53 protein-coding genes and 1 pseudogene are annotated in these 57,671 nt (G+C 47.1%); 16 read left to right on the plus strand and 38 right to left on the minus strand.

Annotation, left to right across the window (positions count from 1 at the left end; translation table 11 throughout):
- Positions 1–121 precede the first annotated feature (121 nt).
- Entirely contained in the window at positions 122–502 is a 381-nt protein-coding gene (locus CWB98_RS21830) for a hypothetical protein (RefSeq protein ID WP_138546733.1), read from the minus strand.
- Positions 503–617: 115 nt separating this feature from the next.
- Complete coding sequence (locus CWB98_RS21835; RefSeq protein ID WP_138546734.1) at positions 618–1,175, minus strand: type II secretion system protein GspG; 558 nt, start codon at positions 1,173–1,175, stop codon at positions 618–620.
- A gap of 141 nt (positions 1,176–1,316) precedes the next feature.
- Here CWB98_RS21835 and CWB98_RS21840 point away from each other — a divergent pair.
- Positions 1,317–2,518, plus strand: a pseudogene (locus tag CWB98_RS21840) (IS4 family transposase).
- A gap of 133 nt (positions 2,519–2,651) precedes the next feature.
- Here the strand turns inward: CWB98_RS21840 and CWB98_RS21850 are convergent.
- The 10 genes from CWB98_RS21850 to CWB98_RS21895 all read right to left on the minus strand — a co-directional run bounded on the left by CWB98_RS21850 (position 2,652) and on the right by CWB98_RS21895 (position 11,087).
- Positions 2,652–3,698 (minus strand): HNH endonuclease, encoded by a 1,047-nt coding sequence (locus CWB98_RS21850; RefSeq protein WP_212751158.1) that lies wholly within the window; start codon positions 3,696–3,698, stop codon positions 2,652–2,654.
- Positions 3,699–3,823: 125 nt separating this feature from the next.
- A complete protein-coding gene (locus CWB98_RS21855) occupies positions 3,824–4,222 on the minus strand; it encodes a hypothetical protein (RefSeq protein WP_138546735.1) in 399 nt (132 codons plus the stop codon).
- 108 nt (positions 4,223–4,330) lie between these two features.
- Entirely contained in the window at positions 4,331–5,341 is a 1,011-nt protein-coding gene (locus tag CWB98_RS21860; RefSeq protein ID WP_138546736.1) for a DUF4365 domain-containing protein, read from the minus strand.
- A 33-nt stretch (positions 5,342–5,374) separates the two neighbouring features.
- A complete protein-coding gene (locus CWB98_RS21865; protein ID WP_138546737.1) occupies positions 5,375–7,099 on the minus strand; it encodes an ATP-dependent nuclease in 1,725 nt (574 codons plus the stop codon).
- Positions 7,100–7,229: 130 nt separating this feature from the next.
- Positions 7,230–7,574: a hypothetical protein gene (locus CWB98_RS21870; RefSeq protein WP_138546738.1), complete on the minus strand. Its 345-nt coding sequence runs from the start codon at positions 7,572–7,574 to the stop codon at positions 7,230–7,232.
- Positions 7,575–7,702: 128 nt separating this feature from the next.
- Positions 7,703–8,107: a hypothetical protein gene (locus tag CWB98_RS21875; RefSeq protein WP_138546739.1), complete on the minus strand. Its 405-nt coding sequence runs from the start codon at positions 8,105–8,107 to the stop codon at positions 7,703–7,705.
- Between the two features lie 129 nt (positions 8,108–8,236).
- Positions 8,237–9,145, minus strand: a complete 909-nt coding sequence (locus CWB98_RS21880) for a hypothetical protein (protein ID WP_138546740.1) — start codon at positions 9,143–9,145, stop codon at positions 8,237–8,239.
- Between the two features lie 100 nt (positions 9,146–9,245).
- The gene (locus tag CWB98_RS21885; RefSeq protein ID WP_138546741.1) at positions 9,246–10,124 is read right to left on the minus strand and encodes a hypothetical protein; all 879 of its coding nucleotides are present in this window, start codon (positions 10,122–10,124) and stop codon (positions 9,246–9,248) included.
- 116 nt (positions 10,125–10,240) lie between these two features.
- Positions 10,241–10,558: a hypothetical protein gene (locus tag CWB98_RS21890; protein WP_138546742.1), complete on the minus strand. Its 318-nt coding sequence runs from the start codon at positions 10,556–10,558 to the stop codon at positions 10,241–10,243.
- A gap of 124 nt (positions 10,559–10,682) precedes the next feature.
- Positions 10,683–11,087 (minus strand): hypothetical protein, encoded by a 405-nt coding sequence (locus CWB98_RS21895; protein ID WP_138546743.1) that lies wholly within the window; start codon positions 11,085–11,087, stop codon positions 10,683–10,685.
- 345 nt (positions 11,088–11,432) lie between these two features.
- Here CWB98_RS21895 and CWB98_RS21900 point away from each other — a divergent pair, with 345 nt between their 5' ends.
- Positions 11,433–12,392, plus strand: coding sequence for an integron integrase (locus CWB98_RS21900; RefSeq protein ID WP_138546744.1), 960 nt, complete (start codon positions 11,433–11,435; stop codon positions 12,390–12,392).
- Between the two features lie 312 nt (positions 12,393–12,704).
- On the opposite strand, the gene CWB98_RS21905 is transcribed toward CWB98_RS21900, so the two are convergent.
- From CWB98_RS21905 to glnS, 3 genes are all read right to left on the minus strand, one after another.
- A complete protein-coding gene (locus CWB98_RS21905; RefSeq protein WP_138546745.1) occupies positions 12,705–13,001 on the minus strand; it encodes a hypothetical protein in 297 nt (98 codons plus the stop codon).
- 65 nt (positions 13,002–13,066) lie between these two features.
- Positions 13,067–14,914, minus strand: a complete 1,848-nt coding sequence (locus tag CWB98_RS21910) for a protein kinase domain-containing protein (RefSeq protein ID WP_138546746.1) — start codon at positions 14,912–14,914, stop codon at positions 13,067–13,069.
- Between the two features lie 120 nt (positions 14,915–15,034).
- Entirely contained in the window at positions 15,035–16,696 is a 1,662-nt protein-coding gene (glnS, locus tag CWB98_RS21915) for a glutamine--tRNA ligase (RefSeq protein ID WP_138546747.1), read from the minus strand.
- A gap of 253 nt (positions 16,697–16,949) precedes the next feature.
- Between glnS and CWB98_RS21920 the strand changes: the two genes are divergently transcribed.
- Both CWB98_RS21920 and CWB98_RS21925 read left to right on the plus strand, forming a co-directional pair.
- Positions 16,950–18,020 (plus strand): DUF3083 family protein, encoded by a 1,071-nt coding sequence (locus tag CWB98_RS21920; protein WP_138546748.1) that lies wholly within the window; start codon positions 16,950–16,952, stop codon positions 18,018–18,020.
- A gap of 177 nt (positions 18,021–18,197) precedes the next feature.
- Positions 18,198–18,662 (plus strand): hypothetical protein, encoded by a 465-nt coding sequence (locus tag CWB98_RS21925; protein WP_138546749.1) that lies wholly within the window; start codon positions 18,198–18,200, stop codon positions 18,660–18,662.
- A gap of 120 nt (positions 18,663–18,782) precedes the next feature.
- Here CWB98_RS21925 and sucD read toward each other — a convergent pair whose 3' ends face one another.
- The 8 genes from sucD to sdhC all read right to left on the minus strand — a co-directional run bounded on the left by sucD (position 18,783) and on the right by sdhC (position 28,618).
- Entirely contained in the window at positions 18,783–19,655 is an 873-nt protein-coding gene (gene sucD / locus CWB98_RS21930; protein WP_010381473.1) for a succinate--CoA ligase subunit alpha, read from the minus strand.
- Positions 19,655–20,821 carry an ADP-forming succinate--CoA ligase subunit beta gene (gene sucC, locus CWB98_RS21935; RefSeq protein WP_125782083.1) on the minus strand — a complete coding sequence of 389 codons (1,167 nt, stop codon included), beginning with the start codon at positions 20,819–20,821 and terminating at the stop codon, positions 19,655–19,657. The genes sucD and sucC overlap by 1 nt, the downstream gene beginning before the upstream one ends.
- Positions 20,822–21,007: 186 nt before the next feature.
- A complete protein-coding gene (gene odhB, locus CWB98_RS21940) occupies positions 21,008–22,492 on the minus strand; it encodes a 2-oxoglutarate dehydrogenase complex dihydrolipoyllysine-residue succinyltransferase (RefSeq protein ID WP_138546750.1) in 1,485 nt (494 codons plus the stop codon).
- A 10-nt stretch (positions 22,493–22,502) separates the two neighbouring features.
- Positions 22,503–25,316 (minus strand): 2-oxoglutarate dehydrogenase E1 component, encoded by a 2,814-nt coding sequence (gene sucA, locus CWB98_RS21945; protein WP_138546751.1) that lies wholly within the window; start codon positions 25,314–25,316, stop codon positions 22,503–22,505.
- Between the two features lie 83 nt (positions 25,317–25,399).
- Entirely contained in the window at positions 25,400–26,119 is a 720-nt protein-coding gene (locus tag CWB98_RS21950) for a succinate dehydrogenase iron-sulfur subunit (protein WP_046003813.1), read from the minus strand.
- Between the two features lie 10 nt (positions 26,120–26,129).
- Positions 26,130–27,902 carry a succinate dehydrogenase flavoprotein subunit gene (sdhA, locus tag CWB98_RS21955; protein WP_010381483.1) on the minus strand — a complete coding sequence of 591 codons (1,773 nt, stop codon included), beginning with the start codon at positions 27,900–27,902 and terminating at the stop codon, positions 26,130–26,132.
- A complete protein-coding gene (gene sdhD / locus CWB98_RS21960; RefSeq protein WP_046003812.1) occupies positions 27,903–28,250 on the minus strand; it encodes a succinate dehydrogenase, hydrophobic membrane anchor protein in 348 nt (115 codons plus the stop codon).
- Positions 28,241–28,618: a succinate dehydrogenase, cytochrome b556 subunit gene (gene sdhC / locus CWB98_RS21965; protein WP_081694265.1), complete on the minus strand. Its 378-nt coding sequence runs from the start codon at positions 28,616–28,618 to the stop codon at positions 28,241–28,243. Before sdhC ends, sdhD begins: the two co-directional genes overlap by 10 nt.
- A 411-nt stretch (positions 28,619–29,029) precedes the next feature.
- Here sdhC and CWB98_RS21970 point away from each other — a divergent pair, with 411 nt between their 5' ends.
- The 3 genes from CWB98_RS21970 to CWB98_RS21980 all read left to right on the plus strand — a co-directional run bounded on the left by CWB98_RS21970 (position 29,030) and on the right by CWB98_RS21980 (position 32,080).
- Positions 29,030–30,316, plus strand: a complete 1,287-nt coding sequence (locus CWB98_RS21970) for a citrate synthase (protein WP_046003811.1) — start codon at positions 29,030–29,032, stop codon at positions 30,314–30,316.
- A 130-nt stretch (positions 30,317–30,446) separates the two neighbouring features.
- Positions 30,447–31,670 (plus strand): aminotransferase class V-fold PLP-dependent enzyme, encoded by a 1,224-nt coding sequence (locus CWB98_RS21975; RefSeq protein WP_138546752.1) that lies wholly within the window; start codon positions 30,447–30,449, stop codon positions 31,668–31,670.
- A 2-nt stretch (positions 31,671–31,672) separates the two neighbouring features.
- Positions 31,673–32,080, plus strand: a complete 408-nt coding sequence (locus CWB98_RS21980) for a SufE family protein (RefSeq protein ID WP_138546753.1) — start codon at positions 31,673–31,675, stop codon at positions 32,078–32,080.
- A 22-nt stretch (positions 32,081–32,102) separates the two neighbouring features.
- Here CWB98_RS21980 and tcdA read toward each other — a convergent pair whose 3' ends face one another.
- From tcdA to CWB98_RS22015, 7 genes are all read right to left on the minus strand, one after another.
- Positions 32,103–32,897 carry a tRNA cyclic N6-threonylcarbamoyladenosine(37) synthase TcdA gene (gene tcdA / locus CWB98_RS21985; RefSeq protein ID WP_138546754.1) on the minus strand — a complete coding sequence of 265 codons (795 nt, stop codon included), beginning with the start codon at positions 32,895–32,897 and terminating at the stop codon, positions 32,103–32,105.
- Between the two features lies 1 nt (position 32,898).
- Entirely contained in the window at positions 32,899–33,564 is a 666-nt protein-coding gene (locus tag CWB98_RS21990) for a TIGR01621 family pseudouridine synthase (protein WP_138546755.1), read from the minus strand.
- Positions 33,551–34,315 (minus strand): 3-deoxy-manno-octulosonate cytidylyltransferase, encoded by a 765-nt coding sequence (gene kdsB / locus CWB98_RS21995; RefSeq protein WP_138546756.1) that lies wholly within the window; start codon positions 34,313–34,315, stop codon positions 33,551–33,553. The genes CWB98_RS21990 and kdsB overlap by 14 nt, the downstream gene beginning before the upstream one ends.
- Positions 34,303–34,500 (minus strand): Trm112 family protein, encoded by a 198-nt coding sequence (locus CWB98_RS22000; protein WP_010381495.1) that lies wholly within the window; start codon positions 34,498–34,500, stop codon positions 34,303–34,305. Before CWB98_RS22000 ends, kdsB begins: the two co-directional genes overlap by 13 nt.
- Positions 34,490–35,473, minus strand: a complete 984-nt coding sequence (gene lpxK, locus CWB98_RS22005; RefSeq protein ID WP_138546757.1) for a tetraacyldisaccharide 4'-kinase — start codon at positions 35,471–35,473, stop codon at positions 34,490–34,492. The genes CWB98_RS22000 and lpxK overlap by 11 nt, the downstream gene beginning before the upstream one ends.
- A complete protein-coding gene (gene msbA, locus CWB98_RS22010; protein ID WP_138546758.1) occupies positions 35,470–37,212 on the minus strand; it encodes a lipid A export permease/ATP-binding protein MsbA in 1,743 nt (580 codons plus the stop codon). The genes lpxK and msbA overlap by 4 nt, the downstream gene beginning before the upstream one ends.
- 63 nt (positions 37,213–37,275) lie before the next feature.
- Positions 37,276–39,537, minus strand: coding sequence for a DNA internalization-related competence protein ComEC/Rec2 (locus tag CWB98_RS22015; RefSeq protein ID WP_138546759.1), 2,262 nt, complete (start codon positions 39,535–39,537; stop codon positions 37,276–37,278).
- On the opposite strand from CWB98_RS22015, the gene CWB98_RS22020 reads away from it, so the two are divergent.
- Entirely contained in the window at positions 39,517–40,032 is a 516-nt protein-coding gene (locus tag CWB98_RS22020; protein WP_054016879.1) for a DUF2062 domain-containing protein, read from the plus strand. The two genes, CWB98_RS22015 and CWB98_RS22020, sit on opposite strands and share 21 nt — an antisense overlap.
- 53 nt (positions 40,033–40,085) lie before the next feature.
- Here the strand turns inward: CWB98_RS22020 and CWB98_RS22025 are convergent, their stop codons facing one another.
- The 8 genes from CWB98_RS22025 to CWB98_RS22060 form a co-directional block, all read right to left on the minus strand.
- Complete coding sequence (locus tag CWB98_RS22025) at positions 40,086–40,694, minus strand: MarC family protein (protein ID WP_138546760.1); 609 nt, start codon at positions 40,692–40,694, stop codon at positions 40,086–40,088.
- A gap of 305 nt (positions 40,695–40,999) precedes the next feature.
- Positions 41,000–41,761: an SDR family oxidoreductase gene (locus CWB98_RS22030; protein ID WP_046003801.1), complete on the minus strand. Its 762-nt coding sequence runs from the start codon at positions 41,759–41,761 to the stop codon at positions 41,000–41,002.
- A gap of 21 nt (positions 41,762–41,782) precedes the next feature.
- Positions 41,783–42,673: a 3-hydroxyisobutyrate dehydrogenase gene (mmsB, locus tag CWB98_RS22035; protein ID WP_138546761.1), complete on the minus strand. Its 891-nt coding sequence runs from the start codon at positions 42,671–42,673 to the stop codon at positions 41,783–41,785.
- A gap of 11 nt (positions 42,674–42,684) precedes the next feature.
- Entirely contained in the window at positions 42,685–43,824 is a 1,140-nt protein-coding gene (locus CWB98_RS22040; RefSeq protein ID WP_138546762.1) for an enoyl-CoA hydratase/isomerase family protein, read from the minus strand.
- Positions 43,824–44,600, minus strand: a complete 777-nt coding sequence (locus tag CWB98_RS22045) for an enoyl-CoA hydratase (protein ID WP_138546763.1) — start codon at positions 44,598–44,600, stop codon at positions 43,824–43,826. The genes CWB98_RS22040 and CWB98_RS22045 overlap by 1 nt, the downstream gene beginning before the upstream one ends.
- Positions 44,601–44,612: 12 nt before the next feature.
- On the minus strand, positions 44,613–45,770 hold the full coding sequence (locus tag CWB98_RS22050) for an acyl-CoA dehydrogenase family protein (protein ID WP_138546764.1): 1,158 nt from the start codon (positions 45,768–45,770) through the stop codon (positions 44,613–44,615).
- Positions 45,771–45,902: 132 nt separating this feature from the next.
- Entirely contained in the window at positions 45,903–47,393 is a 1,491-nt protein-coding gene (locus tag CWB98_RS22055) for a CoA-acylating methylmalonate-semialdehyde dehydrogenase (RefSeq protein ID WP_138546765.1), read from the minus strand.
- 69 nt (positions 47,394–47,462) lie between these two features.
- Positions 47,463–48,641: an acetyl-CoA C-acyltransferase gene (locus tag CWB98_RS22060; RefSeq protein ID WP_054016871.1), complete on the minus strand. Its 1,179-nt coding sequence runs from the start codon at positions 48,639–48,641 to the stop codon at positions 47,463–47,465.
- Between the two features lie 396 nt (positions 48,642–49,037).
- Here CWB98_RS22060 and CWB98_RS22065 point away from each other — a divergent pair, with 396 nt between their 5' ends.
- The 8 genes from CWB98_RS22065 to CWB98_RS22100 all read left to right on the plus strand — a co-directional run bounded on the left by CWB98_RS22065 (position 49,038) and on the right by CWB98_RS22100 (position 57,364).
- A complete protein-coding gene (locus tag CWB98_RS22065) occupies positions 49,038–49,430 on the plus strand; it encodes a MerR family transcriptional regulator (protein WP_054016870.1) in 393 nt (130 codons plus the stop codon).
- A gap of 78 nt (positions 49,431–49,508) precedes the next feature.
- A complete protein-coding gene (locus tag CWB98_RS22070) occupies positions 49,509–50,684 on the plus strand; it encodes an isovaleryl-CoA dehydrogenase (protein ID WP_046003793.1) in 1,176 nt (391 codons plus the stop codon).
- A gap of 9 nt (positions 50,685–50,693) precedes the next feature.
- A complete protein-coding gene (locus CWB98_RS22075) occupies positions 50,694–52,301 on the plus strand; it encodes a carboxyl transferase domain-containing protein (protein WP_046003792.1) in 1,608 nt (535 codons plus the stop codon).
- Positions 52,302–52,310: 9 nt separating this feature from the next.
- Positions 52,311–53,093 carry an enoyl-CoA hydratase/isomerase family protein gene (locus CWB98_RS22080; RefSeq protein ID WP_138546766.1) on the plus strand — a complete coding sequence of 261 codons (783 nt, stop codon included), beginning with the start codon at positions 52,311–52,313 and terminating at the stop codon, positions 53,091–53,093.
- 10 nt (positions 53,094–53,103) lie between these two features.
- Positions 53,104–55,047, plus strand: a complete 1,944-nt coding sequence (locus CWB98_RS22085; RefSeq protein ID WP_138546767.1) for an acetyl/propionyl/methylcrotonyl-CoA carboxylase subunit alpha — start codon at positions 53,104–53,106, stop codon at positions 55,045–55,047.
- A 1-nt stretch (position 55,048) separates the two neighbouring features.
- The gene (locus CWB98_RS22090) at positions 55,049–55,957 is read left to right on the plus strand and encodes a hydroxymethylglutaryl-CoA lyase (protein ID WP_138546768.1); all 909 of its coding nucleotides are present in this window, start codon (positions 55,049–55,051) and stop codon (positions 55,955–55,957) included.
- Between the two features lie 35 nt (positions 55,958–55,992).
- Entirely contained in the window at positions 55,993–56,691 is a 699-nt protein-coding gene (locus CWB98_RS22095; protein ID WP_138546769.1) for a CoA transferase subunit A, read from the plus strand.
- Between the two features lie 10 nt (positions 56,692–56,701).
- Positions 56,702–57,364, plus strand: coding sequence for a CoA transferase subunit B (locus tag CWB98_RS22100; RefSeq protein ID WP_138546770.1), 663 nt, complete (start codon positions 56,702–56,704; stop codon positions 57,362–57,364).
- Positions 57,365–57,671: the final 307 nt, after the last annotated feature.

Consider the following 57,671-nt stretch of genomic DNA (forward strand, 5'->3'; position numbering starts at 1 on the left):
TTGACAGTGGGAGTCATACCAACGCCTCTCTTAACTGGCGCAAAATAGCAGGCTAAAATTAGCGACGAAGGAGCGCAAGCCTGCTGTTTTGCGTCCCTTGGTTAAAGCGTTTGTTAGGTGCTCACTCAATGTTGTATTGCTTACCAGCCGAAAAACCAGCAAAATTAATTTCAAGGTCCATGTCTGGAGCTGGGCAACCAAGTAACTTAACCTTTTTAAAGAGTGCCCAGCTATTAAGCCATTTAACATCGTTTGTCTTCGTGTTGACAATGAAATAACTATTATCTTCACGCCCAAAGACTGAGCCATACATAAAACCAAGATTGCAGCCTTGAACTCCAAGTATTTCATCCATGATCACAGGGGAAAACAAACCGTCAAAAATCCAGCCATGATGCCCGTAAAAACCTTGTAGCGTATAGCCATCCTGAAGATCATGTTTTTTCCATGAAAGTGACAACAATATAATCAACACAGTAACAATTATGACGGCTCTCTTCATTCAGCTACCTACGATCAGCACCTAACGCTCGCTTAACCGGCGCAAAATAGCAGGCTAAAATTAGCGAAAAAGAAGCGCAAGCCTGCTGTTTTGCGTCCTTTGGTTGAAGCGCTTGTTATAAACCACTTGTAACTTGATAGTCTGTAACTAAGCCTACATTTTTTATTGGCGAAGGCAAAATATCATCAGGGGTATTAAGTACACCATCACGACCATATGAGCGAATATGGTATGAGCTTTCATCAATAAGCTTGTAAAAGTAAAGCTTTCCTTCAGTATTTACTTGTGCTGCATCATGAAGGAAAACCATAGAGTTTTCTGGTAAAGATTTTTGCAACGCTTCTAATGACTCAGGGTATTGTCCATTTTGGACTTTATAAAACTCTATTGCTTGAACAGCGCTTGTTAATTGTGTTTTTGTAAGTTCACCACGCAAGTCATCGTAAACACCGCCTTCTTGTACAAAGCCAAGGTATCCCAGCGCACTATAAAGAATGACAGTGAATGCTATACCACATGCACCAACTATTTTTAGTTTTGTGTGTTTTATGGCAAAACCCCATACAATGGCGATTATTCCGAATAAAACACCAATTAATGGAATAAATGACATCCCACCAATAACATAGCCTAGGCAACCAGCTTCTTTCTTATTTTCTTGTTTATTTTCCATACTACATCGATACTTCTATTGGTTTATAACGCTTGCCGCTGAGGAATCCCCAGATAATTATATTTTAAATCAATATGATGGACACGCACGGCATTGTTTGAACTAATTTATTTCGCCAAAAACCAAATAGATAACAACACCATGCGTGACATCACTATCCTACACGATATGCTCAGAAAAAACTGCCCCAAATTCATGCTCGGCGCCTTGATCCGTTAATGCTGGCAACTGAGACTTTGCTCGATTGCAACCAACTATCTCTTACAGAGCTGGGTCGAAATATGAAGGGCCCTGTCGCTGCCAAGCACAACATTAAACGTATGGACCGACTGCTTGGCAACACCGCTATGCTTAACGACCGACTCGCTATTTACCGCTTCCATGCGCGCCTGATATGTGGCGCTAATCCCATGCCTATCTTGCTGGTCGACTGGGCCGATGTGCGAGAACAACTGCGGCTGATGACTTTGCGTGCTTCCGTCAGCATTCAAGGGCGCTCAATGATCGTGTATGAGCGCACCTTCACGTTTGCTCAATACAACTCACCTAAGTCCCATCAATTGTTCCTTGATGAACTTGCCTGCGTCCTGCCTGATAAATGTATTCCACTCATCGTGACCGATGCCGGCTATCGAAATACCTGGTTTCGACAGGTCGATAAAAAAGGTCGGTTCTGGCTGGGGCGGGTGCGTGGCAAAGTCACTTATCAGCATAAGAACAGCGAAAATTGGCATGTAAATCAGGCGCTTTATCCATCAGCCACTCCCCGTGGACGTTATATTGGAGAGGTAAAACTTGGCCGAAAAAGTCCTATCAACTGCCACCTGCATTTATATAAAGCCAAACAAAAAGGTCGTACTGACAGGCGCTCTTCAAAAGCTGGCAGGCATCATACCGCCCAAAAAAGTTATCGAACTGGCAGTAAGGAACCCTGGCTATTGGCCACTAACCTACCCGCTGACTTGTTCAAACCCAAACGTGTTGTCTCACTTTACGCCAAGCGCATGCAAATCGAAGAAAGCTTTCGAGACCTGAAAAGCCCCCAATACGGGATGGGTCTGAGACATAGTAAAAGTCGATGCCCCAACCGGCTCGATATACTGTTATTGCTCTCTTTACTGGCGACAATTATCCTCTGGTGGATCGGCCTGTATGCCCAACACTCAAATTGGCAACGAAAGTTCCAGGCAAATACAATCAGAGAGCGTGCTGTGCTGTCGACTGTTAGGCTTGGTAAAGAGGTTAGGCGGCGAAGCGATTATGTTATGACAGGAAAGCAACTGCGCTGGGCTATACGTGAATACGTGCGCTTGATACATCTGCTCGGAAGGCCTCAATTATGAGGGGATCCCCCAGCGCCCTGTTAAGGGGTGAGCAACGCAATACCGTTGCCGCCGCATACCACCTTAAACACTTAAACCAACGCATAGTGAAAATGCCACTCGTTGCGAATCCCTCTTAAACAGATTGTTAGAATTATTTTTCACATTTGCTTTGAAATAACGCATTATGATGTTCCATATAACTAGAAAACCTAGCGGCTTCGTCATGAGACATACAGTCAATGTTTACGGTAAAACCTGCTAAATCCTTATAATACTTTGGAAGCTTACGCAGAATTGAGTGGGAAAACCTGATTTCAAACTCATTTTTTTTCTTATAAAACAGAGACATTAAATGTGAGTCAAATAGCTTGTCTAACGTAGCTTCCAACAATATGCCATTAGCACCATCGAGTCTTTCGGTAGAATCAGAACAGTCTTTCCATGCCTTTATATGGGAAGCGATTAGGACCTCTCGAACAGAGTTAAGAGTTACAGCACAAGCTTCATTTCCCCAAACGCGAATTACATTTTTTCGATATTTCCCTTGTCCAACTCGAGCTTTCATCAGAGTTTCTCGTTCAGTTTCTGAAACGTCAGAATTCATAATTTCAGTAACATCATCTAGTAACTGATCTTCTGAATCAAAACCAACAAATAGCTGCTTTGAACTGTGCTTATTCTCGTAAAGATTATAGCGAGTTAGTTCGTGAAAAGAATGAAAGTCATCTATAGATATAAACTTAACGTCTTGCGGCTTAAAACGAATGTTAAAACAATTTATTGGTGGTAGCGTCGTCAACGGACTTGTATTGCCTCCGACAACCTCGACATCTTTAACCATCGACTCTATCACAGAGCTTTGATGAAGTTTATCGTAAGCCGCTTTAGCCTCTTTTTCAGTCAGGCACTCTACGCTAGCGATTTTTGCAATAGATATATTTTTTGCTTTGAACTTATCATAAACATATAGATGAATAGCGTATCTACACCCTGCATGCGCGTGATTCGTTGTATTTACCGGTTGAAGAAAAGCATACTTATAGCCATCCACTAAGGTTTCGAAGTCAAACAACCATTCTTCAAACCCAAATCCATTGTCAAACTCAAACAGCCCTTCAGTTTGACTTTTACCGCGTGTTCCAGATGGCTTTTTCCAATCATTATCATTCCAGCAAATCCTAGCTATCTTTTCTTCCACGAAATATCCTTTTAATTCTAACGCTTGCCTAACCGGCGCGAAATAGCAGGCTAAAATTAGCGACGAAGGAACGCAAGCCTGCTGTTTTGCGTCCTTTGGTTAAGGCACTTGTTATGTTTTATTTTTTAATTCTCATCAGTTGCATTTTCAAAGCTTTTTGCCTTTTCTAATATCAACGCAATCTCACTATTTTCCCACTCAGGTACAGGGTAAATCTCGTACATTTTGGACACCATTTTTAGATACTTCTTAGCAAGAATTATTTCATGCTCTGGAAACTTACACCTCGGCTCAGATATAAAAAGATCAATTACGTAAACATTGGCAGAGACCTGTTTTATCAATTCTCGTCTTGCACTCTCAATCTCTCCATTATTTAAATACACTAGTGGCTGAAATGTTTCGGCAAAGGATAAAATTACATCTTCCAAGAGTGAAGACGAGTCATTTCTTTTATGCGGACATGAATCATTTGCAAAAGAGTTCGAACAAAATAGTAATAAACTAAACACTAAATATTTCACCATCCTCTCCTTAAACATAACGCCCGGCTAATAAGTGAACCAAAGCAGGCGGGCGAATTGCTCTGCAATTGGCGTGACGGCTTTGGTGAATCTTAATTCAGCCGCTTGTTATGTCACTGGAATGCCACGACCTGCTTGTATCGATTTCCATCGAATATTTTTGAGAAGATCCTTATCACATTCCACTAGGAATTTTACAAAGTAAGGGTCTTTCTTAAACCAATAGTGAATGTAAGGAGCAATTCTTATTAAAAGACCTTTAATAATAAGTTGCATTTGTTTATCTAACTCGTCCATAAACATAGACAGATGAAATTCGCAGAGCTCATCTTTATAATTATTTGCAACCACAATTTCATCCAATGAAGTTACAGTCCACTTAATTGAAACCTCCTTGGACAAAACACTTAATCGATACGAAAGTAAATCTATTTGGTTTAACCTTTCGTCATCACTGTCGAGAATCATAAGTTCATCACGCTTATAATTTTCCATAAAGAAGCTATAAAAATCCTCATATAAATAATTTATATTAATAAGAGCCATCTCACTAACATCTGAGGCATATACAGACTCATACTTTTCTACAAAATCCTTAACACTAAAACGATTTTCAGGTGTAATTCCATAATAGAAATTTTCATTTTCCAAATATCGGTCATAGTTTCTTTTAACGTAATCATTAACGCTTAAAAAGAAAATATCTTCATCCTCGGACACAAAGAAAATAAAAGCAGGGATATTTGAATTCAACCAATAATCTGTTGTAGAAGGTTTAACTTTATAAAAACGCCATTCATTATCTTTATTAAAAGACAGCTCAGAAGTAGACTTCAGCTGAATTGCTGCCAACTTCCCCGTAACTTCATTGTCATCGGTGACATATTCAACTAGAACATCAATACCATAGTCTCGCTCACTGAGATCTCTTATTATCCAATGGTTGGGAATAGCGCGACTAAAAACCTTATAAGAAAACGATTCACTTGTATGATTTGTGCTTCTAGTTGGCAATCTATTTTTGAACAAGGCTAACCTCAAAGTTGAAAGACATAACGCCCGCATAAAAAAATGCGGATAATGCTTGGCTAAAATTAGCGAAGAATGAGCGCCAGCCAAGCATTTGACGTCATTTTTTATGCTATTGTTATGTCACGCTAATTCGCGTGTTATTTTAGTCATCATTTTTCTTATTCTTGAATATGAATACGGCCAACTTGATGTCTCTAAGCTTTCAAAAGCCGAGACAATCCTATCAATTCTTTTAATGCCCTTCCTCATACCTGTTAGCTCTTGGACATTTCTCTTATCTTGAGGAAGCCTCAATAAATCATAATATTTCTCTTGAGCTGTTCTAACTGCAACCAGATCTAAATCTAGGCTATAACGCATTGAAATTACGTTATGCTTTTCAAGTGTATTCAACACGGCAGTATGGTTGGTATTGATTTTACTTAATACATCATTTCGATCATTCTCATTAGGAATTAGTACTTTTATTAGCTCTTCGTCTTTATATTCAGTCTTATATTGAGGAAATCCTTGTGTGTTCAAGCTGCTAGCGTAATCATCATTCAAGTATGAAACAAAGAAATCTTTATCCAAAATGATTAAAAATGGTATCTCTAACTCATTTAGGAGGTGAATTGTATATTTCGCCTTATCCACACCCTCAAGATTTAAATAGGATAGGCCATTAGTTTCAAAATCAAACCCAGCCGCATCCCCAATTCTTTTTATGATCTCAACCTCATTTTTGCTCTCGGTAACAATGACATGACTAGAAAAGAAAAAGTCACTATTTCTATACCGATGAAATTGATAGTACTTAAAGTCATCTAAATCATATTTATCAAAAAAATCTTTAGGCAATTTATTGACTGTGGTAATAAAGCCTCTATTTTCACAAAGCTCCTTTTTAAAAGATATGATTTCCGTATGATCAACTTGATCAATCATTTGTGACGAATGTGTTGTAAAAAAAAGTTGTAGGATATTCTCTTTTTCAACTAACCCTTTAAAATATCGAATTAACTCTTTCTGAGCTTGCGGATGCAAGTTTGTCTCTGGCTCTTCTAAACCAATAATTATATTTTCATCCCTTGCCTTACCCAGTAAGTTATACAATGAGATAATCGTTAAACTTTGAATTCCAGAACCACACTCAACTAGAGGGTGACTCAACCCTGATTCTTCAATTGAAATAGATACATCTGATAAAAAATCCTTGTAACTTATAGTTTTTGAGTATTTTATTTTTATATCGAATGGTTTATTAACAGGGAACTCAGCCTTTGCATCTCTAGCAATCTTATCTAATGCATTAGTCTCAAGATGGTTTATTGCATGCCGAAATTTCACCGTATAATTATCACGGGCCGATGTTGCTTCCTTCATTTTTTCTTCAACAAGAAGCTGTAGCACACTGTGTTCCATTAACTCGAGTGCTTTCGCATCTCGATTTGGAGGAATAAGAATGAACTCAATTTGTTTTTTTATTTCTTCTATACATTCGCTATCCGTAACCCAGTTATTACCAGATTTATATTTGATCGTTCTTTTGCAACCTTTAGCATTCAGTTGAAAAGCAGCTTCAATCATTACTTTATTATTATTTATGTACTTGTCTGGTGTCCTATTTTCATCAAAGTTCTCGAAATGAATTTCAACTTTAGAGATAGCTCTAGGAGCAAAACTGTGCACACCATCAACGAATGCAGATTCTTCTTTCTCATAGTTAAAAAAAACATTCAGAGCTCGAAGTAAACAGGATTTCCCCGAATTATTTTGACCAACAATAGCGTTAATTGAATCGACCCAAATATCCGCCTTTTTTATTGAGCGGAACTTTTTAATGATAACTCTTGAAATTTCCATATACACCTAGAGGTTGAGAAAGTGACATAACGCCCGCATAAAATGCGGATAATGCTTGGCTAAAATTAGCGAAGAATGAGCGCCAGCCAAGCGTTTGACGTCATTTTTGATGCGTTTGTTATATGCACAATTACATATTAGGCTCGCAATATTTAAGCCTTGGTTTCGGATTAAAATAAACTAAGAAATTATTGTAATCATCGCCTAAATATACTCTTAATATCTGCTCTCTACCCCAAGCCTGAAAAGCAATGCTCGTAACTTGTTCTTTGTAAATGTGAAATACTAATTCCGCTCCCTGAAATAGCTTCACACTTACTGAGTTATTACCAAACGGTGAATGAGTAAATATTAATTTTTCGCCAGTGCCATAATCCATTAGGAATGAAAACTGCCCTTCATCATGGTCATATTCACTAGAATAATCAAAGCCTCTTTCAAAAAACTCTAGTTCTTCTGGAACTTCATAGGTCAACTTTAACTCCTGACTTCAAGTGCATATAACGCCGCAATATACGGCAAATTTTATTGGGTTGATTTTTGCCCGCGAAGCGGGATTGCAAAAAGCGACACAGTAAAATTTGTCCGCATATAATTGCCTTGTTAGGCATAGGCCGCCTCGTACTCTTTTTCAGATAGCTCAATGAGCTGCCAATTAAACCTTGTTGTAACCATTGTGAGTGACATACTGCCGTATAGATGCACCTTCCAAACAGGATCTTTATCGTTTAATCCATCCATTCTATGTTGAACAGCAGGCGTTACTTTACTTTTGATTGTTTCCTTAACGCTTGCTTCTAAAACCATAAACAGATCATTATTTGATGAGTCGTCATCGAACTCTGCATCCATGTACACCACTTGGCCACACTCAAATACTACTTTCCAGAATTTATCGTTTACTGTGCCTTGTACCAATATATCCAGAGTAACTTTCGGATAAGCACTTAAGTCAATACTCATATCAGCATTGTCTAAAAGAGATTCACAGACTTCTTGTAGTTCCATACTCTAGATGCCTAACGCCAGCATCATTGGCGTTTTTTGGAGTGGAGCGAATTGGCATATAATGAGCGAAGCGAATGCCAATTTGCGCAACGGAAAAAACGTCCAATGCATGCTCTTGTTAGGCATTAATTACGGATAATGCTTTGCTAGACTCAATATATCTTTAATTTTAACATGGACATATTTAAGAAATATATTGATCTCACTTAGCTCGAGATTTTTCTGGTTTGTTGTAATGCTTGATGGTGTCGCATGTAAAAGCTTACTTGTGTATGAATAGATATATTCATACTCGTCACCTAAGTCGACTTTTTTTGCCATATCACACCAGTTCCAACGCTTAGGGATAAGAAGTTTAATGTCTTCAGGTATTGAAGACAAAAAACTAGCCTTTTCATTTTCAAGCTCAGTAATGGAGCTTGTAATGACTGGTAACTGCTTATTCTCAACTAGATGAGCTTGAAAACTATACCCATTTGATTTTGCTTGCTCAGCGTAAATAGAGAAATGTCGAGCTGCGTTGTCATCAATCTTTTTCATTACGAATGAGCTTAATTTGAAAGCTTCTTTCTCTTTTATCTTAGAATCAGTAATTTCATTAAGCTTCTTGAGTTCTTCTTCCATTATTGATTTTTCTTCACTTTCAAACTTTTTTAAGAGTTGAACCTCTCGCTCAGTTTGAGCTTTGCAATCCTTCCAATACCTCAGCTGGGTGTCAATTAATCGGCTCGAGTAAACCAAGCCATATCGTGAATCCATCTTAAACAATAGCAACCAAACAGACATCTCAAAAATGTATCTCGTCACTGCTAATATGCTCATGGTCTCTATGTAGTTAAAATTCTGTTCTGTAAACAATCTTAACTTAACTAAGCTATCTCCCATTGCCGAACGACACCATGAGTCAGCGTCAAGCTTCATACTTTCAGTAACTTCGGCATTTTTCCGAATCCTTAAAGCCTCGTCATTAAGCAACGGTTGGAGTTCTGTTATAAGCGTTACTAAAGTCGAGGTTTGACCTTCTACATTTAAATTCATAATCAGTGCCTAACGCCGTTGTAACCGGCTAAAAATAGTTGGCTAAAATTTGTGAGGTACGAACAAAGCCAACTGTTTTTTGTCCGCGTTTACGACCTTGTTAGCCGCCATTTGGTGCGCCTATTTCAGGAAAATACAACTTTTGTTCATCACTCCCAAGAGGAAAATATTTAAATGTCTTCTCCTCATTTGCTATACCAACTTCCAAGCATGAAAAGTTTTGGAAGCCAGTTTTTTGGCAAAACACCATACCATGTAATCCTAGCCGTTCTTCTGCCTTATTGGATCTAAGGCACATATTCACTTTGGTTTTATCAAATGAAGACGGAAAGCACCACGCATCCTGAAGGTTTTCAGGAAGCTCGAAATGCTCATAAGCTATACATCTGGAAATTTTGTATAAATGTTCTGTTCCTACTCCTACGTCCCGAATGAACTCATGTGCAAAGAAGTCTGTTATCATCCTATGTTTAAGTTGTTGATCCGAGGATAGCGAAGGTATGTCGTTGTCAAAACCTATATGAGGTGCCCGAATACTCATTAATGCTTCGAATACCCCTAAACAGAAATATTCCCCTTCTCCAATTCTAGCTTCCTCCATCGCAATAAAAGGTTCAGTCGAACCGTAAAATACCGATTCTCCATCAATGTTTAGCCTTTGCGCTTTAGAGATTGATGGAGGTGGGTTCCATAGATGTGATTCAGCAGTAATTGTCTTGAAAGGCGTAATACAGTCTTCTTTTGGAAGTCCTCTAACACGAAATACTCTTGTCCCTTTCGGGTATTCGAGCACCCGTCTCTCTAGAGCTATAACTGAGACTGGACCTCCATTTGGCTTTAACACCTCAAAGATAGCTGTTCGCACTTCATCTGAGTTCATTGAGCGAAAATTCAAACGTCTAAATCCATCAATTTTCCGGTGCAGTTCGATTGAATCAATCTCATCCAGATATTTTTTATAAATTACGTTTTCATCCATCTTTAATGGTTTCCAATACGGCTAACGCTTGCCGTAAACGGCACAAAATAGCAGGCTAAAATTGGCGACGAAGGAGCACAAGCCTGCTGTTTTGTGTCCACGGTTTAACGGCCTTGTTAGCTGCCGTTTAACAGCTGAATTGCTAACTGTTTATTAAAAATATCTAACGTTGAAGCGGAACTCCACGGTTTTTCCATTACCCAATTTGGCAATTCAGTTTGAGATTTAACTGAGGCAAAAACTATATACAACAGAACCTGTGTATCATTAGGATCTATTTTGTTTAACTCTAGAGCATGTCTTAATGCTTTATTATAATCTTGCTGCTGAATAGCAATTAAATAATCACCCTGAAGTTTCGTCCAAGTTTTAGTTATATCATTAGCAAAACAAGAAGAACTAAAAAATAATGCCAGTATAAAAATTTTACGCATAATCCCTCACGGCTGCTAACGCCGCAAATAAACGGCAAAAATTAGTTGGCTATAATTTGTGAGGTACGAACAAAGCCAACTGGTTTTTGTCCGCCCTTTTTGATTTGCTTTGTTATACACCTAACTACCGCTTTTTTAAGTAACCACCAATGTACGAACTTTCATTGGGCCAAGAATATATGTGCATTTCTGTAAAATTGTTTTTAAACTTTACAAAAGCCAACGTTTTTTCACCCAAATGAGTATCGAAAGTACCATTGCAGCTTGGTTTATTGTTATATTCGATTACCGTGTATTCCCAAGCATAAAACTCAGTATCACCAAACCTTTTAAATGTATAAGTATCAGTGCTTATTTCAGGGTAGCTAATTACAGTTTGGGTACCATCAGCTCTTAACTCGTATGTCTCGTCACAATAATCAGCAACTAGATCCCACATACCAACATGGTAACCTTTTGCCTTTTCAGTTGTTGTAATTGTGCAACCTGAAATTATCAAAACTAAAAATGGAATGTGAAATTTCAACATTAAACCTCAATAGGTGCATAACAGCTTATTAGCGTGAATACCGGTTAGATACAGTTCCTGAAACCATACAGATCCACAGCTAAATTATTTTATTCATAATAAGAACAATAACCTACCACTATTGTACTCGCTACTCAAGCCAAAACGGCTTTGTTGAAACCGAGCCTTGTTCATAGCGAGACTTGGGGTCTCGTTATGTAAAACTACTAACCTTTTGAATCTGATTAACTTAAATCAAAGCTTCACTTAAACGAGACCTTCAAGCACGGAGAAAACGAGAAATTTGACTTGATAATTGGCCGCATTCACTTATACCTGTATAAATAAACAGCACTCGGAGTAAAGATGTCTTATTCACCTTTTTTGGAATCTGTACGCGTTGAGCTCAGGACCAAGCACTACAGTCTGAAAACAGAGAAAAGCTATCTGTACTGGATCAAAGGCTACATTTTATTCAATGACAAAAAGCATCCTGATGAGATGGGCAACAGGGAAATAGAACGTTTCCTCAACCACTTGGCCGTTAACCGGGCAGTGAGCGCTGCAACGCAAAATCAAGCGCTGTGCGCCATCATTTTTTTGTACCGTTTTGTTATAAAACGAGACATCAAAGGGTTAAACTATTCATTCAGTAAGCGAGATGTCACGTTACCCACCGTTTTGAGTGCAGATGAAGCGCAAAAGGTGATAGCTAACCCTCACGGCGTACACAAACTCATCGCGTCACTTTTGTACGGCAGTGGTTTACGTATCAATGAAGCTTTAAAACTTCGAGTTAAAGATCTCGATTTTGCCAATAAGTCTATTTTTGTTTTTCGGGGTAAAGGCCGTAAAGACAGATATACCTTGCTGCCTAAGTCATGCTTGCAGGCATTAGAAGAACAAATGACCATAGTCAAATCGCTTCACCAAAAAGACCTGAACGCAGGATTTGGACTGACTTCGCTGCCACCGGCTCTGATCCGTAAATACGGACATGCTGTGAAAGACTTCTCCTGGCAGTATCTGTTTCCCTCCTCTACGCGATGTATTCACCCGACAGACGGTTATGTCTGTCGTCACCATTTGCATGAAACAGCATTTCGCAAGCAACTCAGGGCTGCGGTGCTGGCTTCAGATATCACTAAGCGAGTTAAAGCGCATACTTTCAGGCACTCATTTGCCACTGAACTGCTGCGAAATGGCGCTGATATAAGGACAGTACAAGAGTTGTTAGGTCATACAGATATCAGAACAACCGAGATTTATACCCATGTTATGGGTGATAAGTTTGCCTATACAACAAGCCCGATTGATAAACTCTGATATTCGCGCGCATCACTTATTAGTCTAGGTATTTAAGAATTGAGTTGCGGTAGATCCCGGCTCGCACACGTCCGGGATGACGGAGCTGTTGTTAGGTTTATTTTCATTCAAAAACTGCTGCATGTTGCTCAAGTAGAGCCAGGCTCGCTCGCGTCCGGGATGACAAAGAGGTTTGTCGGGTTTGTCTTCATTGAGGAACCTCTGCGTAGTGTTCGGGTAGATCCCGGCTCGCACGCGTCCGGGATGACTGATAAGTGCAAGTGTATAAAACAAGATAAGAGACTAAATGCTGATTTAAAGACCAGCGTCCGTTCACTTATCCAACCCATAGAGGGCATCGGCCGTTTTGCGTAAGTCTACTTCGTCGATAAAGTCATCGCTTAGCGTGAGAATGGCGTTGAGGTTATTTTTGAGCTTTTCCTGGCTGAGGCCATTGGGTTTGAGCGCGGTTTGCAAAAGGTGCAGCGACATATCTGCCAGCAGCAGCTTTTGTTTTTCTGTCCAATTGTCGTCGCCCTGTTTGGCGCTGTCTTGTAAAATGGCCTGCTCTACTTCGTCGTGCATGCTCCAGCTGAGTTTGAGCAGCTCTCGGCGTGTTTCCTGATCCATGTTTCCCTCCGGTTGTAAGCTATTTATCTTGGCGGAGGATGGGCCGATGTGCAACGTGCGTTTTGTTATATCTTAGTCGTAGATGATTCACTTTGAGTTTCTGCAGCTTTCGGATCTTTAGGATAAAAATGGTCTGGCTGGCGGGCGCACAATGCAAATTCACGGGTATTTTTGTATGGCAGTTTCATAAAACCTGCGACACCGAAGTCCTGAATGCTCATGGCGTATTGCATAATGCGGGTCAGCAGAGTTTTAAACTCCCGCTCTTTACTGGCATCTAGCAGGCAATAGTAATGGTGGATTTTAAGGCGGTCGTTGAGCGATTCAAAGATGATACAACCGGTATGGTGGATCTGGTTAAGCTCAAACACGCACTGCACTATTTGTCGTGGTAATTGCAGTTGCTCGTCGGGGTCTTTGCCATCTTCAAAATAAGAGTGCGGCCGTGCGATCTCACTGGTGCCAATGTCCGATACGGTGTACTGCAGCTCAGGGACGTGGTCAAAAATAAACGCGCCGGTGCCGTCGCGCTGCAATTGAATGGTTTGTCTGGCATCAAACAGGCAGCATTTAAACAGACCCTTTTGCTCTATCCCCTGCGCCAGCATCACAGTGGCGTTCACGGCATCCGTAAAAGCACTTTGCAAAGATTCATCGTGCAGTACCAGGCTGGACTCCACAAACAAAGAAGCATCTTTCCAGTGAAAACTCAGGCCACCTACCACCGGATATTTTGCCAGTCGGCTGATGGATGCCAGAAACGCTTTCTCACTGTCACCGGTGTCGAACAGAAACTCTTTATAGTAGCGGTCCAGCTGAGCATCGTTCACGTCCAGCAGTTGCTGATTATGATCGGCGCGGCGTAAAAATTGTTTGCGCGAGCTGTAAACCACCGTATCTGGCTCTTCGTCGATCTCATTAAACCAAAAAGGGATGCTTGCTTTGCGAGGCGGTGTTTTTAGTTCGGGCAGATACATGCGCGCCATGGCCGGCATATTGCGCATAAAGTAGTCGCCAGCCTGATCCCGGATGGTTTTATCTTTGCTCAGCATTGCATCTATCATTCTGGCAAATGCTTGTGGCAAGCCTAAGCTGGTTGCGGGGATCACGGCGGCGCCAAAACGGCAGGACTGGGCACTGGCCAGCGCATAGATAGTGGATGCCACGCCCTGCTCGTCAAAGCGTGGCGAGGAGCGCGCGCCGGACATCTGCTCATCGCCAATAAAGTACACATCGCCCATCCGGGCATTGGTACTGCTGATGTCCGATGACATAAGATCCATAATATTACTGGCAACGGGCTCGCCATGGGCATCCAGCTGCGCATACACTGAACTGCCCCAGTCAACCAGCGAAAAGCTGTCTGTTGCTTCCTCCCAGACAATATTAGACGGTTTAATGTCGCCGTGCACCACAGGCTGAGGCGACATGCCATTTTTGCGGTCGCGTAAGTCAACCAGCACACTTCTGAGTTTATTGGCCAAATGCACCAGCTCATGAGGTTTAAAACGACCGCGTTTCAGCGACCATTGTTCGAGATCCTGGCCTTTGGCCCGCGCCATCATCAGGATCCCCTGCTTTTTTGCCCGTTCAAAAGCGTAAAACTCGGGGACCATGGGATTTTTAATCTGCGACAGCATATAGGCTTCGTCTTCCAGCCGGTCACGTACACTCTGAGCCAGAGTAATTCGGGAAAACTTAAACACCCACTCTTTGCCCTGCTCATCGATCCCAGCAAATACAAACCCGAATGCGCCAGACCCGATCACTTCCACATCATGATAGCCCAGCATGGTCAGCTGTTTTTGACAGATGTTGAGCCACTGACGGTGCTTTTTTGCATCTTTATGGGAGAGCAAATACACCGATTGCTGTTCATTGATGTAAAAATTATGGATCGACTTTTCTGTCATGGGCCTGTCCGTTTACGGGTATTCAGTGTTTCTAATGCAAATTATCAGATCAATTAAGAAGATCGGGCATGCTAATTAAAAAAGGCCGACATAAGCCGACCTTTTTATTTATTGTGCGTGTTAGGCGTTTTCAATTTTTGCCCAGGAATCACGCAGACCAACTGTTTGGTTGAAGGTCAATGTGTCGCGCTTGTTATCACGACAGTAGTAGCCCAAACGCTCAAACTGGAAGCCCTGCTCTGGTGCAGCGTCTGCCAGAGACGGCTCCAGCTTAGCATTGGCGATGATTTCCAGTGACTCTGGATTCAGCGTAGTCGCGAAGTCTTCCGCCGCTGCCGGGTTTGGTACATTGAACAAACGATCGTACTGACGTACTTCTGCGTCAATGCAGTGGCTTGCTGATACCCAATGGATAACGCCTTTCACTTTACGACCATCAGCCGGGTTCTTGCCTAAAGTATCGGCGTCGTATGTACAGTAAATCGTAGTGATGTTACCCGCATCGTCTTCTTCAACGCGCTCAGCTTTAATCACATAGGCATTACGCAAACGTACTTCTTTACCCAGTACCAGACGCTTAAACTTCTTGTTGGCTTCAACACGGAAGTCATCACGCTCAATGTAGATTTCGCGAGTGAACGGCAGCTGACGTGAGCCCATATCTAGTGTTGGATGGTTAGGCGCGTCCAGCATCTCAACCTGCTCGGCGTCATAGTTTTCAATCACGATTTTAACCGGATCAAGTACTGCCATTGCACGTGGTGCATTTTCATTCAGGTCGTCACGGATACACGCTTCAAGCATGCCCATTTCAACCATGTTGTCTTGCTTGGTAATACCAATGCGCTTACAGAATTCACGGATAGACGCAGGGGTATAACCACGACGGCGCAATCCAGCAATAGTTGGCATGCGCGGATCGTCCCAGCCTTCTACCTGACCGTTCACCACCAGGTCATTCAGCTTACGCTTTGACATCACGGTGTATTCAAGGTTCAGACGAGAGAATTCGATTTGTTGTGGGTGACACTCAATACTGATGTTGTCCAGTACCCAGTCATACAAACGACGGTTATCCTGGAACTCCAGCGTACACAGTGAATGGGTGATCCCTTCCAGCGCATCCGAAATACAGTGAGTAAAGTCGTACATTGGGTAAATGCACCACTTGTCACCGGTCTGGTGATGGTGAGCAAAACGAATACGATAGATGATAGGGTCGCGCAGCACCATGAATGAGCTGGCCATGTCTATCTTGGCACGCAGTACACACTCGCCTTCTTTGAACTCGCCGTTCTTCATTTTTTCGAACAACGCCAGGTTTTCTTCTGGTGAGGTATCGCGGTACGGGCTGTTTTTACCCGGCTCAGTGAGCGTGCCGCGGTATTCACGCGCCTGCTCCGGTGACAGGAAACACACGTAGGCAAGGCCTTTGTTGATCAGCTCTACCGCATACTCGTATAGCTTGTCGAAATAGTTAGACGAATAGCAGATCTCACCATCCCAGTTAAAACCCAGCCACTGCACGTCTTCTTTGATTGAGTTTACGTAATCCAGATCTTCTTTTTCCGGGTTCGTATCGTCAAAGCGCAGGTTACACAGACCCTGGTAGTCGCGGGCGATGCCAAAGTTCAGACAAATAGACTTAGCATGGCCTATATGTAAGTAGCCGTTCGGCTCTGGTGGAAAGCGCGTGTGCGTGCCGCCATGCTTACCGCTGGCTAAATCCGCATCTATGATATTTGTTATAAAATTTGTTGGGCGATTTTCTGCTTCCGCCATAGGAACTCATTCCTCTGAAAATTTAGTACCAGTTAACTGAGGCATTATTACAAAAAGTTAGCGCAACGAACAGCGTAAAACTAAGGCGAAAACGGATTTACCTCGCAATTGTGTAAACCTGAGCATAAAACAGACAAATCAAAGGCAAAAAGACGCGTCATTTTTATGACAAATTTTGTTCTAGCGCAATATATTCGTCACATGGTCGCTCTATCATAGGCGTCAACAACAGAGGTATCGCAAGGAAAAACCTATGGCATCAATGAATCTTCACCGCGTTTATATTCCAACGAACGCACGTAACAACCATTACATTCTGGCTGAGTTCAAACCCAGTGACGCATTCTTCGATTGCTTTGATGATGTGGAAAGCTGCTACCAACGCCTGGCCCGAAAGTTGTTTGCCATCTGCGACGAGCACGAATTATTTAACGTTCACGTCATTGCTAACGACAAGCTGCCCATCGTGCGCTATCACGACGAAGCACACAGCCTGCAAACGGATAAGCAGATCCTGTTTTTTTACAATCCAAAGTATCACGAAGGTCACAAAATACATTATGAGGCGAGCCATAAAGCCCGTAAAATTCGCTTATTGTTCCTGGCCACCGGCGATGAGCTGCGTGCCAATGCCGCCAGTTTCCACAGCAAAGTGAAAAAGGCGCTAGACGATCTGAAAGAACAATACGAGCAGCAAGGCTTGTTTTATAAAGTGCGTGACCATCAGCATCTGACCTATGACATTTTCGCTAAAGTAAAAGGCCACAGAGAAAGTTACGGCTATAAACTGCGTAGCTTATATCCACGCTACCAGGCTCGCAACTGCACATTGCCAGAGCAGCACTCAGAGATGAGCTATGTGTCTTTCTCTATCCCGATTACCCGCGCTATCAAGACCGAGTATCAAAGTCAGATGCGCCCTGGAGATTACACTCAGTTTTATCGTAGCATTGAAGACAGCTTTTTAACTTTGTGCGATCAGCTGCAACTGACCCATGTTGGCTTTGTTGCCGATGGCCGTCAGCCGTTGGTAAGAAGTAGTCAAATTGATAAGTCAGACGCCAATCGTGAGTTGCAAAAGCTGAGCTTTGATACCTCCGCACCAGATGGCCAGGTACGCTCTATCTGGGACAGTGAACACCTGTGCGACACCATGCACTTTGTGGTGGTTGCCAGCGACAAAGACAAAAAAGACGTGGGTTACGGCAAATTTATGAACAATGCCGAAACCATGATCCGCCGTTTAACCGGTAAGCTGCCTATTAATCCTGAGAAGCAAGACGTTATTGTGCGCTTCTTCCAGCATATCAGCTATCAAGACTAATCTTATCACGCGGGGGAGTTTCCCCCGCTTCTCTATTGACCAACTGCATTTCACTTGGTTACTCCAGTCCAGTCATAACTTGTAATTACGGTGTAATAGTGGCTTTTTCGCTTCCTAGCTAATGTTTAGTTACCCACATAAGGGTAATACACTTAAATACGTAAAAGGAGAGTTAAGATGGCCATTTCAAATCTAAAAATTCAAAAAGACACGACCATTGGTCCTTTATTCGAAAAGGGCTGGGACTTTTTTACCACAGATCTGAATCAGGGTGTTGGAGGTGACTTTCTCTATGTCGGATACCAACAGCTACCAGACCAGGCTGTGACTGCGATTAATTTTATCGCTTATGACAGTCCTCAGGAAAACTCGATCCCTGGCTGGGAGTGGTCACCGATTGATTTAAACAGTGGTGCTGGCGGAAAGTACATTTATATGTATTGGCAAATTGATGGTGAAGGCCCTGCTATCACTGACCTGCTATTTCTGCCCACAGATCAAAATGAACCATACAAAATTGATGGTTATACACACGTAGGCGTTGACCTGAATGAAGGTGCCGGTGGCCCTTATATCTGGGCATATTACTCGAATACATTAGCGCCAACCAGTGTGGCGAAGGCTCCATTCCACAGAAGTTAGATGGGCGAGCTTTATACCACTTACTTTATGAATACCGATTACGCATGAAATATTATAATGAGGCCTAACATCATAAAAAAAGGCGCCCTTAGGCGCCTTTTTACAGTGCAGGTAACGTGATTACCAGCCTGCTTTTTCTTTTAGTGCAGAACCGATCTCAGCCAGTGAGCGAACGGTCTTAACGCCAGCAGCTTCAAGTGCAGCGAACTTCTCGTCAGCTGTACCTTTACCGCCTGCGATGATTGCACCAGCGTGACCCATACGCTTACCTGGAGGCGCTGTAACACCTGCAATGTAAGAAACAACTGGTTTAGTCACGTTGTGCTTGATGTACTCTGCAGCTTCTTCTTCAGCTGTACCACCGATCTCACCAATCATTACGATTGCTTCAGTCTTAGGATCGTTCTGGAACATTTCCAGTACGTCGATGAAGTTAGTGCCTGGGATTGGGTCACCACCGATACCTACACAAGTAGACTGACCGAAGCCAGCGTCAGTAGTTTGCTTAACCGCTTCGTAAGTCAAAGTACCTGAACGAGATACAATGCCTACTTTACCAGGAAGGTGGATGTGACCAGGCATGATACCGATCTTACACTCGCCCGGAGTGATAACACCAGGACAGTTAGGACCAATCATGCGAACGCCAGTTTCTTCCAGCTTCACTTTAACATCAACCATATCTAGTGTAGGGATGCCTTCAGTGATACATACGATAAGCTCGATACCTGCGTCGATCGCTTCAAGGATAGCGTCTTTACAAAATGCTGCTGGTACGTAGATTACAGATGCAGTTGCACCAGTAGACTCTACCGCTTCACGTACAGTGTTGAATACTGGCAGACCCAGGTGAGTTGTGCCGCCTTTACCAGGAGAAACACCACCAACCATTTGCGTACCGTACTGGATAGCTTGCTCAGAGTGGAAAGTACCCTGGCCACCAGTGAAACCCTGACAGATTACTTTAGTATCTTTGTTAATTAGTACAGACATTATTTGCCCTCCGCAGCAGCAACTACTTTCTCAGCAGCGTCAGTTAGAGACTCAGCTGCAATGATGTCAAGGCCAGAGTTAGCGAGTACTTCACGACCCGCTTCAGCATTAGTACCTTCAAGACGTACAACTACTGGTACGTTTACGCCAACTTCTTTAACCGCACCGATGATACCTTCTGCGATCATGTCACAACGAACGATACCGCCGAAGATGTTAACTAGTACAGCTTTAACGTTGTCATCAGACAGGATGATCTTGAACGCTTCAGATACACGCTCTTTAGTCGCACCGCCACCTACGTCAAGGAAGTTAGCTGGCTTACCGCCGTGCAGGTTTACGATGTCCATGGTACCCATCGCTAGGCCAGCACCGTTAACCATACAACCTACGTTACCGTCTAGCGCAACGTAGTTCAGCTCGAAGCTTGCTGCGTGAGCTTCACGCGCGTCTTCTTGTGAAGGATCATGGAATTCACGGATCTTAGGCTGACGGAACAATGCGTTGCCGTCTACACCGATCTTGCCGTCAAGACAGTGCAGGTTGCCTTCGTCAGTGATTACCAGAGGGTTGATCTCTAGTAGTGCAAAGTCGTGGTTGATGAACATGTCAGCAAGACCCATGAAGATCTTAGTGAACTGCTTAACTTGAGTTGGGTTCAGACCTAGTTTGAACGCAAGCTCACGACCTTGGTAAGCCTGAGGACCGACTAGTGGATCGATCTCAGCTTTGTGAATTAGTTCTGGCGTGTTGTGAGCAACTTCTTCGATCTCAACACCACCTTCAGTTGATGCCATGAACACGATTTTACGTGAAGCACGGTCAACAACAGCACCCAGGTATAGCTCATTTGCAATATCAGTGCAGCTTTCTACTAAGATTTTAGCAACTGGCTGACCTTTCTCGTCAGTTTGGTAGGTTACCAGGTTTTTGCCTAACCAGTTTTCAGCAAATGCGCGGATCTCGTCTTTGCTGTCTGCCAGTTTTACACCGCCCGCTTTACCACGGCCGCCAGCGTGTACTTGACATTTTACAACCCACTTGTCACCACCGATTTTACCAGCAGCTTCTACAGCCTCTTGAGGCGTGTCACAAGCGTAACCATCTGATACAGGTAAACCATATTCGGCAAAAAGTTGTTTTGCCTGATACTCATGCAAATTCATGATGCTTTATCCAATTTTTTATACTAAAAAAGCTGAATATTTATGCAAATAATCAGCTATCCCAAATTGCGCCCATAGTATAGATCTCAAGGCCTTGTATGAAAACCCCAGTAAGACTAATGGCGCAAAAAAAAAGCTGTATGCGGACATTATGCCCACATACAGCTTAATCTTTAATCTAGATGATTAAACGTCCAGAAGCAGACGCGTTGGATCTTCCAGAAGTTCCTTAATTGTAACCAGGAAGCCAACTGATTCTTTACCATCGATTTGACGGTGATCGTAAGATAGTGCCAGGTACATCATAGGCAGGATTTCAACCTTGCCATTCACTGCCATTGGGCGCTCCTGGATTTTGTGCATACCCAGGATTGAAGACTGTGGCAAGTTGATGATAGGCGTAGACAGTAGTGAACCAAATACACCACCGTTAGTGATAGTGAAGTTACCACCAGTCATGTCGTCAACAGTCAGCTTACCGTCGCGGCCTTTAAGTGCCAGCTCACGGATCCCTTTTTCGATTTCAGCAACAGACAGCTTGTCACAGTCGCGTAGTACAGGTGTTACCAGACCACGTGGGGTAGAAACTGCGATGCTGATGTCGAAGTAGTTGTGGTAAACGATGTCATCGCCGTCGATAGACGCATTTACTTCAGGGAAACGCTTCAGTGCTTCTGTAACCGCTTTCACGTAGAAAGACATGAAACCAAGACGGATACCGTGACGCTCTTCGAATACATCTTTGTACTGCTTGCGAAGGTCCATGATAGGCTTCATGTTTACTTCGTTGAAGGTCGTCAGCATCGCTGTTGAGTTCTTCGCTTCAAGCAGACGGTTCGCGATTGTCTTACGCAGACGAGTCATAGGAACGCGTTTCTGAGTACGGTCACCTACTGGCGCCGCTGGTGCTGCTGCCGCTGGCGCTGTTGCTGGTTTTGCCGCAGGCGCTTTCAGGAATGCATCAACATCTTCTTTAGTGATGCGACCACCTTTGCCAGTACCTTTGATTTGTGAAGCATCAAGACCTTTTTCAGCAATCAGACGACGTACAGATGGCGTTAGCACGTCTGCATTGTCATCGCTTGCAGGCGCTGCTTCTGCCTGTGCAGCTGGCGCTGCCGCTGGTGCACCACCGGCAACCAGTTTACCAATCACTTGCTCACCCAGAACGGTTTCACCTTCTGCGTGCAGTTGCTCGCCCATTACACCGTCTTCAGGTGCAACAACTTCAAGCACAACTTTATCTGTTTCGATGTCTACCAGGTTTTGGTCGCGGCTTACCGCTTCGCCTGGTTGTACATGCCAAGTTGCAACTGTAGCGTCTGCTACTGATTCAGGAAGTACAGGTACTTTAATGTCCACTTCTTTACCTTCTGCTGCTGGCGCCGCTGCTGGCGCTGCTGTTTGTTCATTTGATTGCGCTGGAGCGGCATCTGACGCGCCCAGCTGTGCGATAACTTGCTCACCAAGAACCGTTGCGCCCTCTTCTTCAGAGATTGCGACAATAACACCGTCTTCAGGTGCAACGACTTCTAAAACTACTTTGTCAGTTTCGATATCTACCAGGTTTTGGTCACGGCTTACTTTGTCACCAACGCTTACGTGCCATGTGGCCACTGTTGCATCGGCAACAGATTCAGGAAGAACAGGAACCTTAATTTCGGTCGTCATCTCTAATTCCTTATTTCTTAATAGTTAAAGCGTCAGCAATCAACGCATTTTGTTCTTTTGTATGGGTCGACATGTAGCCACATGCAGGCGCTGCTGCAGCTTTACGACCGGCGTAAGTCAACTTCGCACCACTTGGGATAGCTTCCCAGAAATGGTGTTGTGAACAGTACCAGGCACCTTGGTTTTGAGGCTCTTCCTGACACCATACGAAGTCTTTAACGTGCTGGTAGCGAGCCATGATTTCGTCCATCTCTTTGTGTGGGAACGGATAAAGCTGCTCCACACGAACGATAGCGACATTATTCAGCTCTTGCTTGCGACGCTCCTGTAGCAATTCGTAATACACTTTACCGCTACAGAACACAACGCGCTCGACGTTTTCAGGATTGATATCATCAATCTCGTCGATCATGTTGTGGAAAACACCTTCAGACAACTCTTCCAGGCTAGAGACAGCCAGAGGATGACGAAGTAAAGATTTTGGTGTCATAACAATCAGTGGACGACGCAGAGGACGTACTGACTGACGACGTAACATGGCATAAACCTGTGCTGGCGTACTTGGTACACACACTTGCATGTTGTGGTCTGCACACAGTTGCAGGTAACGCTCAAGACGCGCAGAACTGTGCTCTGGACCCTGACCTTCGTAACCATGTGGCAATAATAAAGTCAGACCACACAAACGGCCCCACTTTTGCTCACCGGAACTCAGGAATTGGTCGAATACCACCTGGGCACCGTTCGCGAAGTCGCCGAATTGTGCTTCCCACAGAACCAAAGAAGTTGGCTCTGCTGTCGCGTAACCATATTCGAACGCCAATACAGCTTCTTCAGACAATACTGAGTCATATACTTCAAACAGACCCTGATCGTCACGCACGTTTTGCAGCGGCAGGTAAGTTGAAGCATCGGCCTGGTTGTGAACAACCGCATGGCGGTGGAAGAAAGTACCACGACCTGAATCCTGACCGGTCAGACGAATGTCTGTGCCCTGATCAACCAAGGTTGCGTAGGCAAGCGTTTCTGCCATACCCCAGTCAAGTAGCTTCTCGCCACTGGCCATGGTTTTACGGTCGTCGTAAATTTTCTTAACGCGCGACTGCGCTTTGTGATCAGCCGGGTAAGTCGAGATTTTTTCGCTCAACTCTTTTAGCTTCTCAACCGGAACACTTGCCTCATAGGCTGTATCCCAGTCGTGACCAACGTACTTAGACCAGTCTGAAGAGTGCTTGGTCTCAGGCTGAATTTCTTCAACCACGATCTGGCCTTTATCCAGACCGTTACGGTAGTCATCAGCCAGCGTCTTCGCTTCTTCAGCGCTCAATACGCCTTCTGATACCAGTCTGTCAGCATAAATCTGACGCGGTACAGGGTGCTTTTTGATCTTCTGATACATCAGAGGCTGAGTTGCATTCGGCTCGTCGGCTTCATTGTGGCCATGACGACGGTAACAAACCAGGTCGATCACCACATCGCGCTTAAACTTGTTACGGAAATCAAGGGCAATTTGCGTCACGAACGCAACCGCTTCTGGGTCATCCGCGTTAACGTGGAAAATTGGCGCCTGAACCATCTTAGCGATGTCAGTACAGTACTCAGTTGAACGCGTGTCTTCCTGGTTTGACGTCGTGAAACCAACCTGGTTGTTCACCACGATACGGATTGAACCACCCACACCATAAGCACGAGTCTGAGACATGTTGAATGTCTCTTGTACTACGCCCTGGCCGGCGATGGCTGAGTCACCGTGAATAGTGATAGGAAGTGCTTTAGAACCGCTCTTACAGTTAAGACGGTCAAGACGTGCACGTACCGAGCCCATAACCACAGGGTTAACGATCTCAAGGTGCGACGGGTTGAACGCCAGCGCCATGTGAACGTTGCCGCCCTGCGTTGCGAAGTCAGACGAGTAACCCATGTGGTATTTTACGTCACCAGAGCCTGCTGATTCGCCGTATTTGCCCGCGAACTCGTCAAACAGTACTTGAGGGTTTTTACCCAGTACGTTGACCAATACGTTCAGACGACCACGGTGCGCCATACCAATGACCACTTCTTCCTGGCCACTTTCACCGGCACGATGTACCAGCTCTTTTAGCATTGGCACCAGTGCATCACCGCCTTCCAGTGAGAAACGTTTTGCGCCTGGGAATTTAGCACCTAAGTATTTTTCCAGACCATCAGCAGCGGTCAGGCCTTTCAGGATGCGAAGCTTAGTTTCTTTGTTGAATTTAGGCTGTGCGAAGGTAGATTCGATGCGTTGCTGTAACCAACGTTTTTCTTCTGTTGAAGTAATGTGCATATACTCGGCACCAACAGAACCACAGTAAGTGGTTTTCAGCGCGTTGTATAAGTCTTTTAACTTCATTGTCTCTTGGCCTGAAGCAAAAGAGCCAACGTTATATTCTTTTTCCAGGTCGGCATTGTCTAAATCATGATAGGCCAGGTCGAGTTCGCGAACTCGATCACGCTGCCATAGACCCAATGGATCTAAGTTTGCGTTTTGGTGACCTCTGAATCTGAATGCATTAATAAGTTGCAAAACACGAACCTGTTTTGCATCTGCCGCACCTTCTGCAGAAACGATTACTTCTCTGTGTTTGTTTTTAGCAAGGTCAGCAAACTGAGATTTGATCTCTGAATGCTTAACATCAACGTCAACGCCTTCTACCTTTGGCAGTTGATCAAACACTTCTCGCCATTCTTCTGGCACTGAAGCCGCATCATCAAGATACGCCTCATATAAATCTTCAACATATGCAACGTTGCCGCCGTATAAGTGCGAAGATTCCAGCCATGCCTTCATCACACCTTCGTGCATTTATTAGCCCTTTTTCTAGCGCAGAAACTTAAACGAAAACAAGATGGCATGCTGAGCATGCCATCTGTAGATTTAAATATGTATTAAACCGAACGATTTAACAACATAGATTTAATGTGTCCGATCGCCTTAGTAGGATTCAAGCCTTTCGGACAAACGCTTACACAGTTCATGATACTGTGACAGCGGAAGACGCTGAACGCGTCATCAAGGTCAGCCAGGCGCTCTTCTGTCGCAGTATCACGGCTGTCAGCCAGGAAGCGATACGCGTGAAGAAGGCCCGCAGGACCGATAAATTTATCTGGGTTCCACCAGAACGACGGACATGACGTTGAACAACATGCACACAGAATACACTCGTACAGACCATCCAGCTTGTCACGCTCTTCAATACTTTGAAGACGCTCTTCACCGCCGGTTGGCTTGTCGTTGATCAGGTAAGGTTTTACCTTCTCGTACTGAGTGTAGAACTGGCTCATGTCGATAACCAGGTCACGGATAACTGGCAGACCCGGTAATGGACGAACGATGATCTTGCCTTTGCCACCTTTTTGCAATGCAGATAAAGGGGTAATACAAGCCAGACCGTTCTTACCATTCATGTTTACACCGTCTGAACCACACACACCTTCACGGCATGAACGACGGAAAGACAATGTTGGATCTTGTTCTTTCAACATTAACAGCGCATCTAGCACCATCATGTCGCGACCTTCTTCAACCTCCAGCTTGTAATCTTGCATACGAGGTGCAGAATCTACGTCAGGGTTGTAACGATAAACAGATAATTCTAAAGTTGCCATCGCTTAGCTCCTAGTATGTACGTGCTTTCGGTGGGAATGCTTCACGAGTCTTAGGCGCAAAGTTTACTTCACGCTTAGTCATCGTGTCTGACTCTGGGTGATGCAGAGAGTGGCACAGCCAGTTCTCATCGTCACGCTCAGGGAAGTCAAAGCGCGAGTGTGCACCACGGCTTTCTGTACGGAAGTTAGCTGCAACGGCTGTTGAGTAAGCTGTTTCCATCAGGTTATCAAGCTCTAAGCACTCGATACGCTGGGTGTTGAACTCTGTTGACTTGTCGTCAAGACGCGCAAACTTAAGACGCTCACGGATCTCTTTAAGTTCTTTAAGGCCATCTGCCATCGCATCACCTTCACGGAATACCGAGAAGTTAAGCTGCATACATTCTTGTAGATCTTTCTTGATCTGAACCGGATCTTCGCCTTTGCCTTTCTCTGAAGACTCCCAACGGTTAAAGCGTGCAAATGCCTGCTCAACGTCATCAGAAGATGCATCACCTGTAGACTCGAAGCCTTGCAGGTAAGTACCCAGGAAGTTACCTGCCGCACGACCGAATACAACCAGGTCAAGCAGTGAGTTACCACCCAGACGGTTTGCACCGTGTACAGATACACACGCAATTTCACCAACCGCGAACAGACCTTCAATAATGCGCTCTTCGCCGTTTTCATTCACGTTTAGTACCTGACCATTTACGTTGGTCGGTACACCACCCATCATGTAGTGACAGGTTGGGATAACCGGAATTGGCTCTTTAGCTGGGTCAACGTGAGCGAATGTCTTAGACAAATCACATACGCCTGGCAGACGCAGGTTAAGCATTTCTTCACCAAGGTGGTCAAGCTTAAGCTTAATGTGAGTACCCCAAGGGCCTTCACAACCACGGCCTTCACGGATTTCGGTCATCATTGCACGCGCAACAACGTCACGACCTGCAAGGTCTTTCGCGTTAGGTGCATAACGTTCCATGAAACGCTCGCCGTCTTTATTCAGAAGGTACCCACCTTCACCACGACAACCTTCTGTTACCAGCGTACCCGCACCCGCGATACCGGTTGGGTGGAACTGCCACATTTCCATGTCCTGCATAGAGATGCCAGCACGAACCGCCATACCAACACCGTCACCAGTGTTGATGTGTGCGTTAGTAGTTGATGCGTAGATACGACCTGCACCACCGGTTGCCAATACAACCGCTTTAGATTTGAAGTAAACAACTTCGCCGCTTTCGATGTCGATTGCAGTTACACCGACTACGTCGCCTTTGTCGTTTTTAACCAAATCAAGTGCGTACCACTCAGAGAAAACATTAGTTTTGTTCTTAACGTTTTGCTGGTACAAGCAGTGTAGCAATGCGTGACCTGTACGGTCTGCCGCTGCTGCCGTACGTGCAGCCTGCTCACCACCAAAATTCTTAGACTGACCACCGAAAGGACGCTGATAAACACGGCCGTTCTCAAAACGAGAGAAAGGCAGACCCATGTTTTCAAGTTCAGTGATTGCCTCTGGACCCGTTTTGGTCATGTACTCGATGGCATCCTGGTCACCAATGTAATCAGAACCCTTTACCGTGTCGTACATGTGCCATTCCCAGTTGTCTTCGTGGGAGTTACCCAGCGCAACTGTGATACCACCTTGTGCAGATACCGTATGAGAACGTGTCGGGAATACTTTAGAGATCAATGCACAAGTTTTGCCTGACTCAGAAATCGCAAGCGCTGCACGCATGCCAGCACCACCGGCGCCAACTACAACAGCGTCAAATTCACGAACATTATATTTCACTTAAACACCCCACAATACAAACAGGCCAACAGCAACATACGCCAGTGCCATCAGATTAAGTACAAAGCCCAGCACAGAACGCATCGTTGAACACTTAACGTAGTCCGTCAGAACCTGCCACAAACCAATGCGAGTGTGGACCATGATGCATACCAGTGTGATGAAAGTTGCCGCTTTAACGGCCAGGTTTGAGAATAAACCTGTCCAGGCTTCATAGCTGATTTCGGGCGTTAGCAGAAAATAGCCAACGATAAATACCGAATAAGCCAGGATGATTAGTGCAGTCGCGCGCAATGACACATAGTCTTGCACACCGTCGCGCTTCAGAGTTGCTTGATTTAAGACCATATCCATACTCCTGCCAGGATGGCTACGATTACCCACAGCGCCAATGCGATTTTTGCACTGGTGTTGCCCGATTCTAATTCTTCCCAGTGACCCATGTCTTGGATCATGTGACGTACGCCGCCAATGATGTGGTAAGACAATACAGTCAGGGTGCCCCACGCAATGAATTTTGCAATAAAGCCAGTCATTAGCTCTTTGACAAATTCAAACCCTTCAGGAGAAGAAAGAGACTCAGACCACGCCCAAATGACAAAGGTCAATGCGAAGAATAACGCAACACCGGTTACACGGTGCAAAATCGACGCTTTTGCCGTAGGTGGCATAGATATAGTCGTAAGATCTAGATTTACAGGTCTTTGCTTTTTCACAGTTACTTGCCCATCTTGCTCACAAAGGAGCTCATCTACTTGTTTTTATAAAACCACTTGCGCTGGTTGCACAAATGGCACACTCTAGATATACCTGTTTAAACACTGAGCGGTTCACTTTGTGAAAATGCCAATGTAAAAATAGGTTTACCCACAGACGACACGGTATAAAACCGTAGATAGTATATAAGGCCGAGCGGCCTTTTACAATTCTTGTTTAGATTGAGACGCTTGCGAATTAGCCGATGGTATAATATTTAAACGGCGTAGAATATTTATCATACATTTCTGCATAATTCTCAGAAAAATTGACTTTCCACCCCTATTTTAAGTTAGAATGATCTGAATTTGCTTAACATTAGTATCACAACATAACAATCAGAATATTGTTATTTCATAGGAGATAAATAGATGGCAGATAAGAAAGCCACAGTCCATATCGATGGTCATGATCCGATCGAACTCCCGATCTACTCTGGCACTGCTGGCCAGGACGTAGTCGACGTCCGCACACTTGGCGCTCACGGCTTCTTCACATACGACCCTGGTTTTATGTCGACTGGCTCTTGCGAATCATCTATTACTTATATCGATGGTGCAAAGGGTGTACTACTACACCGTGGTTACCCAATCGAGCAATTAGCAGAGCAATCTAACTACATTGAGCTGTGCTACCTGCTTCTGAACGGTGAATTACCAGACGATGCGCAACTTGAAGAATTTGCAAAGAACATCACGCACAACACTATGCTGCATGAGAAAATTGCGTCTTTCTTCCAGGGTTTCCGCGTTGATTCTCACCCAATGGCAATGCTGTGTGGTGTGGTTGGTGCACTGTCTTCGTTCTATCACGACGACCTGGACATCTCAGACGCTGATCAGCGTATGCGTTGTGCAATTAAACTGGTTGCTAAACTGCCTACCATTGCTGCGATGGCATACAAGTACAACACAGGTCAGCCGTTCGTTTATCCACGTAACGACCTGAGCTATGCTGAAAACTTCCTGCACATGATGTTCTCAGTCCCAGCTGAAGAGTACAAGGTTAACCCTGTACTGGCCAAAGCTATGGACCGTATCTTCATGCTACACGCAGACCACGAGCAAAACGCGTCTACTTCAACGGTACGTCTTGCTGGTTCTTCAGGCGCTAACCCTTATGCGTGTATCGCAGCGGGTATCGCGTCACTGTGGGGTCCTGCGCACGGTGGTGCAAACGAAGCGTGTCTGAACATGCTGGAAGAAATTGGTACTGTTGACCGTATCGACGAATACGTTGCAAAAGCAAAAGACAAGAACGACCCGTTCCGTCTGATGGGCTTTGGTCACCGCGTATACAAAAACTTCGACCCGCGTGCGACCGTAATGCGTCAAACTTGTCACGAAGTTCTGAAAGAGCTGAACATTCAGGATCCATTGCTTGACGTTGCAATGAAGCTTGAGCAGATCGCACTGGAAGACCCGTACTTCGTTGAGAAGAAGCTGTACCCGAATGTTGATTTCTACTCAGGTATCATCCTGAAAGCGATTGGTATTCCGACCAGCATGTTCACTGTGATCTTCGCTATGTCTCGTACTGTTGGCTGGATCTCACACTGGAACGAAATGCTGTCTCAGCCTGGCCACAAGATTGGTCGTCCACGTCAGTTGTACACTGGCTACACGGCACGTGACTACAAAAAAGAAGGTGACAGATAAGCCTCGCTTAACTGACACTTTGAAAAGGGTTGCCATTGGCAGCCCTTTTTTGTGTCAGGCCGTTAGGCAGACTTGCAAGCCCATATAAATCCGGTAAAATCCGCCTGCTCAGGCGCAGTAGGAGACCCTTTTGAACGATAACCCTTGCACACAACTTAGGCGTGATTTCCCCATCTTTGAGGTGTCGGTTGACGACCAGCCTTTGTGTTATCTTGACTCCGCTGCCACCACCCAGAAACCCAATCAGGTGATCCTGGCTGTAAAGGATTTTTACCAGTCTCAGAATGCCAATGTACACCGAGGTTTACACACACTGAGTGAGCAGGCAACCACAGCCTATGAGGCCGTACGGGGCAAATTAGCGCAGTTTCTTAATGTACAAAGCCGGGAAATTGTCTGGACCAGTGGTGCTACCGCCTCTTTGAATTTAATTGCATATGGCCTGAGCGACAGGCTTGAAAAAGACGATGTCATTTTGTTGTCTCCTTTGGAGCATCACGCCAATATCGTGCCGTGGCAACTCGCGGCGCAGCGTACAGGTGCACGCATTGAATTGTTGCCCGTCGATACGCAAGGTATTCTCCAGCTTGAACAAGCTAAAGCGCTGATAAAGAGCTTAAAACCCAAAGTCATGAGTATTTGCCATGCCTCTAATGCGCTGGGCAATATCAATGATGTGGCAGCACTGATAGCGAGCAGTAAAAACTCAGGCACTATTACGGTCGTAGATGGAGCCCAATCTTTATTGCATTTGCGCCCCAATTTACAGCAGCTTGATTGCGATTTTTATGTGTTTTCTGCACATAAGGCACTGGGCCCGACCGGTTTAGGTGGCCTCTATGGACGCTATGAACTGCTCAATGCCCTGCCCGTTTATCAAAGCGGAGGCGAAATGATAGACACGGTCAGTTTTAGTGGCACCACCTTTCGCCCGGCCCCTGAAAAATTTGAGCCCGGTACGCCCAATATTGCCGGTGTTATCGGTTTTGGCGCAGCCCTGGATTACCTTGCAGCACAAGATCATGACGCATTATTCCGGCACGAACAATCACTGTATCAGAGCCTGATTCAGCAACTGAGCGAAATAGACGGGATCCAGATTTGGGGCGATACGGCTAATAATGTCGGCACCGTCAGTTTTAGCTACAAAAACGAGCATCATTACGATCTCGCAACCTTGCTCAATACCCATGGTATTGCTGTCAGAAGCGGCCACCACTGCACACAACCGCTAATGGCGCATCTGGGCATCGAAGGCACCATTCGTGCCAGCCTGGCGTTTTACAACAACCAGCAAGACATCAGTCGGTTTATTGCTGCACTGAAAGACACCCTCAGTTTATTAGAAGAGTAATTATGGACTTATCACACATAGAGCACACCCTGGCTCAGCACGGCGCTTGGCAAGGCAAGTATCGCGAAATCATGCTTCTGGGCAAGGCACTACCGGCCATGCCGGATGCACTAAAAACGGATGCTGCGCTGGTGAAAGGCTGTGAGAGTAAAGTCTGGTTACACCTTGACCTGGATGAGCAGCAGCAACGTCTGGTACTGATAGCGGACTCAGACACCCGCATCGTCAAAGGTTTACTGGCAATTATTCTGGCTTGCTATAACAACCAATTACCGCAAGAAGCAGGTAAGCTTGATGCCTATGAGCTGTTTGACAAGCTGGGGCTGATCAAGCACCTGAGCCCGTCTCGCGGCAATGGGGTGCGCGCTATCGTAGAGCGTATTCATCAACAGCTTCAGGTGCTGCAATAGCACCTGAGATACATGTCGCGAATTAGCCCGCTTCGCGTGCCCGTTTGTCTAAGTACTTGCGGATCGCCTTTGCCGCAGCAAAAAAGCCAAAGCTGCCCGTTACCATAGTTGCAGAGCCAAATCCGGTCGCACAGTCCATATTCTTACTGCCATCGGCCATTTGTTTGGCCTTACAGACACTCCCGTCGCCAGTTGGGTAAACCAGTTGCTCGGTCGAATACACACAGTCAACAGCAAACTTACGCTTCGGGTTGGTGGTAAAGTTATATTGCTTACGCAGCAGGTATCGGACTTTTGCAAGTAAAGGGTCATGGGTGGTTTTAGCCACATCCCCATAGCAGATCTGACTAGGATCTGTCTGACCACCGGCCCCACCTGTGGTGATCACCGGAATTTTTTGCCGTTTACAGTGGGCGATCAGCGCTGCCTTTTCTTTGACTGCATCAATACAGTCGATGACATAATCAAAACCCTGAATATGCTCTTTGATATTATCCAGGGTGATAAAGTCATCTATCACCTCAACCTGACAATCCGGATTGATTGACTGACAACGCGCCTGCATGGCTTCGACTTTGGGCTGGCCTATGGTCTCAGTTTTTGCGTGCAGCTGGCGATTGACATTGGTCACACAGATATCATCCAGGTCAATCAGGGTAATTTTACCTATGCCAGTGCGCGCCAGTGCCTCTGCCACCCAGCTGCCCACGCCACCAATGCCTATAACACAGAAACTGGCTTCGCCAAGCCAGCTTAGCTCCGTATCTCCATACAAGCGGCCGATGCCACCAAATCTTAAGGATGTATCTTGCGTCATATTACCACTCTAACTCTCTGGGCTTTGCCCAGCTTTGCATTACTTCTGTGTCTGCCAGCTCAGCAAACCGTGCTCCGCCCTGAGGCAAAGCGTAGAACGTCTTTCTTTCGTTGTCCCATTCAAAGCTCAAACAGTAAGCGTGCAGGTAAACTCTGTCGGCTTCACTGCCACCGTAGCTGACATCGCCGAGGATAGGCGCTGACAAGCTTTTTAGCGCAACCCGCAACTGGTGTGTTTTGCCGCTGTAGGGCTTGAGTAAACAGGCTCTGAAACCCGGTGCTATGCTGGCACTGTAAAAGCGCGTAACAGCCGGGTTGTCCTGACTGGTTAACAACTTATACGTGCCGCGCCGGGATTTAGCCATATCGCCTTTAACCCAGCCTTGCTTCTTTTTGGGCTTGCTATCAATGAGCGCCAGATAGAACTTATCCACGGCGCGACTGGTAAACAACTCCGTCAGCTTGGCAGCGGCATGACTTGAGCGCGCCAGCACCAGTAAACCGGACGTTACCTTATCGAGTCGGTGCACCGGATAAAGCTGCTCGCCGAGCTGCTCAGCTAATAAAGCAACAAAGCCGCTTTCGTGCTCACTGTGAAAACTCACTCCAGCGGGCTTATGTGCCACCACAAAGTCCGGGTGGCTGGCAATCACCTCAAAGGGCACCATTGAGGTACTCTACGACGCGTTTTAAGTCTTCCGGTGTATCAACCCCGGCATAAACCGGACGACACGCCTTGGCAATTTTAATACGATAACCGTGGTATAACACGCGCAACTGCTCAAGCGATTCCTGCCCTTCCAGCGGAGAAACCGGTAAGGCCAGATAGGTTTTAATAAACCCGGCACGATAGGCATAGATACCCACATGGCGCTGAAAATGTGCCAGTGGAATTTGACTCTCATCCAACGCCATCATGCTGTCACGCTGAAACGGAATGGAAGCACGGGAAAAATACAGCGCATTTTGGTGTGCGTCCTGAACCACTTTAACGGCATTGGGATTCAATACTTCCTGCACATCCGTCACATCAACGCTCAGCGTCGCCATCGGCGCTTCCTGCGCTTCATGCAGTAAGGTCGCCACCTGAGTAATGTTTTCCGGCGCTAACAAAGGCTCATCACCCTGCACATTAACCACTAAGGTATCGTCGGCCAGGCCCAGCTGTTCAACCACCTCGGCAAGGCGCTCAGTGCCCGATTGATGATCTTCTCGGGTCATCAGCACGTTTTCTGTAAAGGTTTTAGCGCGCTCGAACACCTGAGTGTTGTCGGTGGCGATATAAACGGCTTTGGCGCCAGATTTTTGCGCCTGCTCGAACACGTGCTGGATCATGGGTTTACCACAAATGTCAGCAAGCGGTTTACCTGGCAGGCGGGTTGATGCGTAACGCGCCGGAATTACGACTATGAATTCCACTTTTCGACCTCTTCAAGGGATAATTCACGTGCTTCGTTTTCCAGTAGCACTGGAATGTCGTTTCTGACAGGGTAAGCCAGTTTCGCAGCCGTGCTGATCAGCTCCTGATTGTCTTTGTCAAATCTCAGTTTTCCTTTGCAAACCGGACAAGCAATAATCTCGAGTAATTTAGTGTCAAAGGCCATGGTTGACTATCCCTTTTTGTTTTAATAACGAATTCAGTTGTTGTGTCAGCGCAGCACTGGGCTGGGCTTCTACTTTTAAATAATACCAATTTTCTTTGCCGAATGACTGGCATTTTACGGCGTCTTTTTCGGTCATAAAGACAGCCTGATCTTCGCACGTGGCAAAGTCGGCTACGCTGTAGGCATGGTGATCGGCAAAATGCAGTGTATCGGCCAGTTCAATGCCATCTGAGCGCAAGGATTGTTCAAATCGCTGCGGGTTACCAATGGCGCTTACGGCAACGCCCTGCCCGGCGGTTTGCGCAACCGCCTGATTGTCTTTCACGCTGAAATAGCCACTGCGAATCAGCTCATAACCAACCCCGCTTGATTCTCCATTATAGACAACCAGCTCCGTGTGCTTGAGACGCCCGGGTGTTTCGCGCAGCGGGCCGGCCGGTAACAGCAGACCGTTGCCAAAACGGCGCTGTGCATCGACAATACAGATCTCGATATCCCGGGCCAGCTGATAGTGTTGCAGGCCATCATCACTGACGATAATATCCGGCTTGTCTTCTCGCATCAGCATTTCAATGCTGGCCTGACGGTCGCCACCTATCATCACAGGACAACCCAGCCGCTTGTATATCAATAAGGGTTCATCGCCCGCTTCTGCGGCGCTGCTGTTGTCTGTCACCCGATATGGCAGGTTGGGAGGCTTGGCGCCATAGCCCCGGCTGATCACGGCTACTTTCAGGCCCAACGACTCAAGGTATGGCACCAGCCATAACACGAACGGCGTTTTACCGTTGCCACCTATGCCTATGTTGCCAACGATGATCACCGGTACGGGCGCTTTATAGACGCGCTTGAGGCCCAGCTTAAATAACCCCCTGCGCAGTGAGCTCAGTAACCAAAATAAGCCTGACAAAGGCAGCAGTAAGATATTTAACAGCCCCAGGGGCTGATACCAGCTGCGCTCCAGGCGATTCATGCCTGATCACCATACTGCATCTGGCATAACGCAGCATAAATGCCCTTTTGCTCAAGCAGTGCCTGGTGTTTACCCTGTTCGACAATGCGCCCCTGGTCGAGCACATAAATGCAATCGGATTGCTCAATGGTCGACAGGCGGTGTGCTATCACAATGGAGGTTTTATCTTTCATCAGATTATCCAGTGCCTGCTGGATCAACCGCTCTGACTCGGTGTCCAGTGCCGAAGTCGCTTCATCGAGAATCAAAATGGGCGCGTTTTTAACAATTGCACGGGCGATGGCAATACGCTGGCGCTGACCGCCAGAAAGCATCACCCCGTTTTCACCCACCATAGTATTCAACCCCTCAGGCAAGTCTTTAACAAACTCCCAGACATGGGCCTGCTTTGCTACCTGCTCCAGCTCTTCCTGAGAATAAGCGCGCTCCAGTCCATACATAATGTTATTGGCAATGGTGTCGTTAAACAGCACCACCTGCTGTGATACCAGTGCAAACTGTTTACGCAGCGACGATAGCGTGTAGTCCTGAAGTTTCACCCCATCGAGGGTGATCTCCCCTTCATCCCAGTCGTAAAAACGCGGCAGCAGGTTCGATAAAGTCGACTTACCCGACCCACTGCGGCCTACCAGCGCGATACTCTGGCCAGCCGGAATTTGTAATGATAAGGATTTGATGACGGCTTCGTCTTTGCCCGGGTAACGGAATGTTACGCCTGAGACCGCAATTTCGCCTTTTACGCGGTCCGCCTCAAGCTTGCCGGTGTTCTTTTCCTGCTCTTTATCCAGAATTTCAAAAATACTGGTCGCTGCGGCAATGCCGCGCTGCAAATCACTGTTTACATTCGCCAGCTGCTTTAGCGGCCTGAGCATCATCATCATTGAGGTAGTCAGTGACACAAAGGTGCCCGAGGAGATGGTGTCTATCATTTCTGGCATTGCGATGATAGCCAGGATCAATGCCATGGCGCTGGCGGCAATAATTTGGATCACCGACACACTCAGTGCACGCGTTGCATCCATCTTTACACGTTGCTGGCGGTTGCGGTTATTCACATCGGCAAAGTGAGTGATCTCTTTATCCTGACCGCCGAAACCATGGATCACTTTATGCCCGGCCAGCATTTGCTCTGAACTACGAGTGACTTCGCCCATGGCATCCTGAATATTCTTTGAAATTTTTCGAAAGCGCTTAGAGACCAGGTTCACTATCACGCCGACGATGGGGATCACCACTAAGAATATCAATGACAACTGCCAGCTGGCGTTGAACATCACCACCAGCAAAAACAGCACAAAGGCGCCTTCGCGGATCATCACCTGCAAAGCTCGGGTCACGGCCTGTTGTACTTGTTCCGTATCAAAGGTGATTTTTGAGATCATTTCGCCGTTGGAGTGTTGGTCGTGAAAACTTACCGGCAAGAACAGCATGTGTTCAAACAGAGACTGCCGCAGTTTCCTTACTACCTGAGAGCCCACATAGCTCAGACAATACGATGCCATGTAGTTGAAAATACCGCGTCCAATAACCAGCAACACTACCACTATAGGTGCCATTTTTAACACTTCGGCGTTGCGCTCTGTCAGGCCATCGTCAATAAACGGCTGCATTAACTGAACGAACAGCGCATCCATGGCGGCGTAACCGAGCATGCCAATAATGGCAAACAAGGCTGGCACTTTAAAATCGAAGGTGTAACTCAGAAGCCGCTTGTAGATCTGCTTGGCGGATTGTTGCATAGTGTCTCTCTGGTACGTCATAACCCGCGTATTGTAGCTGTACTGATGGCAAAACTGAATGCATTATCTTAAGAACCAAAAACTTTTCCTGTCGCGGGCGGTTTCCAGTTGAATTTCTGTCCCGGTAATTTTGAATCGAACCTGACCCGCTGTGGCGGTATCCAGCATCTGACTGCCCGTCGATTGATAACGCGCCACCACCTCATCGTGTGGCAAACGCCATGGCGAGTGGTATCCTCGCGAGAACACCACCCACTTAGGTGCAACCGCAGAGACAAATGCCATACCGGATGATGTGTTGCTGCCGTGATGTGGGGCAAGCAGTATCTCTGATGGCAGCTTTTCCCGTTGTAATGCCAACAGTGCATTTTCTGCGACCTGCTCTATGTCCCCGGGTAATAACAGCTCGGTCATGCCATCACTTATCCTGACCACACAGGAATTATTATTATCGCTGTTCATTGGCTCAACTGGCCACAAAGACTCAATGCTCAGTTTGCCCATTTGCACCGTTTTGAGTGTGCACAGCGCCTTACCATCCCCCTGATGAAACTGTTCCAGTGAGCGGCCACCATCGTAACGGTATAAGTCAGCAAGCCCGCCATTATGGTCACTATCATCATGGCTGATCACAGTATGTACAAGGGTGATGCGATGCGCCTGCAAATAAGGCTTGATCACATTGTCAAACAGCGAATAACGCGAAAAATAACTGGCGCCGAGGTCAATCAGCACGCCATAGCCCTGAGCAGAGACCAGTACCGCTGTGCCATGCCCGACATCAAAGACATCCACCTGCCAGTCGGGTGGCCGCTCGGTGAGGCTGACCATCAGGGCGGCGGACACCGGAATCCAGGCAAATGGACGAGTCAGGGTACTCATGCACAGCAGTAACGCGAGATAGCTTAGTATCGCCAGTTCTGGTGCCATCGCGCCACTGTGCCACCAGTGATAGGGAAATGCGTTTAGCCACTGATAGGCCTGGAGGAGCATGGCATCTGGCATAGCTAAAACGGCCCAGCCGGTGGTTACTTCGCTGAGCAGATGTATCAACAGCAGCGGAAAAATCACCACCGACAACAATGGAATAACTACCAGGTTGACTGGTATGCTGCTCATGCTAAAGCCATGATAGGAATAAAGGGTAAGCGGTAACAGAGCCGCAAATAAGCCACATTGTAAATATAACAGCAACTTAACTCGGGACAGACGCTGCGACTCACGCACTGTGTTGCGAAACACCATAAAAATAGTGGCCACTGCAAAGAAAGAAAAATACAGCCCCTGGTTGAGCACAGCAAAGGGATTGGCAATTAAGATCACCGTCAGGGCATAGACTAAGGTTCGTGCAGGGATCAGGTGCCGGGTAAACAAAAAACAACATGCGCCCAGCAAGGCCATTAACCAGGCGCGCTGCGCCGACACCTGCATACCACTGAGCCAGACATAGACCCCGCTCAAGAGCAGCGCAAAGGTCAAATAGCCCAGCTGATAATTATGATGCTGAGCCAAACGCGACCACATTACGACCAAGGCAAGCTTGCACAGAGCAAAACTCAGCGCAAATACAATGGCCACATGCAGGCCGGAAATGGCCAATAAATGACTAAGACCCAGCGATTGAAAGTGAGCTTTATCGGCTTGCGGCACCGCGCTTTTGTCTCCCGTCAGTATCACATAGTAAAACCAGCTAAAATGCAATCCATCCAGCGCCTGTGACACCCAAGTGCGATAGGCCGCTTGCCAGCGTTCGCTATGGCCGTAACTTGCATCCTCCACTGACAGGCGGCCTTTGTAGAATATCTGATTGCGAAAGGCATAAAGCTCAGCGTCAAATACCGAGAAATTTTTTCGACTGCGAAACGGCTTGAGTGTCGCCATGCCTGTCAGCGTTGTGCCGTTTAAATCTGTGGGCAACGTGCCATTTAGGGACACATTGGCGCGAACACGGCGATACCAGGGCACCCTGTAATGGCCTATACTTGTCAGCTCAAGCGTGATATACGGGTTCGTGCCAGCGCCTTTGCCTATGACTTTACTGACATTGCCAACGACTTTCACTTCCTGCTCTAAGCCTTTTTCAGCAAGCGGTGGCGCATAAACCAACCAATAGTGACAAATCGTCACAAAAATACCTAAAATAAAACCTGCCAAAACACTCGAAAAAGTCTTAAAATAGCCGCAGAGAAAAAGGAGCACGCCTGAGCAGACAAACCACTGCCACTGACCCAGATAAAATACTGAGATCAGGCACCCGCTGATCAGGCCGCAGCAAATCAATATCGATGTAAATGGTTGCTTAACATGCCAAAGAAAACGATCCAACGGTTTCTACCCGATCACAACAAGATCAAACAACAAAAATCGCTGAAAATATTTGGCAGTTTGTTACATGATGCAAATCTTTGGCATTTAAATCGCCGCTCGGCGCGCGGGGCCTTTTCCGTAGGCCTGTTTTTTGCGTTCATCCCTGTTCCTTTTCAAATGGTTCTTGCAGCCGCCCTGGCCATTCCTTTCAGAGTAAATCTTCCACTTTCTATTGCACTGGTGTGGATCACGAACCCCCTTACTATGCCTCCCATTTTCTATGCATCATACCAGGTGGGTGCGTTTGCACTGGGTCAAGAGGAGCAACCGTTTCATTTTGAAGCCAGCTGGAGTTGGCTGGTAGAGAGCCTGTCAACGATAGGGCCTGCTTTTATGCTCGGCTCCCTGATCTGCGCCTGTATGGCTGCTATTTTGGGCTTTTTCGTTATCGACTTCCTATGGCGCCGCTCAGTTAATAAAGCTTGGGCAGAACGTAACCAGCAATCCAGCTGACACATCACCCTATATTGGTTTAGCAGCCCATAGGCTGCTTTTCCAGCAAACTTTTACTTATCGAAGTAACTCACAAAACCCGCTAATGCATTAGTCACTGCCACAGATGCCAATATCAGCCCCATTACACGACTAATTACACTGGCGCCTGCATTGCCAATTACCTTGTGAATGCTGCTTGCAACCAGCATCAACAATAAAGTAAGCAGAATAACAGCTAACATCATTGCGACTGTTTGCATCTGTTCAAACAAGTTGAAACGCGCATTTTCCGTTAGCAGGACACAGGCCAGCATAGCACCTGGGCTGGCTATTGACGGCACTGCCAGAGGAAAAATAGCGGTTTCGTGGTGGTCTCGGACCAGCCTGACTTCTTCATCCGGTTTACTTTCACCAAATATCATCGACAACGCAAACAGGAACAGCACTATCCCCCCGGCTATCTGAAATGCGGGAAGTGGAATGCCCATTGCAGTCAGTAACAATTCACCTGCGACGGCAAAAAAGACCAGTAATACTGCTGCTACCAAACTAGCAATCATCGCGATTTTACGCTTTGCCGCGGCATCGTATCCGCGTGTCACCGCAATAAAAACAGGGACTGTGCCTATGGGGTCTATCACCGCAAAAAAGAAGATAAACGTGGCAACAAAATCTATCAAAGTAGTTCCTTATCAATAAAGGTAAAATATTCAACAAGGAACAACTCTAGCAGCCTACTGACTAAAAGAGTATGTTATTTTTAAATCTCGATTTGAGAGCCAATGGGTAGGTGCAGATGAGAATTAGGAATCGTGCCAAACGCACAAATTTGAGCATGAAACTAAAAAGCGGCAGGTATGCGTGGCCTGCCGCTTGATTCAACACACTTTCTTCTTTCGAAGATAAAGGAACATAAGTATGCGAATTCTTTTGTATTGGTTTTAGAACAAAAATAAAAGCAAACCGATACTTAAGTATTAATTTATCAGAGTCTGATCCCGCCGTCAATTTCTACAACACGACCGGTGAAGAAATCATTCTCGATAATATATTTTGCCGTGTGGGCAATCTCGCCAGCTTCACCCAGACGTCCAACAGGTTTCATTTTCAGCAGGCGCTCTTTGGCTTCTGGCTTCATTGCGTCAGTCATTTGTGTGCGGATGACACCTGGCGCAATTGCACCAACACGAATACCGTAGCGGCCCAGCTCTTTCGCCCACGATGTAGTCATAGCAACAACACCCGCTTTAGCAGCCGAGTAGTTGGTCTGACCCATATTGCCCGCTCGCGCAACGCTCGACATATTGATGATCACGCCACCTTCCTGACCTTCAACCATTTTAGTTGCCGCTTCACGGCCACACAGGAATACCCCGGTCAGGTTGACATCCAGTACAGACTGGAACTGCTGTAGTGACATTTTATCGGTCACTTCACCATCTTTGGCTTTTAACAGCAGGCCATCGCGTAGAATACCGGCGTTGTTAACCAATACCGCGATATTACCCAAGTCTGCCACTATGGCGCTGAATACCTGTTCAACATCGCTCTCCAGGCTCACATTCGCCACATATGTTTTTACTTCAACATCCAGAGTTCTAAGCTCAGCGGCTGCACTTTGTAGCTGCTCTTCCTGCATATCTATCAATGCCAGCTTGGCACCCATTTTGGCCATTTCCGTTGCCATCGCAAAGCCCAAGCCCTGCGCACCACCGGTGATCACCACCGTTTTGTTCTTTATATCCATGATATTTCAACCCTGCTTCTGTTACTGCTTTTGTGAATAGAGTTTAAAAATAGCACTAAAATCTTCACTGCCACTGCCCTGATTCTGCATCAGGTTGTAGAGATTTTTTGCCAGTGCCCCCATCGGCGTAGCCGAGTTTGTTTGCTGTGCCGCCTGCATCGCCAATCCTAAGTCTTTGGCCATTAAGTCAACCATAAAACCAGGTTTATACCCATTTGACGAAGGCACATTCTCTAATACGTCCGGACACGGGTTGTATAACTCCAATGTCCAGTTGCGACCCGAGCTATTGAGCATGATTTCACTCAATACTTTTGGATCAAGGCCGTGGTCAACGCCCATTTGCAGTGCTTCACTGGTGCCTGCCATGAGTATTGATAGCAGCATATTATTACAGATCTTAGCGACCTGACCTGCCCCCACCGCCCCGGCATGGAAAATATTCTTACCCATATCACTTAGGACAGTCTGTGCTTTATTGAAATCAGCGTCACTACCACCCACGATAAAGGTTAGCGTACCAGCTGCAGCCCCGGCAACGCCACCTGAAACAGGCGCATCAACAAACGCAATACCTGCATCAGCCAGTGCATTACCGACGAACTGCGCTGATTCTGCATCGATTGTCGAACAGTCAATCACCAGCGTCGACTTTTCAAGATAGTTGATTAACCCATCTTCGCCAGTATAAATCATACGAACATGCTTACTGGCTGGCAGCATACTGACAACAAAATCAGCTCCTGAACACACATCAGATACTTTGTCTGCGGCGTGAGCTCCCAGTGAAACAAGGTGATCCACGGCCTCTGCACTAAGGTCAAATACCGTCACCTGATGACCAGCTTTTACCAAGTTGGCTGCCATGGGGCCGCCCATATTTCCTAAACCTATAAATCCAATCTTTGCCATGTGTGTATTCCTTAAAGGTCTGCCAGAGGATGTTCACTCTCTTCCCAGCGTGGCGTAAAAAAGCGCTCAATCACAGCGTTATCTACGTCTGCAATGGTCTTGAACTGCCACTGTGGCTGCCCGTCTTTGTCAATTAGCAGTGCACGTACACCTTCACGGAATTCTCCTACTTCACCACAACGAACTGACATCGCCAGCTCACGCAAGAAGCAGTCCTTCAGTGACAGGCCTTCGGCACGCTTTAGCTGCGCCTGAATTAATACTGCGCTCAAAGGAGAGCCATGCTTAAGGGCTTTTTGTGCTTTGCTTAGCCATTTGTTCTCTGCGCTGTCGAGCGCCAGAATATGCTCAACCTGTGCTTCCAGGGAGTCAAATTCAGCGAGTTGAGCAAAAGAATCAGCCAGTGGCTTAATTTCACTGCGCGGTGGAATGTGCGATGCTTCATCAAGGGAGATAAGTAACTGGGTCAGTTTTTCATGATTGAGTACGTTGGTTTTTCCCCAGTTTACTTCACTGAGGTTATGCAACAGCATATCCAGACGCTCACCATCCATATAATGATCAGCCAGGCCAACAAATTTCGCATCGGTGGCATTAATGGAAGCACCAGTCAGACCAAGGAATAAACCAACCCCCTCTGGCATCTTGTTCAGGAAGTAGCTACCGCCAACATCCGGATACAAGCCAATGGTGATTTCCGGCATCGCGATGCGGGATGATTCTGTTACCACCCGGTGGCTGGCACCAGCCATCAAACCAAGACCGCCACCCATGATGATGCCATTGCCCCAAAGCAGGATAGGCTTATCATAATTATGGATGTGGTAATCAAGGCGATATTCCTCGGCAAAGAAGACTTCTAGATGATTATTGCCATCTTCGGCGGCCATTGCGTTGTACAGGCTAACCACATCGCCACCGGCACAAAAGGCTTTTTCGCCGGCGCCTTTGAGCAGGACCATAGCGACCTGTTCATCTTCAGCCCAGGCCTTAAGCTGTGGATCCAATAAGCGGATCATTTCCAGGTTCAGTGCATTGAGTGCTTTTGGCGCATTGAGGGTGGCAACCGCCACCTTCATGCCGTTATTACAGTGCGCCAACTCAAATACCACTGGGGCATCTGCCTGGTTCAGTAACTGTAATTCAACCATTAGCCATTCACCCAGTTTGCTTTACGTTTTTCTAAGAAGGCATTAACGCCCTCTCTTTGGTCTTGCGTATCGAACAAAGTCACAAACAGCTCGCGCTCAAGCGGCAATGCGCTGTTGATAGTGCCTGTGCGACCTTTTTGGATCAGGGCTTTACACGCGGTAACGGCCACCGGGCTTTGGTCTTCTACTTTCTTAGCCAGCTCAAGCGCTGCTTCGAGCGCTTTGCCCTGCTCAACCACTTCTTCAACCAGTCCAATCTGCTGAGCTTTATCTGCTTTGAGGCGTTCACCACATAAGATCATGCGCTTCGCCCAGCCTTCACCGACCAGCCATGACAGATTTTGTGTACCACCGGCACAAGGCAGCAAGCCCACTTTGGCCTCTGGCAGTGCCATTTGCGCCTGCGCTTCTGCAATACGAATGTCACAGGCCAGCGCGACTTCCAGACCGCCGCCCATTGCGAAGCCATTAATTGCCGCAATAGACACTCCGCGGAAATCACTGAGGGTTTCAAACGCTTCACCAAATACGCGCGACATGTCCGCCGCAACGCCTTTGTCGCCATCGGCAAATACATTCAGATCGGCGCCCGCTGAGAAGAACTTTTCGCCCTCACCAGTGATCACCAAAGAGTATATGTTTTTATCGGCATTCAGCTCTGTTACCAGCTCCTTCAGACCAACCAAAGTATCGCGAGTCCAGGTGTTTGCCGGTGGGTTGGACATAGTCACAACCGCGATATGACCTTGTTTTTCAAGTTTCAATTGTGCTGACATAATGGTGCTCCTCTACAGTACGCTTGCTGCGCCTTCGGCTAGAATTCGGCGTGCAATGATCACCCGCATGATCTCATTGGTGCCTTCCAGGATTTGGTGAACGCGTACATCACGCAGGTGGCGCTCAAGTGGGTATTCTTTGATGTAGCCATAACCACCATGAATTTGTAATGCATCATCACAAACCTTAGTACCAACGTCGGTCGCAAAGCGTTTAGCCATGGCACAGTAAGTGGTTTTTTCACTGTCATTGCTGTCCAGTTTGAATGCAGCCAGACGGACCATCTGACGCGCTGCAACCAGCTCAGTGTTCATATCGGCAATCTTGAACTGCAGTGCCTGGAATGCCGCCAGAGGTTTGCCAAACTGCTGACGTTCCTGCATATATTCTTTGGCTGTGTTCAGTGCCTGTTGTGCTGTACCGATTGAGCAGGTGGCAATGTTGATACGTCCGCCATCCAGACCCTGCATGGCAAACTTAAAGCCTTCACCTTCTTTGCCCATCAGGTTAGCCGCCGGAATACGAACATTTTCGAATGTTACCAGACGGGTTGGCTGGGCATTCCAGCCCATTTTCTCTTCAGCTTTACCATAGATCACGCCCTCGGCATTGGCTGGAACAACAAAGGCAGAAATACCTTTCGGACCGTCTTCACCAGTACGTGCCATCACGACCAGCACATCGGTTTCACCGGCACCAGAGATAAACATTTTCGATCCATTCAGGACATACTCATCGCCTTCCAGTACCGCTTTGGTTTTCAGTGATGCCGCATCAGAGCCTGAGCCGGGTTCGGTCAGACAGTATGAAGCCAGCAGCTCCCCCATCACCAATTGATCCATGTACTGATCTTTTACTGCCTGAGTGGCAAAGCTGGCAATCATCCAGGTGGCCATATTGTGTATGGTCAGCATTGCCGTTGTGGCCGTACAGCCCATCGACAATTGCTCAAAAATAATGCTTGAATCAAGGCGCGAAAGGCCCAGCCCACCCGCTTCTTCCGGCGTGTATAGGCCACAAAAGCCCAGCTCACCGGCTTTTTTAATCACGTCTTTCGGGAAAATATGTTTCTGATCCCATTCAGCGGCATGGGGCGCCAGTTCGCTCATGGCAAACTGATAGGCGGTTTCGGCAAAAGCCTGCTGATCTTCGTTGAGATTAAAGTCCATAAAAGACCTCACTTGTTGTCATAGCGGGCAAAGTGATGATTCTGCCCGGCGTTATTCTTATGTACCTGAGCCTCAGGTATTACTGCGAGCGGCCCGGGCAAGTGCCGGGCCGGATAGGTTAACTGACTGGCGTTATCGCAAGTTAATGCTCATGTTAGGACCCGTTACAGCCTCATCGGCAAACCAGCGTGAAGTAATGGTCTTGGTTTCGGTGTAGAAACGCACACCCTGCTTGCCATAGGTGTGTTGGTCGCCATAGAAAGAGTTTTTCCAGCCGGTGAATGAGAAGAATGGCAGTGGCACCGGAATAGGAATATTAATCCCCACCTGGCCTACTTCGATTTCATTCTGGAACTTACGTGCTGCCGCACCGCTCGCCGTGAACAGAGATGTACCGTTACCATAAGGGCTGTTATTAACCAGTTCAATGGCCTCTTCCAGGGTATCAACACAGACACAGTTCAGCACAGGACCAAAGATCTCCTGCTTGTAGATGTCCATGTCTGGCGTGACGTCTGTAAACAACGTTGGACCAACCCAGTTGCCGTTTTCGTAGCCTTCAACCGTAAAGTCTGAGCCATCCAGCAGACAAGTCGCACCTTGCTGTTTTCCACTTTCTATCAACGACAGAATACGTGCCTTGGCCTGAGCTGAGGTTTGCGGTCCATAGGCCGCTTCTGGGTCGTTCCACACACCCGGACGTACTTTTTCAAGACCGGCTTTTAAATCATCGATCCATTCTTTAGACTTGCCAACGAATACGGCAACCGAGATGCCCATGCAACGCTGACCCGCAGCACCCACAGAGGCACCGACCAGATTATTGATGGTCTGCTCACGGCTGGCATCTGGCATGATCACCATATGGTTTTTCGCGCCAACACAAGCCTGAACACGTTTTAGATTCTCTGTGCCTTTGCTATAGATGTAAGAACCGACACCACACGACCCCACGAAAGAAATCGCACGTACTTCAGGGGCTGTCAGGATCTGGTCTACCTGCTCTTTCGCGCCGTGTACTACTTGTAGTACGCCTTTTGGTGCGCCTGCTTCTTCGAATAGCTCAACCAAACGCATCGGTGTAAGAGGATCTTGCTCAGACGGCTTTAATACAAAGGTGTTACCACACACAATCGCCATTGGGAACATCCACAATGGGATCATCGCCGGGAAGTTAAATGGGGTGATACCCGCACACACGCCCAGCGGTTGGATATAAGAATAAGTGTCAATGTTACGGGCTACGTTCTCAACCGTTTCGCCCATCATCAGCGCCGGCGCATTGGCCGCCTGCTCAACCACTTCAATACCACGCCATACATCGCCTTTGGCATCTTCAAAGGTCTTACCAAGCTCGTGGCAGATGATAGTCGCAATCTCTTCCTGGTGCTCTTTTAACAATGCCGCATAGCGCATCATAATGCGCGCACGCTCTGTCACCGGAACATTGCGCCAGGTTTTAAATGCTTCTTGTGCAGACGAGATGGCAGCCTGTACTTCATCCTGCGTCGCGCATGGCACCTGCGCCAAAACTTCCTGATTCGCCGGATTGACGACATCTAACCACTTGTCAGACTGAGACTGGGTAAATTCACCGTTGATGTATAATGGTACCTGGTGCATGTGCACTCCTCCCCCAATTAAAACGAAAAAGCGCCGCTTAATTATTGTCGTTGCGGCGCTATACTTAACTTAAACTTCGACGGCTAATGCCACCGCTTCACCACCACCGATACACAGTGAGGCAATGCCTTTTGATAAACCGCGATTGCGCAGTGCATGAATAAGCGTTACCAAAATACGCGCGCCACTGGCACCGATTGGGTGACCCAGTGCACACGCACCACCGTTCACGTTTACTTTGCTCTGATCCAAACCAAGCTCGCTGATAGCCAACATAGTCACCATAGCGAACGCTTCGTTGATCTCCCACAAATCGACGTCGTCTTTAGACCAGCCTGTTTGCTCAAGCAACTTGTTCATTGCACCTACCGGTGCCACAGTGAACTCAGCTGGAGCCTGAGAGTGTGTGGTGTGACCTGCAATCTTACACAGTGGTGTTAAACCGTGACGCTTCGCTTCTGACTCACTCATTAGTACAAGTGCCGCAGCACCGTCGGAGATTGAAGACGAGTTAGCCGCGGTGATGGTGCCATCTTTTTTGAATGCCGGGCGCAGTGATGGGATCTTATCCGGACGAGCATTACCTGGCTGCTCATCAATCGCTACTTCCACATCACCTTTACGGGTAGAAATGGTATGCGCTGCAATCTCATTATTAAAGCTGCCGTTTTCAATGGCCGCATTGGCTTTGCTCAGTGAGCTCAGCGCAAACTCGTCCATATTGTCACGGGTAATGCCGTATTCATCGGCCGTATCTTGTGCGAAGCAGCCCATAGCTTTATTGTCGTAAGCATCTTCCAGGCCGTCTGCCATCATGTGATCTTTAATTTCACCATGACCCATGCGCATGCCACCTCGCGCTTTAGGAATGAAGTACGGCGCATTAGTCATGCTCTCCATACCACCGGCGATGGCATTTTTTATGCTGCCTGCTTTGATCAGGTCGTGAGCGAACATCGCCGCTTTCAAGCCTGAACCACAAACTTTGTTGATAGTGGTTGCGCCCGTTGAGCGAGCCAAACCTGCATGTAACATCGCCTGACGCGCTGGCGCCTGACCTAATCCGGCTGGCAATACACAGCCCATGATCACTTCATCAATACTGGCATCTGACAGTCCTGTATCGGCCATCACAGCTTTAATTGCAGTGGCACCCAAGTCAGTTGCACTGGCACCAGAAAGACTGCCCATAAATCCACCCATAGGGGTACGTTTGGCAGCAACAATGACAACAGCTTCGTTACTCATTAAAAAAACTCCTGTTTACAAGCAAGTTGCTTGCTTTTAGTAATCTCTTACGTCGAGCATACCTAATATTTACGTTTACGCCAACGTAAATCTAAAATCAAGCAATTTGCGATCTCTGAAAGTGTAAAGTTAAGTTGCACATCGAGGTTGCCACTGGCGTGACTTCCGATGTGTCGTCCTCCTCGCCGTTTAGTCGCAAACTAGGCGACTATACTGCTGTGTGACGTACCATCTGGAGTGCCTCAGCGGGTCTTCTGTAAGCAAAACGAATACCTAAAGTAGACCAGTATGAGCGGTTGCGATATGCGACTATAGGATGAAACAAACGCCATACTTTACCTTTACGTAAACTTCACTTATATTGGACAAATCAGTTTTGATGTAAGTGCGTAAACGATGCAAGACAACAAAGAACCAACTTATTCAATCAGCGAACTCGCCAAGGAGTTTGATATTACCACCCGAAGTATTCGGTTTTATGAAGATCAGGGATTACTTTCACCTGAACGCCATGGCCAGACACGCATTTATTCCAAGCGCGATAAAGTGCGCCTGAAACTTATTTTGCGAGGTAAGCGATTAGGCTTCACGCTGGCAGAAACCGGTCGTTTGTTCGAGCTTTACGACGCCGATAAATCAAGCGCCAAACAGCTTCATACTATGCTGCAACTGATCGAAGAAAAAAAGGCCGATCTGAGTCAGCAAATGGACGACATTAAAGTGGTCCTGATGGAACTGGTCACAGCGGAACGTCGCTGTCTGGATACATTAAAGAATCTAGATGAATAGTGATTGAGCAATGTAGCACTTAATGCGAGCCGCGGCGAGTGCTTAATCAAGAATAACTCTCACACAGGATAACTACAGATGAGCACAGTATCACTTTATAAAGAACTTAACTTTGGCCTGGGCGAAACAGCGGACATGATCCGTGACCACGTCAACAGCTTTGCCAGCAGCGAAATCGCCCCACTGGCAGAAAAAACCGACGAAGAAAACGCTTTCCCAAATGAAATGTGGCCAAAGTTTGGTGACATGGGCCTGCTGGGTATCACAGTCCCAGAAGAATTTGGCGGTGCAAACATGGGTTATCTCGAGCATGTCATTGCGATGGAAGAGATTAGCCGTGCCAGCGCCTCAATCGGACTCAGCTACGGTGCGCACTCAAATCTGTGTGTAAACCAGATCAACCGTAACGGTAACCAGGCACAAAAAGAAAAATACCTGCCTAAACTGGTCTCCGGCGAGCACATTGGTGCACTTGCCATGAGTGAACCAAACTCGGGCTCAGATGTAGTATCTATGAAACTCAAAGCCGAGAAAAAAGGCGATAAGTTTATTCTCAACGGTAATAAAATGTGGATCACCAATGGTCCGGATGCCGACGTCTTTGTGATCTACGCAAAAACAGATTTAGAAGCCGGTCCGCGTGGTATCACTGCATTCATCGTTGAGAAAGACTTTCCTGGCTTCTCGACAGCACAGAAGCTGGACAAACTGGGCATGCGTGGCTCAAACACCTGTGAGCTGGTTTTTGAAAACTGTGAGGTCCCTGAAGAGAATATTCTGGGTAACTATAATGAAGGCGTTAAGGTCCTGATGAGTGGTCTGGATTATGAACGCGTGGTACTGGCCGGTGGCCCACTGGGAATAATGCAGGCGTGTATGGATGTGGTTGTGCCTTATATCCACGAACGTAAGCAGTTCAACCAGTCTATCGGAGAATTCCAGCTAGTGCAGGGCAAAATCGCTGACATGTATACGCAAATGAATGCTGCACGTTCTTACGTATACACAGTGGCAAAAGCCTGCGACCGCGGCGAAACAACACGAAAAGATGCCGCAGGTGCTATCCTCTATGCAGCAGAGCTGGCAACCAAAATGGCGCTCGATGCAATTCAGTTGCTGGGCGGTAACGGCTACATCAATGAATATCCTACCGGACGTTTACTGCGCGATGCCAAATTGTATGAGATTGGCGCCGGCACGTCTGAGATCCGCCGTATGCTGATCGGTCGTGAGCTGTTCACCGAAAGCCGCTAAGGAGGCAGCATGACAGTACTAAACTCGACTGTTAATAGTCATGACCCGCAATTTAAGGCAAACCAGGACGCTATGGCGTCTCTGGTTGCCGACCTCAATGATAAGGTTGCCACTTTGTCTATGGGTGGTGGTGAGGCGCTAATCGCTCGCCACCAGAGTCGCGGCAAATTATTTGTCCGCGACCGCATTGAGCACCTGCTTGACGAAGGCTCTCCCTTTTTAGAGATCTCTCAGTTCGCTGCGTTCGGTGTGTATGAACAAGACATTCCCTGCGCCGGTGTGGTAGCGGGTATTGGCCGGGTGAAAGGCGTAGAGTGCATGATAGTGGCGAACGACGCCACAGTGAAAGGGGGAACCTATTTCCCGCTGACGGTGAAAAAGCACCTGCGCGCACAAGAAATTGCAGAACGTTGCCACCTGCCCTGTATCTACTTAGTTGATTCGGGCGGTGCGAACCTGCCGGAGCAGGATGAAGTATTCCCGGATAAACTGCACTTTGGCCGTATTTTCTATAACCAGGCGCGTATGTCTGCCAAAGGCATCCCGCAAATTGCCGTGGTTATGGGGCTATGTACCGCCGGTGGTGCGTACGTGCCGGCAATGGCCGATGAAAGTATCATAGTGAAAGAACAAGGGACGATATTCCTCGCGGGCCCGCCACTGGTAAAAGCGGCAACCGGTGAGGAAGTCAGCGCCGAAGATCTCGGTGGTGCCGATGTGCACTGTAAAGTATCCGGGGTTGCGGACCATTATGCGGAAAACGATGAGCATGCGCTGTCTATCGCTCGCCAATGTGTCTCCCGCCTCAATCACCAACGCCCTGTTCGCCCCGTTCTGAAAGACTTCAAAGCGCCAAGATACGATATTCGTGAGATCTACGGCATCGTCGGGACGGACCTGAAAAAACCGTTTGACGTACGCGAAGTGATTGCCCGTATCGTGGACGACTCACAGTTCGACGAATTTAAACGCTACTTTGGTGAAACCCTGGTTACCGGCTTTGCAGAAATTTATGGTCATCCGGTCGGGATTGTCGCCAACAACGGGATTTTGTTCTCTGAGTCGGCGCAAAAAGGTGCGCACTTTATTCAGCTCTGTGCCCAACGCAACATCCCGCTGTTGTTCTTACAGAACATCACCGGCTTTATGGTAGGCCAAAAATACGAAGCAGAAGGCATCGCCAAACACGGCGCTAAAATGGTTACCGCGGTGTCTTGTGCAGACGTACCGAAATTTACCGTATTGATCGGTGGCTCTTATGGCGCCGGTAACTACGGCATGTGCGGCCGAGCCTATGAACCCACCATGATGTGGATGTGGCCCAATGCCCGTATCTCGGTCATGGGTGGCGAGCAGGCGGCCGGCGTACTGACACAGGTTCGTCAGGACGGTCTGGCGCGTAAAGGCCAGTCAATGAGCGACGAAGAAGTGGCTGAGTTTAAAAAGCCCATTGTTGAGCAATACGAAAAGCAAGGCCATCCCTACTACGCCAGTGCGCGCTTGTGGGACGATGGCATTATCGATCCTGCCGACACGCGTACGGTTCTTGGTCTGGCGCTTGAAGCGGCTGCCAATGCACCTGAACAGGATTCAAAATTCGGCATTTTCCGGATGTAAGGAGGCCCTATGTCAGTAACCTTAAATATCACCAAAAGTAAGGTGGCCGTGCTGGAACTTAGCCGCCCGGAAAAACACAATGCATTTAACGCCGAAGTCATAGCCGAATTAATCAAAAGCATTGAATACGCAAACGAGCTGGATATTCGTGCACTGGTATTAAAAACCAATGGCAAGCACTTCTCTGCAGGCGCCGACCTGGCCTGGATGAAATCCATGGCTGGTAATAACTACGACGAAAATGTCGCTGATTCTATGGAATTGGCCAGACTAATGAAAGTGCTGGCAAACAGCCCGCACCCAACGGTTTGTCTGGTTCAGGGCGCAGCATTTGGGGGAGCACTGGGTCTCATCGCCTGCTGTGACATCGCCGTTGCGACCCCGGATGCCAAATTTTGTCTGAGCGAAGTCAAGCTGGGGCTTATTCCCGCCGTGATCAGCCCTTATGTGATCCGTGCCATTGGCGAGCGTCAGGCACGTCGCTATTTCCTCAGTGCTGAGATCTTTACTGCTGACAAAGCGCTGAGCATGGGTCTTATCCATGAAGTCGCCGAAGACTTAGCCGGTGCCGAATCTCACTTTATTGAAACCCTGCTGAACAATGGCCCGGTGGCGGTCAAAAGTGCCAAGGCACTGATAGACGAAGTGGCAGGCCATGCTATTGATGACACACTGATTGCACATACCGCTAAACGGATCGCTGAGATCCGTGTAAGCGAAGAAGGACAAGAAGGTCTGAGCGCCTTTTTCGACAAACGTGCCCCCGGCTGGCAAAACGCGGCCAGCAAGTAAGGAGTACACTATGTTAAAGAAAATTCTGATAGCCAACCGTGGCGAAATCGCCTGTCGCGTGATGCGCAGCGCCAAGCGCCTGGGTCTGAGCACCGTAGCGGTTTACTCCGATGCTGACGCCAATGCCATGCACGTGCAACAGGCGGATGAAGCCTATCACATCGGTCCGGCACCGAGTAAAGACTCCTACCTGGTTGCTGAGCGCATTCTGGACGTTGCTAAGCGTGCCGGTGCGGATTGTATCCATCCCGGTTACGGATTCTTGTCTGAAAACGAAGCCTTTGCCCACGCCTGTGAGCAGGCCGATATCGCCTTTATTGGTCCGCTGGCCAGCTCGATTGAAGCCATGGGGTCAAAAACCCGCGCCAAAGAGATCATGGCCGAGGCCAATGTACCCTTAGTGCCCGGCTATTATGGCAAGCAGCAAGATACAGACTTCCTGGCTCAGGAAGCCGAGAAAGTGGGCTATCCAGTGCTTATAAAAGCGGCTTACGGTGGCGGTGGTAAAGGTATGCGCGTTGTGCGCGAAGCCAGCGAGTTTATCAGCGCCCTTGAAGGCGCAAAGCGTGAAGCTGCGGCCAGTTTTGGTAATGACCTGGTGCTGCTGGAGCGTTTTGTCGATAAGCCGCGCCATGTTGAAGTACAAGTATTTGCCGACAGCCATGGTAATTGCGTGTATCTGGGCGACCGCGACTGCTCATTGCAGCGCCGCCATCAAAAAGTCATAGAAGAAGCCCCTGCCCCGGATCTGAGTGCAGAGCTGCGCCGTGAAATGGGTGAAGCCGCTGTGCGCTGTGCTCAGGCCATCAACTACCGCGGTGCCGGTACCGTTGAGTTCTTACTCTGTGGTGACGAGTTCTTCTTTATGGAAATGAACACGCGTTTGCAAGTAGAACACCCGGTGACGGAAATGGTGACCGATCAGGATTTGGTTGAGTGGCAGATCCGCGTCGCCAACAATGAAGTGCTACCACTGACCCAGGATGAGATCCGCCTCAGTGGCCACAGCTTCGAAGCACGTATTTATGCTGAAGACCCGCAGGAAAACTTTATGCCCTGCTCTGGCGTATTGTCCCATCTGGGCTTCCCACAAGCCAAAGACGGTGTGCGCATCGACACCGGTGTGCAACAAGGCGACGAGATCAGCCCCTTTTACGACCCAATGATCGCTAAGCTGATTGTGCACGGTCGGGACCGTCGAACTGCGCTATTAAAATTGCGCAGCGCGCTGGCCGAGGTACATCTGGCAGGTCTGAAGAGCAATATTGCCTTCCTACATCATCTGGCAGGTCACCCGGCATTTAGTACCACTGCACCGGATACCCACTTTATTGACACCCAAACCGAAACGCTGACGGCATCTCAGGCGCCCAATGACTTATTGGTTTGTCTGGCCAGTGCGGCCTACCTGGCACATCAGCAGGCAGAGAAAGTTACCTCGCCGTGGCAGCTGTCGGGCTTTAAGCTCAACCAGCCACGTCGTCAGGTACTGCCATTTGCCGACCACCTGGTGGTAGCCGAAGCCAGTGGCAATCAGTGGCAGGTATTTTATCAGGATCTTGACCATACGATGGACGTTCGCCTGGATGGCCACAGCCTGGTCGCCAACCTGGATGGCAAGCGCTTGCTGGCAGATGTGGTGATCACCGAAGAGCAAATCACAGTTATGTTTGGTCCTTACCAGTTTGATGTGGCGCTTAAATCTAAGCACTACATCAGCGAGCATGAACATCAGGAAGCACCACTGGCCGCGCCACTTAACGGCACGGTCGTGAAACACCTGCAAAGTGTTGGCGCTCAGGTGAGCAAAGGCGATCCAGTCGTTGTCATCGAGGCAATGAAAATGGAATACACCCTGAATGCGCCGTTTGATGGTACGCTCACCAGCTATTGTTTCGATGAAGGCGAGCTGGTCAGCCACGGCGCAATGCTTGCGATTGTTGAGGAGGCCTGAAATGGCGAACTATCCAGCCCAGGTCAAAATAGTTGAAGTTGGTGCACGTGATGGCCTGCAAAATGAGTCCAGTGTATCGACCGGCGCGAAAATTGCGCTGGTCAATGCACTGGCCGACGCCGGTTTGAAACACATTGAGGCCGGGGCATTTGTCTCGCCAAAATGGGTGCCACAAATGGCCGACTCCAGTGACGTCATCCAGGGCTTTGTGCGTCGTGATGGTGTAGAGATCAGCGCCCTTACGCCAAACCTCAAAGGTGCCGAGCTGGCGCTTGCCAACGAGGTCGACGAGTTTGCGATTTTTACCGCTGCCAGCGAAGCCTTTACACAAAAGAACATCAACTGCTCCATTGAAGAGAGTATTGAACGCTTCCGCCCTGTGGTTGAGCTTGCACAAAAAAACAACATCAAAGTCAGGGGCTACGTAAGCTGTGTGGTTGGCTGCCCGTACCAGGGAGAGGTCGAACCAGAGCAGGTTCTGGCGGTGTGTAAACAATTATTGGCATTGGGCTGCTACGAGATCAGTCTTGGCGATACCATAGGTGTGGGCACAGCCAATCAGGTCAGGCAGCTGCTGACGTTATTACTGTCACATATCCCAGCCGAGCGCCTTGCCGTGCACTTTCATGATACCTATGGTCAGGCTTTGGCAAACATACATACCGCACTGGAGCTGGGCATTGCGACCATAGATTCCGCCGTTGCCGGACTGGGTGGTTGTCCCTATGCTAAGGGTGCGTCAGGAAATGTTGCCACTGAGGATGTTGTTTACTTGCTGCAAGGACTTGGCATCGATAGTGGAATTGATTTAGAAAGACTGGCAAAAGCGGGCTGGCAGATTTGTGAGGCGCTGGATAAGGCGCCAGTAAGCAAGGTGTCTCTGGCGCTGAAAAACAGCTGTCAGTCATAACAACTGAAAAACAACGAACAACTAGGAGTGGGCTAATGGCCGGTTTCGATAAAGTAGTTTCAAGCTATGAAGCAGCAATGGAGGGCCTGAAAGATGGCGATACCATTATTGCAGGTGGCTTTGGATTATGTGGAATTCCAGAAGGGTTAATTGCAGAAATCAAGCGCAAACAAACCAAAGAGCTGACCGTCGTGTCGAACAACTGTGGTGTCGACGACTTTGGTCTGGGTATTTTGCTCCATGATCGTCAAATCAAAAAGATTATTGCCTCTTACGTGGGTGAAAATGCCCTGTTCGAGCAACAGTTGTTAGACGGTATTATCGACGTTGAATTGACCCCTCAGGGTACTTTGGCAGAGAAAATGCGCGCTGGCGGTGCAGGTATCCCGGGGTTCTATACCGCGACTGGCTATGGCACCCCAGTTGCCGAGGGTAAAGAAGTCAAAGAATTCGATGGTCGCCCTTACATTCTTGAAGAGTCTATCACCGGCGAATTCGCCATCGTTAAAGCCTGGAAAGCTGACCGCTATGGCAATCTGGTATTTCGCCACACCGCGATGAACTTTAACCCAATGGCTGCAACGGCGGGTAAAATTACCGTTGCTGAGGTAGAAGAAATCGTAGAGCCAGGCGAACTGGAGCCAAGTGAGATCCACACACCGGGGATCTATGTTAATCGCGTTATTCAGGGCAACTTTGAAAAACGCATCGAACGTGTCACAACCCGTAAGTAAGGAGATCACCATGGCTTTAACTCGTGAACAAATTGCAATGCGCGTGGCGCAAGAGCTTCAGGACGGTTATTACGTAAACCTGGGTATCGGTATCCCTACTCTGGTTGCCAACTACGTGCCTCAGGGTATCGAAGTCATGCTGCAGTCCGAAAATGGTCTGCTGGGCATGGGTCCTTACCCAACGGAAGACCAGGTCGACGCAGACATGATCAATGCGGGTAAAGAAACCGTGACAGCAGCCACAGGTGCGGCTATTTTTAATAGTGCCGAAAGCTTTGCCATGATCCGGGGTGGTCATGTAGACTTGACGGTACTAGGTGCATTTGAAGTGGATCAGAACGGCAATATTGCCTCGTGGATGATCCCGAAGAAATTAATCAAAGGCATGGGTGGTGCAATGGACTTGGTTGCTGGCGCACAGAATATCGTGGTAACCATGACCCATGCCAGCAAGCACGGCGATTCAAAGTTACTGGAGTCTTGTACTCTGCCGCTCACCGGCGTGAACTGTGTGAAAAAAATCGTCACAGATTTAGCGGTGCTTGAAGTAAAAGATGGCGCGTTCCATTTGCTAGAGCGCGCACCGGGTGTTAGTGTAGACGAAATTATCAGCAAAACTGCAGGTAAGCTTATTGTAAATGGCGACATTCCTGAAATGCAGTTTGCCAACTAAACAAGCACGGTCTGACACTATAATACCAACTATGTACCGACCTCATTCCCAGTGCCAAAGGCGCTGAGTTACCCAAAATCCCTCGCAAGAGGGATTTTTTTTGCCTGTTTACCCCTTAACTGGTGTGATTTTATTCAGTTAATAGCCCATTCATTTACTTTTATATTCTAGCGCTTACACTTATAAACTAAGACTTTTACGGCAAGGTGGTACACATACCCCGTTTTGGTTGGTTTATCTTAATTACATCGAAACGTCTTTTGGACTATCAGAAGACGATCGTAATGGCAAACCATTGGCGTGCCCA

Origin of the sequence: Pseudoalteromonas rubra (assembly GCF_005887115.1) — a bacterium.
GTDB lineage: Bacteria > Pseudomonadota > Gammaproteobacteria > Enterobacterales > Alteromonadaceae > Pseudoalteromonas > Pseudoalteromonas rubra_F.

What these genes read in the sequence shown, in the direction of transcription:
- CWB98_RS22100 (WP_138546770.1), top strand. Translation starts at nt 56,702, where the DNA reads ATGGCTTTAACTCGTGAACAAATTGCAATGCGCGTGGCGCAAGAGCTT.
- sucA (WP_138546751.1), bottom strand. Translation starts at nt 25,316, where the DNA reads ATGCACGAAGGTGTGATGAAGGCATGGCTGGAATCTTCGCACTTATAC.
- CWB98_RS22000 (WP_010381495.1), bottom strand. Translation starts at nt 34,500, where the DNA reads ATGGCCTTTGACACTAAATTACTCGAGATTATTGCTTGTCCGGTTTGC.
- CWB98_RS22030 (WP_046003801.1), bottom strand. Translation starts at nt 41,761, where the DNA reads ATGGATATAAAGAACAAAACGGTGGTGATCACCGGTGGTGCGCAGGGC.
- CWB98_RS21900 (WP_138546744.1), top strand. Translation starts at nt 11,433, where the DNA reads ATGTCTTATTCACCTTTTTTGGAATCTGTACGCGTTGAGCTCAGGACC.
- CWB98_RS21875 (WP_138546739.1), bottom strand. Translation starts at nt 8,107, where the DNA reads ATGGAACTACAAGAAGTCTGTGAATCTCTTTTAGACAATGCTGATATG.
- CWB98_RS21950 (WP_046003813.1), bottom strand. Translation starts at nt 26,119, where the DNA reads ATGGCAACTTTAGAATTATCTGTTTATCGTTACAACCCTGACGTAGAT.
- CWB98_RS21835 (WP_138546734.1), bottom strand. Translation starts at nt 1,175, where the DNA reads ATGGAAAATAAACAAGAAAATAAGAAAGAAGCTGGTTGCCTAGGCTAT.
- CWB98_RS22040 (WP_138546762.1), bottom strand. Translation starts at nt 43,824, where the DNA reads ATGGTTGAATTACAGTTACTGAACCAGGCAGATGCCCCAGTGGTATTT.
- msbA (WP_138546758.1), bottom strand. Translation starts at nt 37,212, where the DNA reads ATGCAACAATCCGCCAAGCAGATCTACAAGCGGCTTCTGAGTTACACC.
- CWB98_RS22095 (WP_138546769.1), top strand. Translation starts at nt 55,993, where the DNA reads ATGGCCGGTTTCGATAAAGTAGTTTCAAGCTATGAAGCAGCAATGGAG.
- CWB98_RS21885 (WP_138546741.1), bottom strand. Translation starts at nt 10,124, where the DNA reads ATGGATGAAAACGTAATTTATAAAAAATATCTGGATGAGATTGATTCA.
- CWB98_RS22045 (WP_138546763.1), bottom strand. Translation starts at nt 44,600, where the DNA reads ATGTCAGCACAATTGAAACTTGAAAAACAAGGTCATATCGCGGTTGTG.
- mmsB (WP_138546761.1), bottom strand. Translation starts at nt 42,673, where the DNA reads ATGGCAAAGATTGGATTTATAGGTTTAGGAAATATGGGCGGCCCCATG.
- CWB98_RS22055 (WP_138546765.1), bottom strand. Translation starts at nt 47,393, where the DNA reads ATGCACCAGGTACCATTATACATCAACGGTGAATTTACCCAGTCTCAG.
- CWB98_RS21925 (WP_138546749.1), top strand. Translation starts at nt 18,198, where the DNA reads ATGGCCATTTCAAATCTAAAAATTCAAAAAGACACGACCATTGGTCCT.
- CWB98_RS21890 (WP_138546742.1), bottom strand. Translation starts at nt 10,558, where the DNA reads ATGCGTAAAATTTTTATACTGGCATTATTTTTTAGTTCTTCTTGTTTT.
- CWB98_RS22050 (WP_138546764.1), bottom strand. Translation starts at nt 45,770, where the DNA reads ATGGACTTTAATCTCAACGAAGATCAGCAGGCTTTTGCCGAAACCGCC.
- CWB98_RS21895 (WP_138546743.1), bottom strand. Translation starts at nt 11,087, where the DNA reads ATGTTGAAATTTCACATTCCATTTTTAGTTTTGATAATTTCAGGTTGC.
- CWB98_RS21980 (WP_138546753.1), top strand. Translation starts at nt 31,673, where the DNA reads ATGGACTTATCACACATAGAGCACACCCTGGCTCAGCACGGCGCTTGG.
- CWB98_RS21830 (WP_138546733.1), bottom strand. Translation starts at nt 502, where the DNA reads ATGAAGAGAGCCGTCATAATTGTTACTGTGTTGATTATATTGTTGTCA.
- CWB98_RS21990 (WP_138546755.1), bottom strand. Translation starts at nt 33,564, where the DNA reads ATGGTGCCCTTTGAGGTGATTGCCAGCCACCCGGACTTTGTGGTGGCA.
- CWB98_RS22020 (WP_054016879.1), top strand. Translation starts at nt 39,517, where the DNA reads ATGCCAAAGAAAACGATCCAACGGTTTCTACCCGATCACAACAAGATC.
- sucC (WP_125782083.1), bottom strand. Translation starts at nt 20,821, where the DNA reads ATGAATTTGCATGAGTATCAGGCAAAACAACTTTTTGCCGAATATGGT.
- sucD (WP_010381473.1), bottom strand. Translation starts at nt 19,655, where the DNA reads ATGTCTGTACTAATTAACAAAGATACTAAAGTAATCTGTCAGGGTTTC.
- CWB98_RS21865 (WP_138546737.1), bottom strand. Translation starts at nt 7,099, where the DNA reads ATGGAAATTTCAAGAGTTATCATTAAAAAGTTCCGCTCAATAAAAAAG.
- CWB98_RS21910 (WP_138546746.1), bottom strand. Translation starts at nt 14,914, where the DNA reads ATGACAGAAAAGTCGATCCATAATTTTTACATCAATGAACAGCAATCG.
- CWB98_RS21970 (WP_046003811.1), top strand. Translation starts at nt 29,030, where the DNA reads ATGGCAGATAAGAAAGCCACAGTCCATATCGATGGTCATGATCCGATC.
- CWB98_RS22060 (WP_054016871.1), bottom strand. Translation starts at nt 48,641, where the DNA reads ATGAGTAACGAAGCTGTTGTCATTGTTGCTGCCAAACGTACCCCTATG.
- CWB98_RS22080 (WP_138546766.1), top strand. Translation starts at nt 52,311, where the DNA reads ATGTCAGTAACCTTAAATATCACCAAAAGTAAGGTGGCCGTGCTGGAA.
- CWB98_RS22090 (WP_138546768.1), top strand. Translation starts at nt 55,049, where the DNA reads ATGGCGAACTATCCAGCCCAGGTCAAAATAGTTGAAGTTGGTGCACGT.
- CWB98_RS22065 (WP_054016870.1), top strand. Translation starts at nt 49,038, where the DNA reads ATGCAAGACAACAAAGAACCAACTTATTCAATCAGCGAACTCGCCAAG.
- CWB98_RS21920 (WP_138546748.1), top strand. Translation starts at nt 16,950, where the DNA reads ATGGCATCAATGAATCTTCACCGCGTTTATATTCCAACGAACGCACGT.
- CWB98_RS22070 (WP_046003793.1), top strand. Translation starts at nt 49,509, where the DNA reads ATGAGCACAGTATCACTTTATAAAGAACTTAACTTTGGCCTGGGCGAA.
- CWB98_RS22075 (WP_046003792.1), top strand. Translation starts at nt 50,694, where the DNA reads ATGACAGTACTAAACTCGACTGTTAATAGTCATGACCCGCAATTTAAG.
- sdhD (WP_046003812.1), bottom strand. Translation starts at nt 28,250, where the DNA reads ATGGTCTTAAATCAAGCAACTCTGAAGCGCGACGGTGTGCAAGACTAT.
- CWB98_RS22085 (WP_138546767.1), top strand. Translation starts at nt 53,104, where the DNA reads ATGTTAAAGAAAATTCTGATAGCCAACCGTGGCGAAATCGCCTGTCGC.
- glnS (WP_138546747.1), bottom strand. Translation starts at nt 16,696, where the DNA reads ATGGCGGAAGCAGAAAATCGCCCAACAAATTTTATAACAAATATCATA.
- tcdA (WP_138546754.1), bottom strand. Translation starts at nt 32,897, where the DNA reads ATGACGCAAGATACATCCTTAAGATTTGGTGGCATCGGCCGCTTGTAT.
- CWB98_RS21905 (WP_138546745.1), bottom strand. Translation starts at nt 13,001, where the DNA reads ATGGATCAGGAAACACGCCGAGAGCTGCTCAAACTCAGCTGGAGCATG.
- CWB98_RS21880 (WP_138546740.1), bottom strand. Translation starts at nt 9,145, where the DNA reads ATGAATTTAAATGTAGAAGGTCAAACCTCGACTTTAGTAACGCTTATA.
- odhB (WP_138546750.1), bottom strand. Translation starts at nt 22,492, where the DNA reads ATGACGACCGAAATTAAGGTTCCTGTTCTTCCTGAATCTGTTGCCGAT.
- lpxK (WP_138546757.1), bottom strand. Translation starts at nt 35,473, where the DNA reads ATGAATCGCCTGGAGCGCAGCTGGTATCAGCCCCTGGGGCTGTTAAAT.